Annotated in this window: 21 protein-coding genes (1 of these 21 cut by a window edge); 13 read left to right on the plus strand and 8 right to left on the minus strand. The window is 71.0% G+C overall.

What is annotated here, in order from left to right; genetic code table 11:
- Together BMY74_RS20365 and BMY74_RS20370 are read right to left on the minus strand one after the other, a co-directional pair.
- On the minus strand, positions 1 to 1,566 hold the start of the coding sequence (locus BMY74_RS20365; protein WP_089918201.1) for a non-ribosomal peptide synthetase. 10,335 nt of this gene lie to the left of the window's left edge; 1,566 of the gene's 11,901 nt are visible here — the first part of the coding sequence; its start codon is at positions 1,564 to 1,566; its stop codon lies beyond the left edge, outside the window.
- A 139-nt stretch (positions 1,567 to 1,705) separates the two neighbouring features.
- The gene (locus BMY74_RS20370) at positions 1,706 to 32,566 is read right to left on the minus strand and encodes a non-ribosomal peptide synthase/polyketide synthase (protein WP_143091637.1); all 30,861 of its coding nucleotides are present in this window, start codon (positions 32,564 to 32,566) and stop codon (positions 1,706 to 1,708) included.
- 797 nt (positions 32,567 to 33,363) lie between these two features.
- Here BMY74_RS20370 and BMY74_RS20375 point away from each other — a divergent pair.
- The 3 genes from BMY74_RS20375 to BMY74_RS20385 all read left to right on the plus strand — a co-directional run bounded on the left by BMY74_RS20375 (position 33,364) and on the right by BMY74_RS20385 (position 36,342).
- On the plus strand, positions 33,364 to 34,851 hold the full coding sequence (locus BMY74_RS20375; RefSeq protein WP_177229837.1) for an ArnT family glycosyltransferase: 1,488 nt from the start codon (positions 33,364 to 33,366) through the stop codon (positions 34,849 to 34,851).
- A gap of 77 nt (positions 34,852 to 34,928) precedes the next feature.
- On the plus strand, positions 34,929 to 35,870 hold the full coding sequence (locus BMY74_RS20380; RefSeq protein ID WP_143091639.1) for a hypothetical protein: 942 nt from the start codon (positions 34,929 to 34,931) through the stop codon (positions 35,868 to 35,870).
- Between the two features lie 61 nt (positions 35,871 to 35,931).
- Positions 35,932 to 36,342 (plus strand): Calx-beta domain-containing protein, encoded by a 411-nt coding sequence (locus tag BMY74_RS20385; protein WP_089918208.1) that lies wholly within the window; start codon positions 35,932 to 35,934, stop codon positions 36,340 to 36,342.
- On the opposite strand, the gene BMY74_RS20390 is transcribed toward BMY74_RS20385, so the two are convergent.
- Entirely contained in the window at positions 36,320 to 39,103 is a 2,784-nt protein-coding gene (locus BMY74_RS20390; protein ID WP_245786257.1) for an AfsR/SARP family transcriptional regulator, read from the minus strand. The two genes, BMY74_RS20385 and BMY74_RS20390, sit on opposite strands and share 23 nt — an antisense overlap.
- Positions 39,104 to 39,314: 211 nt before the next feature.
- On the opposite strand from BMY74_RS20390, the gene BMY74_RS20395 reads away from it, so the two are divergent.
- Together BMY74_RS20395 and BMY74_RS20400 are read left to right on the plus strand one after the other, a co-directional pair.
- Positions 39,315 to 41,144, plus strand: a complete 1,830-nt coding sequence (locus tag BMY74_RS20395) for a sigma-70 family RNA polymerase sigma factor (RefSeq protein WP_089918210.1) — start codon at positions 39,315 to 39,317, stop codon at positions 41,142 to 41,144.
- Positions 41,145 to 41,169: 25 nt separating this feature from the next.
- Complete coding sequence (locus BMY74_RS20400) at positions 41,170 to 41,958, plus strand: lipoyl protein ligase domain-containing protein (RefSeq protein WP_143091640.1); 789 nt, start codon at positions 41,170 to 41,172, stop codon at positions 41,956 to 41,958.
- A gap of 152 nt (positions 41,959 to 42,110) precedes the next feature.
- Here BMY74_RS20400 and BMY74_RS20405 read toward each other — a convergent pair whose 3' ends face one another.
- Positions 42,111 to 43,145 carry a LacI family DNA-binding transcriptional regulator gene (locus BMY74_RS20405; RefSeq protein WP_089918214.1) on the minus strand — a complete coding sequence of 345 codons (1,035 nt, stop codon included), beginning with the start codon at positions 43,143 to 43,145 and terminating at the stop codon, positions 42,111 to 42,113.
- Between the two features lie 215 nt (positions 43,146 to 43,360).
- Between BMY74_RS20405 and BMY74_RS20410 the strand changes: the two genes are divergently transcribed.
- Genes BMY74_RS20410 through BMY74_RS20425 form a run of 4 tightly spaced genes read left to right on the plus strand, consistent with a single transcriptional unit; the run spans position 43,361 to position 47,807 of the window.
- Positions 43,361 to 44,617, plus strand: coding sequence for an ABC transporter substrate-binding protein (locus BMY74_RS20410; RefSeq protein WP_089918215.1), 1,257 nt, complete (start codon positions 43,361 to 43,363; stop codon positions 44,615 to 44,617).
- Between the two features lie 18 nt (positions 44,618 to 44,635).
- On the plus strand, positions 44,636 to 45,547 hold the full coding sequence (locus BMY74_RS20415) for a carbohydrate ABC transporter permease (protein WP_245786258.1): 912 nt from the start codon (positions 44,636 to 44,638) through the stop codon (positions 45,545 to 45,547).
- A gap of 4 nt (positions 45,548 to 45,551) precedes the next feature.
- Positions 45,552 to 46,439 carry a carbohydrate ABC transporter permease gene (locus BMY74_RS20420; RefSeq protein ID WP_089918220.1) on the plus strand — a complete coding sequence of 296 codons (888 nt, stop codon included), beginning with the start codon at positions 45,552 to 45,554 and terminating at the stop codon, positions 46,437 to 46,439.
- A 15-nt stretch (positions 46,440 to 46,454) separates the two neighbouring features.
- On the plus strand, positions 46,455 to 47,807 hold the full coding sequence (locus BMY74_RS20425; protein WP_089918223.1) for a GH1 family beta-glucosidase: 1,353 nt from the start codon (positions 46,455 to 46,457) through the stop codon (positions 47,805 to 47,807).
- Here the strand turns inward: BMY74_RS20425 and BMY74_RS20430 are convergent.
- From BMY74_RS20430 to BMY74_RS20445, 4 genes are read right to left on the minus strand one after another with little or no spacing between them, the layout of a single operon-like run.
- On the minus strand, positions 47,782 to 49,155 hold the full coding sequence (locus tag BMY74_RS20430; RefSeq protein WP_089918226.1) for an alpha/beta fold hydrolase: 1,374 nt from the start codon (positions 49,153 to 49,155) through the stop codon (positions 47,782 to 47,784). The genes BMY74_RS20425 and BMY74_RS20430 overlap by 26 nt on opposite strands.
- A gap of 9 nt (positions 49,156 to 49,164) precedes the next feature.
- On the minus strand, positions 49,165 to 49,419 hold the full coding sequence (locus BMY74_RS20435) for a DUF3253 domain-containing protein (RefSeq protein WP_089918228.1): 255 nt from the start codon (positions 49,417 to 49,419) through the stop codon (positions 49,165 to 49,167).
- On the minus strand, positions 49,416 to 50,876 hold the full coding sequence (gene crtI / locus BMY74_RS20440) for a phytoene desaturase family protein (RefSeq protein ID WP_089918342.1): 1,461 nt from the start codon (positions 50,874 to 50,876) through the stop codon (positions 49,416 to 49,418). Before crtI ends, BMY74_RS20435 begins: the two co-directional genes overlap by 4 nt.
- A gap of 16 nt (positions 50,877 to 50,892) precedes the next feature.
- The gene (locus tag BMY74_RS20445; protein ID WP_089918231.1) at positions 50,893 to 51,969 is read right to left on the minus strand and encodes a polyprenyl synthetase family protein; all 1,077 of its coding nucleotides are present in this window, start codon (positions 51,967 to 51,969) and stop codon (positions 50,893 to 50,895) included.
- 144 nt (positions 51,970 to 52,113) lie between these two features.
- Here BMY74_RS20445 and BMY74_RS20450 point away from each other — a divergent pair, with 144 nt between their 5' ends.
- The 4 genes from BMY74_RS20450 (at position 52,114) to BMY74_RS20465 (ending at position 55,244) form a co-directional block, all read left to right on the plus strand.
- Positions 52,114 to 53,040, plus strand: coding sequence for a phytoene/squalene synthase family protein (locus BMY74_RS20450; protein WP_089918233.1), 927 nt, complete (start codon positions 52,114 to 52,116; stop codon positions 53,038 to 53,040).
- Positions 53,041 to 53,053: 13 nt separating this feature from the next.
- Positions 53,054 to 54,016, plus strand: coding sequence for a Rieske (2Fe-2S) protein (locus tag BMY74_RS20455; RefSeq protein WP_089918344.1), 963 nt, complete (start codon positions 53,054 to 53,056; stop codon positions 54,014 to 54,016).
- Positions 54,017 to 54,096: 80 nt separating this feature from the next.
- Positions 54,097 to 54,384 (plus strand): WhiB family transcriptional regulator, encoded by a 288-nt coding sequence (locus tag BMY74_RS20460; protein WP_089918235.1) that lies wholly within the window; start codon positions 54,097 to 54,099, stop codon positions 54,382 to 54,384.
- Positions 54,381 to 55,244 carry a MerR family transcriptional regulator gene (locus tag BMY74_RS20465; protein WP_143091641.1) on the plus strand — a complete coding sequence of 288 codons (864 nt, stop codon included), beginning with the start codon at positions 54,381 to 54,383 and terminating at the stop codon, positions 55,242 to 55,244. The genes BMY74_RS20460 and BMY74_RS20465 overlap by 4 nt, the downstream gene beginning before the upstream one ends.
- Positions 55,245 to 55,467 lie beyond the last annotated feature (223 nt).

The raw sequence follows: 55,467 nt of genomic DNA on the forward strand, positions 1-55,467 counted from the left end.
GGCACTCAGGCCGGACGCGACACGCGCCACCCGCTCGCCGAGTTCGGCATAGGTCAGTTCGCCGGAACCGTCGCGAACAGCGACCCGCTCCCCGAACTCCCCCACCGCACGCCGAAACCGCTCCGCCAGCCCGACGAACTCCTCGTCCGCCACGGGCCCCACACCCCACCCGGTCACCGGAGCGGGCGTCACCTCGCGCACCAGCTGCTCGGGCCGCGCCACCGCGGCCGACAGCACCTCCTGCAGCTGAGCCAGCAACCGGTCGACCGTCGCCTCGTCGAACGCGCCCGTCGAGAACTCGGCCTCGATCTTGAGCGTGTCCTCCAGGTCGACCGCGAAGGCGATCGGGTAGTTCACCTGCTCGATGGAGTCGAGCGCGCCGAAGCGGTCCTCGTCGTCGCTCTCCTCGTCCTCTTCGGACAGCAGTGCCTGCGGGTAGTTGCCGAACACGACGATGCTGTCGAAGACACCGCTGCCGCGCGGGAGTTCCGACCAGCGCTTGATGTCCGAGAGCGCGGTGAACTCGTAGCGCTGCACGGCGACCTGATTGGCCTGCAGCTCTCCCAGCCAGTCGGCGAAGGTGCGCTCCCACGAGATGCGCACGCGCACCGGCAGCGTGTTGATGAAGACGCCGACCATCGACTCGACGCCGGGCAGGTCGGCCGGGCGGCCGGACACGGTGAGGCCGTAGACGACCTCGTCGTCGCCGGAGTAGGCCGACAGCAGGAGTGCCCACGCCGCCTGGACGACCGTGGACGGCGTGACGCGCCTGCGGCGGGCCAGGTCCATGATCGACGTGGTGAGGGCCTCGGGCAGTTCGGCGTGGCGGCGGCCCTGGGCCCAGTGGTCGCGGACGGAGTGGTCGACGGGCAGCGCCGTCGGGGCGTCGAAGCCGGCGAGGTAGTCGCGCCAGAACGCCTCGGCCTCGGCGCGGTCGCGCTTGCCCAGCCAGGCGATGAAGTCGCGGTAGGGCCGCACGGGTTCGAGGTCCGGGGTCGTGCCGCGGCAGAAGGCGTCGTAGGTGGCGCCGACCTCTTCGAGGACGACGGGCACGCTCCAGCCGTCGCACAGTCCCGAGTAGAGCGCCCAGACCATGCGGTGGTGGCTGGTGCCGTCGTTGATGACGTGCACGCGCATGAGGGGCGGCTTGGTGAGGTCGAAGCCCTGGGCGCGGTCGCGGGCGAGCAGCTCGTCGAGTGCCGCCTTCTGGTCGGCCACGGCGGTCCAGTCGTGCACCTCGAACGGCACCTGGACGTCACCCATGACGACCTGGAGCGGCTCGGGCACGCCCTCCCACACGAAACCGGTGCGCAGCACGGCGTGGCGGGCGACCACCGACTCCCACGCGCGGCGCATGGCGCCGAGGTCGAGCACGCCGTCGAACTCGTAGAGCCCCTGCGCCCAGTACACGCCCTTGTCCGATTGCGCCTCGAGGACGTGGAAAAGCATCCCCTGCTGAACCGGCGCCAACGGATACATATCTTCGATCACGGATACGCCCTCCCCTGACACACTTTTTACACAACCGTCATTTAAGGGGTCAAGCGATTCCCGCCGAGCAGTCATACGACATTTGAATGAGGGTCATGCGCAGCGAAGATGAACATTTAAAATGGCACGCCAAATAGAACAGTGCATCACCGTTGAATTCACTCCCCCAGATGCGCAGACCCCAGTGCGCTGAATGCCGCCGAGCTCGCTCCCGTCACCCTCCCATCTGCTTGAGCACGGCGGCCAGACTCGCTTGATCGATGTTGGCCAGCGGGAAGTCGGACGGGGTCACGCCGCCCGCTCCGGACCGGCAGTGCTCCACAAGATCGCGGAGCACGTCCACGTACCGCGCCGCGAGACGCTCGACGGTCGTCTTCGAGTGGACGTTGGTGCTGAAATACCACTCGACCAGCAGGCGACCGTCCGAGGTCTGCTCGGCTTCGATGTGCAGAAGGTGCGAGCGGTTCCCCTGTTCGTTCTCCGTCGGCCCGCAGAGGTCGGAGGACAATTCTTCGCTGATCAATCCGACCGCGTCGTCGCCCGCCGCGTCGAACGCGCCGAGGTAGTTGAACAGCACCGGCCGCGCCGGTGCCGCGACCAATTTCTCGTCGCGTTCGAGGTAACGGAGGATCCCGTACCCGACGCCGCGGCGGGGCACCGTCCGCAGCTGCTCCTTGACCGCCTTGATCAGCTCACCGCTGTCGTCCAGTCGGTGGTGCCGCAGGCGCACCGGGAAGATCGACGTGAACCACCCGACGGTGCGGGACAGGTCGACGCCGTCGGCGATCGCCTCGCGGCCGTGGCTCTCCAGGTCGATCGTGACGTCCCCGACGCCGGCCCACTCGCCCAGCGTCCTGAGCAACGCGGCGAGCAGCAGGTCGTTGATCTGCGTCCGGTAGGCCTTGTGGGCCTCGCCGAGCAGCAGCTCGGTCGACCTGGCGTCGAGCCAGCCGCGAACCGTGCCGGCCGACTCCTCCGTGTTGGCACCACGACCGTCGACGGGCACCGCGGTGACGCGTTCGGTCTGCGCCACCCAGTGCTCGCGTTCGGCCCGCGGGTCGTCGGCGTGCAGCACCTCGGCCCACTGCTGGAACGACGTCGTCTTCGGCCCGAGCGGCCCGCCCTGGTAGACGGTGTCGAGGTCCTCCAGCAGCACGTTCCACGCCACGCCGTCCATGACGAAGTGGTGCGCGGTGAGCCCGAGCCACGCCGGGCGGTCGCCGCGGTCGAAGTAGAGCGCGGCCACGAGCGGACCGTCCGCGAGGCGCAACGACGTCTGCGCCTCGGTCATCAGCGCCACGACCTCGTCGTCGTTCTCCGCTGTGACGACACGCAGCACCTGGTGCTGCTCACCGTCGTTGTCCTGCAACCAGGTGCCGCCGTCCTGGCGGAACCGGATGCGCAGGGCGTCGTGGTGGGCCACCACGGTGTCGAGCGCCTTCGCGAGCCTCGCCGGGTCGGTGCCGGCCGCGAGCTCGAACACCCCCGACCAGTTCCAGTGGTCGCGGTCGGGGACGTCCTGCTCGACGAACCAGTGCTGGATCGGCGTGAGCGGAACGGGCCCGCTGACGACGCCCTGTTCCGCCAGCATCGCGGTGGGCGTGTCCCGCACGACCGGCGCGAGCTCGGCGATGGTCTGGTGGGCGAACACGTCCGCCACGTCGACCCCCAGACCGGCCGCGCGGGTGCGCGCCACGATCTGCAGGCTCAGGATCGAGTCGCCGCCCAGCTCGAAGAAGTTGTCGTGCACACCGACGCGGTCGAGGCCCAGCACCTGCGCCCACACCTCGGCCAGCACGTCCTCGACCGACGTCCGCGGCGCTTCGAACACCTCGGCCGTCGTCTCGGGCTCCGGTTCGGGCAGGCCCTTGCGGTCGACCTTGCCGTTCGGGGTGAGCGGCAGCTTCTCCAGTGCCACGAACACCGACGGCACCAGGTAGTCCGGCACCCGGTCCCTCAGCCAGTTCCGCAATTCCTTCGCGCTGAACTGACCCTCGGCCACGACGTAAGCGACCAGTCTCTTGCCGCCGTGCGGTCCGCCATCCCTGGCCACCACGACGACATCACGCACGTCGTCGTGATCACCGAGGACGACCTCGACCTCACCGGGTTCCACGCGATAGCCGCGGATCTTGACCTGCTCGTCGACGCGGCCCAGGAACTCGATCGTGCCGTCCGCACGCCAGCGAGCCCGGTCACCCGTGCGGTAGAGCCGTCCACCGGCCGAGCCGAACACGTCGGGCACGAACCGTTCCGCGGTCAGGTCCGGCCGGTTGACGTACCCCCGCGCCACACCCGGACCGCCGATCAGCAGCTCGCCCGGAACACCGACCGGTGCCGGGCGCATCATGTCGTCGACGACGACGGCACGGGCACCCGCGAGCGGTGTGCCGATGGGCACGACGGCCTGCGGGTGGTCCTCGCCGACCAGGTGGAAGATCGAGTCGATCGCCGCCTCGGTCACGCCGAACACGTTGCCCGGGACGGCGTTGGGCGCCACCTCGGCGACGGCCGTCGTCAACGCGTCGTGCGTCCACATGTCCGTACCCGAGATCACCAACCGCAGCGACTCGACCGGCCCGGCCGTGCGGCAGTGCGCGGCCAGGTCGCGGAGCAGCATGCCCGGCACGATCTCGGCGATCGCCACACCGTCGCCGGAAAGCGTGCGGTGCAACGACTCCACGGAGATGTGCTCGTCGTGCGGCAGGAAGACCACGGTCTGGCCGAACGCCAGCGCCCGGGTCATGTCCCCGATCGACACGTCGAACCCGGGCCCGGACATGGAGAGCACCGGACCGGGCCCGCCCAGCGAGGCCAGTCCGTCACGCCATCCGGCCACATAGGACGAAAGAGCGCCGTGGGTGACGGCCACGCCCTTGGGCCGGCCGGTCGAGCCCGACGTGTAGGCGATGTACGCCAACGCATCGGGATCCACCGGCGGCATCGGTTCGGCAGGAACCGCCGACGGCACGTCGACCATCAGCACCGCGTCGGCGAACCTGGCCGACGAGGTGGTCCCCGCCAGCTCGCCGACGAGGTCCGTGGTCGTGACGACCGCGACCACGCCGGCGTCCGCCAGCAGGTACCGCAGCCGGTCGGCCGGCAGCCCCGGGTTGACCGGCACGTACACGCCACCCGACCGCAACACCGCCTGGAACGCGACGGCCAGCTCGATCCCGCGCGGCACCAGCACGGCGACCGGCGATTCCGTGGTCACCCCGGCGCGCTTCAGCCGTGCCGCCAGCCTGGCGGACCGGTCGTCCAGTTCGGCGAACGTCAGGCTCCGGTCGCCGCACCTCGCGGCGACACCGTCCGTCCACCCCTCGATCAGCCGCGGCACGGGCAATTCGGTGGCGGCAATCGCCGTCTCGCCCTGTGCCACGAGTCGCGCCGCCTGCTCCGGACGCTGCAACGGCAGGTCGGCCACGGCCAGTTCCGGCTCGTGGGCCACCGCCGTCAGCACGACGACGAGCTGGTCGAGAACGCGTTCGACCGTGGTCGCGTCGAACGCGGCCGTGGAGAACTCGGCCTCGATCTTGAGCGTGTCCTCCAGGTCGACCGCGAACGTGAGCGGGTAGTTGCCCTGCTCGACGGACTCGACGGCGTCGGCCCAGTCCTCGCCCGTCTCGCCGGGTGCCTCCTCCTGCGGGTAGTTGCCGAACACGACGATGCTGTCGAACAGGCCGCGGCCGTGCGGGACGGCCGACCACCGCTGCACGTCCACCAACGGCGTGAACTCGAACCGTTGCAGCGCGACCTGGTTGTCGCTCAGCTCGTGCAACCACGCCGAGAACGGCGTGCCGCCGGGGACCTTGGCGCGGACGGGCAGCGTGTTGATGAACAACCCGACCATCGACTCGACCCCGGCGAGGTCCGCCGGACGTCCGGACACGGTCAGGCCGAACACCACGTCGGTCTCGCCCGCGTTGTCGGACAACACCTTGGCCCACGCGGCCTGCACGACCGTCGACAACGTGACGCGTTCCCGCCGTGCCAGCTCCACGAGCCTGCAGGTGACGTCGTCGTCGAGGTGCGTGCGGCGGCGGTCCTGCGCGTAGTGGCTCGCGGCCAGCCGGTCCACCGGTAGTGCGGTCGGTGCCTCGAACCCGGCGAGGTACGTGCGCCAGAACCCCTCTGTGTCAGCGGGATCGCGCTGACCGAGCCACGCGATGTAGTCGCGGTACGGACGCGCCGGCGGCAACGGCTGCCCCTGGTAGGCGAGGGACACCTCGTCCATCACCACCGGCAGGCTCCAGCCGTCGCACAAGCCCTGGTACAGGCCCCAGACCAACCAGTTCCGCCCGTCGCCGCGGTCCACCAGGTACAGGCGGGTGAGCGGTGGCCGGGCGAGGTCGAAGCCAAGCCCGCGGTCCTTGTCCAGCAGCTTCTTCAACCGCGCCTGCTGCGTGGCTTCGTCCACATCGGACCAGTCGTGGGTCGTCACGGGGACGTCGACCTCGGACAGCACGATCTGCACCGGTTCGCTGACGCCCTCCCACACGAACCCGCTGCGCAGCGCGGCGTGCCGGGCGATCACCTGACGCCAGGCCGCGGCGAGCCGGTCGGCGTCGACCGGCCCGGCCAGGTCGTAGACGCCCTGACCCCAGTAGAGGCCGTCACCCTCGTCCGGGGCGCCGACGACACCGAACAGCATGCCCGACTGCACCGGCGCCAACCGGTACACGTCGGCCAGGGCGCGGTTCGCCGCGAGCCCGTCGACCTCGGCCTGGGTGAGACAGGCCAGCGGGAAGTCCGACGGCGTGAAACCGCTGGCAGCACGGCAGTGCGCGACCAGCTCACGCAACGCCTCGACGTACCGGGCCGCGACCCGTTCGATCGTGGTGGTGTCGTGCACGTTCGCCGAGTGGAACCACTCGATCGACAGGCGGCCGTCCGCGGTCTGCTGCACCTCGAGCTGCAGGAGGTGCGACCGGGTCCCGCCGTCGGCCTCGCTCGGCCCGGCCAGGTCGGCGTCCAGCTCACGCCGGATCAGCCCGGACGGGTCGTCTGCGCCGTCGTGCGCGCCGAGGTAGTTGAACAGCACCGGACGCTCGGCGGCGGGCAGGTCCTCGTGCAGCCACCGCAGCACGCCGTGACCGACACCGCGGCGCGGCACCGACCGCAGCTCCTCCTTGACGGCCTTGATCGCCGCCCCCGGATCACCTTCGTGGGGGAGGCGCACCGGGAAGATCGACGTGAACCAGCCGACCGTGCGCGACAGGTCCGCGCCTTCGCGGCCGTGGCTCTCCAGGTCGATCGTGACGTGGTCAGTGCCGGCCCACTCCCCCAGCGCCTGGGCAAGAGCGGTCAACAGGAGGTCCTGCCCCTGTGTGCGGTACGCCTTGTGCGCGTCGCCGAGCAGCGCCGCGGTCGTCCCGGCGTCCAGCCACGACTGCACGATCCGTTCGGACGCGTCGTCGTTCGGCCCGTCCCCGTCGGCCGGGAGCGCGACCACGTCGGCGGTCGTGCTGACCCAGTGGTCACGTTCGCCGCTGGCGTCGTCGTCCTGCAGCTGCAACGCCCACTGCTGGAACGACGTCGTCTTCGGGCCGAGTTCTCGGCCCGCGTAGGCGGTGTCGAGGTCTTCCAGCAGCACGTTCCACGACACGGCGTCCATCACCAGATGGTGCACGGTCAGCCCGAGCCACGCCGGTTCACCGCCGCGGTCGAAGTGGACGGCGGCGATGAGCGGCCCATCGGCCAGCCGCAACGACTTCTGCGCCCAGGTCATCTCTTCGACGACGTCACGGCCGTCCGCCACCCGCAGGATCCCGCCGGACTCGACCGGCGCGTTGTGCTGGCTCTCCGGCGTGAAGCGGATCCGCAAGGCGTCGTGGTGGGCCACCACGGTGTCGAGCGCCCGGCTCAACCGGCCGGGGTCGGTGCCCGGTGCCAGTTCGAACATGCCCGACCAGTTCCAGTGGTCCCGGTCCGGGATGTCCTGCGCCAGGAACCAGCGCTGAATGGGTGTGAACGGAACCGGCCCGGTCACGGCCCCCTGCTCGGCCGGCGTCTCCGCCGCCGCCTCCCGCGCGACCGCTGCCAGCTCGGCCACCGACTGGTGCGTGAACACGTCGGCCACGTCGACCCCGAGTCCGGCCGCGCGGGTGCGGGCCACGATCTGCAGGCTCAGGATCGAGTCACCGCCGAGCTCGAAGAAGTTGTCGTGCACGCCGACGCGGTCCACTCCGAGGACCTGCGACCAGACGGCCGCGAGCGTCTCCTCGGCCGCGGTCCTGGGCGCGACGAACACCTCACCCGCGGTCTCGGGCTCCGGGTCGGGCAGCCCGCGCCGATCGACCTTGCCGTTCGGGGTGAGCGGCAGCTTCTCCAATGCCACGAACACCGACGGCACCAGGTAGTCGGGCACCCGCTCACGGAGCCACGACCGGAGCTCCTTGACGCTGAACTCACCTTCCGCGACAACGTACGCGACCAGTCGCTTACCGCCGTGCGGCCCGCCATCTCGTGCCACCACGACGACATCCCGCACGTTGTCGTGGTCACCGAGGACGACCTCGACCTCACCGGGTTCGACCCGGTACCCGCGGATCTTCACCTGCTCGTCGACCCGACCCAGGAACTCGATCGTCCCGTCCGCACGCCACCGCGCCCGGTCGCCCGTGCGGTAGAGCCGCCCGCCGGTCGAGCCGATGACGTCCGGCACGAACCGTTCCGCGGTCAGGTCGGGCCGGTTCACGTATCCCTGGGCCACACCGGCGCCACCGACCAGCAGTTCGCCCGGCACGCCCACCGGCACCGGCCGCAACGACCCGTCCACGACGAACGCCTGGGCACCGCGCAGCGGAGTGCCGATCGGCACCACAGCGGCAGGATGATCCTCGGACACGGCGTGGAAGATCGAGTCGATCGCCGCCTCGGTCACCCCGAACACGTTGCCCGGCACCGCGTTCGGCGCCACCTCCGCGACCGCGGTCGTCAACGCGTCATGCGTCCACATGTCCGTACCCGAAATCACGAGCCGCAACGACTCGACCGGCCCCGCGACCCGGCAGTGCGCGGCGAGGTCCCGCAGCAGCATGCCCGGCACGATCTCGGCGATCGCCACCTCGTGCGTGCGCAACGTGTGGTGCAACGACTCGACCGACACGTGCTCGTCGTGCGGCAGGAAGACCACGGTCTGTCCGAACGCCAACGCCCGAGTCATGTCCCCGATCGACACGTCGAATCCAGGACCCGACATCGACAGCACCGTGCCCGGACCACCCAGCCCGGCAAGCCCATCACGCCACCCGGCCACATAGGACGAAAGAGCGCCGTGGGTGACGGCAACGCCCTTCGGACGGCCGGTCGAACCCGAGGTGTACGCGATGTACGCCAGCGAACTCGGGTCGATCGGCGGGAGGGATCCGCTGACGGCCGGGGACGCCTCGTCCACCAGCAGCACCGCACCCGCGAACCCCGCCACCTCACCGGCCAGTGCCGCGGTCGTGACCACCGCGACCACACCGGCATCGGCCAGCAAGAACTCCAGCCGCTCGGCCGGCAGCCCGGGGTTCACCGGCACGTACACACCGCCCGACCGCAACACCCCCTGGAACGCCACCGCCAGCTCGATCCCGCGCGGCACCAGCACGGCGACCGGTGATCCGACCGCCACCCCTGCCGCCCGCAACCGCCCGGCCAGTCCATCCGCCCGAGCACCCAGCTCAGCGAACGTCAGCCGTTCATCACCGCAGATCGCCGCGACGCCGTTCCCGGCCGCGATCAGCTCCGGCACCGGTCGTTCCACCGCTGGCGCGGCCGTGCCGCCCCACCCGACGATCTCCGCCGCCTGGTCCGCGCGGTGCAGCGGGATGTCCTGGACCCGCAGGTCAGGCCTCCGCGCCACCGCCGTCAGCACGACCACCAGCTGATCGAGGACCCGCTCCACGGTCGCCGCGTCGAACGCCGCCGTCGAGAACTCCGCCTCGATCTTGAGCGTGGCCTCCAGGTCGACCGCGAACGTGAGCGGGTAGTTGCCCTGCTCCACCGACTCGGTGGCCTGCAACCAGTCCTCGCCGAGGTCCTCGGGCAGCTCCTCCTGCGGGTAGTTGCCGAACACGACGATGGAGTCGAACAACGCCCGGCCGTGCGGAACAGCCGACCACCGCTGCACGTCCACCAACGGCGTGTACTCGAATCGCTGCAGCGCGACCTGGTTGTCCCGCAGCTCGTGCAGCCATGAGGTGAACGGCACGTCCTCCGGCACGACCGTCCGCACGGGCAGGGTGTTGATGAACAACCCGACCATCGACTCCACACCGGCCAACTCAGCCGGACGACCCGACACCGTCAGGCCGAACACCACGTCGTCCTCACCCGACGACGCCGACAGCACCTTCGCCCACGCCGCCTGCACGACCGTCGACAACGTGACGCGCTCACGCCGTGCCAGCTCGACCAGGCTCGCGGTCACCTCGTCGTCGAGGTGCGTGCGCCGCCGGTCCTGCGCGTAGTGGCTCGCGGCCAGCCGGTCCACCGGCAGCACCGTCGGCGCCTCGAAGCCGGCGAGGTAGCCGCGCCAGAAGGACTCCGGCCCGGACGGGTCGCGGCCGTCGAGCCACGCGATGAAGTCCCGGTAGGGGCGGGTGGGCTCGAGGGGGCCGCCCTGGTAGGCCGCGGACACCTCGTCCATGACGACGGGCAGGCTCCACCCGTCACAAAGACCCTGGTAGAGCCCCCACACCAGCCAGTTCCGGCCGTCGCCGCGGTCGATCAGGTACAGCCGCGTCAACGGCGGCGCGGCCAGGTCGAAGCCGAGCGCGCGGTCGTACTCCAGCAACTCCCGCAACCGCGCCTGCTGCCCGGCATCGTCCACATCGGACCAGTCGTGCACCTGCAGGGGCACCTCGGCATCCGCCAGCACGACCTGCACCGGCTCGCCGACGCCCTCCCACACGAACCCGCTGCGCAGGGCCGCGTGCCGGGCGATCACCTCGCGCCACGCCGCGGTGAACCGCCCCAGGTCGATCGGGCCGGCCAGGTCGTAGACGCTCTGCCCCCAGTAGAGACCGTCGACCGGCGAGCCCACGACACCGAACAACATGCCCGACTGCACGGGAGCCAACCGGTACACGTCCGCCAGCGCATAACGTTCCGAGAGCAGGTCCACCTCGGTCTGCTTCAGCGACGCCAACGGGAAGTCCGACGGCGTGAACCCACTGGCAGCACGGCAATGCGCGACCAGTTCCCGCAACACCTCGACGTACCGGGCAGCGACCCGTTCGATCGTGGCGGTGTCGTGCACGTTCGCCGAGTGGAACCACTCGATCGACAACCGGCCGTCCGCGGTCTGCTGCACCTCGATCTGCACGAGGTGTGACCGCGTCCCACCCGCGCCTTCGCTCGGCCCGGCGAGATCGGGGTCGAGCTCACGACGGATCAGCCCGGACGAGTCGTCCGCCTCGTACGCGCCGAGGTAGTTGAACAGCACCGGACGTTCAGCGGCGACCAGCTCGTCCCGCAGCACGCCGTACCCCACACCGCGACGCGGAACGGCTCGCAGCTCCTCCTTGACGGCCTTGATCGCCGCCGCCGGATCGCTCTCGTGCGTCAGCCTGACCGGAAAGATCGACGTGAACCAGCCGACCGTGCGCGACAGGTCCGCGCCTTCACGGCCGTGGCTCTCCAGGTCGATCGTGACGTGATCGGTGCCCGCCCACTCACCGAGCGCCTGGGCGAGAGCGGTCAGCAGCAGGTCGTTGCCCTGCGTGCGATACGCCTTGTGCGCATCACCCAGCAGCACCGCGGTCGTCCCGGCGTCCAGCCACGACTGCACGACCTGTTCGGACGCGTCGTCGTTCGGCCCGTCGCCGTCGGCCGGAAGCTCTGCGACGTCCGCGGTCGCGGCCACCCAGTGGTCACGTTCGCCGCTGGCGTCGTCGTCCTGCAACTGCAACGCCCACTGCTGGAACGACGTCGTCTTCGGCCCGAGCTCCCGGCCCGCGTAGACGGTGTCGAGGTCCTCCAACAGGACATTCCACGACACCCCGTCCATCACCAGGTGGTGCACGGTCAGCCCCAGCCACGCCGGCTCGTCACCGCGGTCGAAGTAGACCGCTGCCAGCAGCGGTCCCTCCGCCAGCCGCAACGACTTCTGCGCCGCGGTCATCTGCTCGACGACGTCACCGCTGGTGACCACGCGCAGGAACCCGCCAACGTCAACAGGCGCGTTGTACTGGCCGTCCGGCGTGAACCGGATCCGCAGCGCGTCGTGATGCGCCACAACGGCATCGAGCGCCAGACCCAGCCGCTCGGGGTCGGTGCCCGGTGCCAGTTCGAACATGCCCGACCAGTTCCAGTGGTCGCGGTCCGGGATGTCCTGCGCCAGGAACCACCGCTGGATCGGCGTGAACGGCACAGGTCCGGTGACCACACCCTGTTCGGCCGACGTGGCCGCGGGGGTGTCCCGCACGGCGAGAGCGAGTTCGGCGATGGTCTGGTGGGCGAACACGTCCGCCACGTCGACGCCGAGACCGGCCGCGCGGACGCGGGCCACGATCTGCAGGCTGACGATCGAGTCGCCACCGAGCTCGAAGAAGTTGTCGTGCACACCGACGCGTTCCAGCCCCAGCACCTGCGACCAGACGGCCGCCAGTGCCTCTTCGGCAGTGGTGCGGGGCGCGACGTACGCCTCACCGGCGTTCTCCGGGTCCGGATCGGGCAGGCCACGACGGTCCACCTTGCCGTTCGGCGTGAGCGGCACCCGGTCGAGCGCGACGAACACGGACGGCACCAGGTAGTCCGGCACACGGTTCCGCAGCCAGTTCCGCAGTTCCCCGGTGTCGAACCCGCCTTCCGCCACCACGTACGCGACCAGCCGCTTACCGCCGTGCGGCCCGCCATCCCGCGCCACCACAACGACATCACGCACGTCCGGGTGGTCGCCGAGGACGACCTCGACCTCACCGGGTTCGACCCGGTACCCGCGGATCTTGACCTGCTCGTCGACACGCCCCAGGAACTCGATCGTCCCGTCGGCACGCCACCGAGCCCGGTCACCGGTGCGGTACAGGCGCCCACCGGAACCGGTGAACACGTCCGGAACGAACCGCTCCGCCGTCAGGTCCGGCCGGCCCACATACCCCTGAGCCAGACCCGGACCACCGACCAGCAACTCACCCGGCACGCCCACGGGCACCGGCCGCCACGACCCGTCCACCACGAACGCCTGCGCACCGGCCAACGGCGTGCCGATCGGCACCACGGCCGCCGGGTGGTCGTCCGATACGGGGTGGAAGATCGAGTCGATCGCCGCCTCGGTCACCCCGAACACGTTGCCCGGCACCGCGTTCGGCGCCACCTCGCCCACAGCCGTCACCAAGGCGTCGTGCGTCCACATGTCCGTACCGGAGATCACCAACCGCAACGACTCGACCGGCCCCGCGACCCGGCAGTGCGCCGCCAGATCACGCAACAACATGCCCGGCACGATCTCGGCGACCTCGACCTCGTGGTCCACCAACGTCTTGTGCAGCGACTCCACCGTCACGTGCTCGTCGTGCGGCAGGAACACCACCGTCTGCCCGAACGCGAGCGCGCGGGTCATGTCCCCGATCGACACGTCGAATCCAGGACCCGACATCGACAGCACCGTGCCCGGACCGCCCAACGAGGCCAGCCCGTCGCGCCACCCGGCCACGTACGACGAGAGCGCCGCGTGGGTAACGGCAACGCCCTTCGGACGACCGGTCGAACCCGAGGTGTACGCGATGTACGCCAAGGCGTTCGGGTCGATGCGTGGCTGCGTCGACCCCACGACGGGAGCCACGTCCTCCAGCAGGTGGACCTCACCGGCTAACCCGTCCAGCTCCCCGGCCAGTGCCGCGGTAGTCACAGCAGCGACCACACCGGCATCGGCCAGCAAGAACTCCAGCCGCTCCGCCGGAAGCCCCGGGTTCACCGGCACGTACACGCCACCCGACCGCAACACCCCCTGGAACGCCACCGCCAGCTCGACCCCGCGCGGCACCAGCACGGCCACCGGCGATCCCGCGGCCACCCGCAACCGGGCAGCCAGCCCGTCCGCCCGCGCACCCAGCTCGGCGAACGTCAGCCGCTCGTCACCGCACACCACGGCGACCTCGTCCGATGCCCATCCCGCGATCAGGTCCGGCACCGGCCGTTCGGCCACGGGCTCCGGCGTCCTGCCCGACGCGACCAGAGCGGCGGCCTGCTCGGGACGCTGCAACGGCACGTCCGCGACGGCCAGCTCAGGCCGTCCGGCGACAGCGGTGAGCACGACCACCAACTGGTCGAGGATCCGCTCCGCGGTCGCCGCGTCGAAGGCCGCCGTCGAGAACTCCGCCTCGATCTTGAGCGTGGTCTCCAGGTCGACCGCGAAGGTGAGCGGGTAGTTGCCCTGTTCCACCGACTCGGTCGCCTGCACCCCACCCAGGTCCTCCGGCAGCTCCTCCTGGGGGAAGTTGCCGAACACCACGATGGAGTCGAAGAGCGCCCGACCGTGCGGAACAGCCGACCACCGCTGCACATCCACCAACGGCGTGTGCTCAAAACGCTGCAACGCGACCTGGTTGTCCCGCAACAACGGCAGCCATTCGGCGAACGACAGGTCGGCAGGAACGGAGGCACGCACGGGAAGGGTGTTGATGAACAACCCGACCATCGACTCCACACCGGCCAACTCAGCCGGACGGCCCGACACGGTCAGACCGAACACCACGTCGTCTTCACCCGATGACGCCGACAACACCCTGGCCCACGCCGCCTGCACGACCGTGGACAACGTCACGCGCTCCCGGCGCGCCAGCTCGACCAGTCCGGCCGTGACGTCCTCGGTCAGGTGCGCGCGCCGCCGGTCCTGCGCGTAGTGGCTCGCGGCCAGCCGGTCCACCGGCAACGCCGTCGGTGCCTCGACACCGTCGAGATAGGTGCGCCAGAACCCTTCGGCGTCACGCGGATCGCGCTGGGCGAGCCACGCGATGTAGTCGCGGTACGGGCGCACCGGCGGCAGCGACTGCCGCTGGTACGCGGCCGTCACCTCGTCCATGACGACGGGCAGGCTCCACCCGTCACAAAGACCCTGGTACAGACCCCACACCAGCCACAACCGGCCCTCGCCGCGGTCCACCAGGTACAGCCGCATCAACGGCGGCGCGGCCAGGTCGAAGCCCAGCGCGCGGTCCTCCTCCAGCAACTCCCGCAACCGGATCTGCTGGACGGCACCGTCCACATCGGACCAGTCGTGCACCTGCAGCGGCACGTCGACCTCGGCCGGCACGACCTGCACCGGCTCGCTGACGCCCTCCCACACGAACCCGCTGCGCAGCGCGGCGTGCCGGGCGATCACCTCGCGCCACGCGACCGACAGCCGGTCGGCGTCGATCGGGCCGGCGAGGTCGTAGACGTTCTGCGCCCAGTAAAGGCCTTCGACAGGCGACCCGACGACACCGAACAGCATGCCCGACTGCACCGGCGCCAACCGGTACACGTCCACCAGCGGATAGCGCTCCGCGAGGAGGTCCACCTCCGGCTGGGCGAGCGACGCCAACGGGAAGTCCGACGGCGTGAAACCGCTGGCAGCGCGGCAATGCACGACCAGCTCACGCAACGCCTCGACGTACCGGGCGGCAACCCGTTCGACGGTGGTGGTGTCGTGCACGTTCGTCGAGTGGAACCACTCGATCGACAGGCGGCCGTCCGCGGTCTGCTGCACCTCGACCTGCACCAGGTGCGAGCGCGTCCCGCCCTCACCCTCGCTCGGCCCCGCCAGGTCGGCGGGAAGCTCCCGGCGGATCAACCCCACCGAGTCGACGGCGTCGTACGCGCCGAGGTAGTTGAACAGCACCGGACGATCAGCGGCAACCAACTCGTCGCGCAGCACGCCGTAACCGACGCCCAGACGTGGAACTGCCCGCAGTTCCTCCTTGACGGCCTTGATCGCCGCGGCGTGATCACTGTGGTTCGTGAGCCGCACCGGGAAGATCGACGTGAACCAGCCGACCGTGCGCGACAGGTCCGCGCCCTCACGACCGTGGCTCTCCAGATCCACCGTGACGTGATCACTGCCCGCCCACTCACCGAGCGCCTGGGCGAGCGCAGCCAACAACAGGTCGTTGCCCTGCGTGCGGTACGCCTTGTGCGCCTCGCCGAGCAGCGCGGACGTCGTCTCGGCGTCCAGCCACGACTGCACGACCGCACCGGACGCCTCGGAGTTGGGTCCGTCCCCGTCCACCGGTACCGCGGTGACGTCCGCGGTCGTGGCGACCCAGTGCTCGCGCTCGTCCCCCGTGTCGAGCGTCTGGAGCTGCTCCGCCCACGCCTGGAACGAGGTGGTCTTCGGCCCGAGCTCCCGACCGGCGTAAACGGTGTCGAGGTCCTCGAGGAGGACGTTCCACGAAACCCCGTCCATCACCAGGTGGTGCACGGTCAGCCCGAGCCACGCCGGCTCGTCACCGCGGTCGAAGAACACAGCAGCCAACAGCGGCCCATCGGCCAGCCGCAACGACTTCTGCGCCTGGGTCATCTGCTCGACGACGTCATCGCCGTCCGCCACCCGCAGGAACCCGCCGGACTCGACCGGCGCGTTGTACTGGCTCTCCGGCGTGAACCGGATCCGCAACGCGTCGTGGTGGGCGACGAGCACGTCGAACGCCTGGCCCAGCCGGACCGGGTCGGTACCGGGTGCCAGTTCGAACACGCCCGACCAGTTCCAGTGGTCGCGGTCCGGGATGTCCTGCGCCAGGAACCAGCGCTGGATCGGGGTCAGCGGAACCGGCCCGGTCACCACCCCTTGCTCGGCCAGGGTCTCCGGCACCGCGTCCCGCACCACCAGCGCCAGCTCGGCGACGGTCTGGTGGGCGAACACGTCCGCCACGTCCACACCCAGCCCGGCCGCCCGGACCCGGGCCACGATCTGCAGGCTGACGATCGAATCCCCGCCGAGCTCGAAGAAGTTGTCGTGCACCCCCACGCGCTCGACCCCGAGCACACCGCTCCACACCGCCGCGAGCGTCTCCTCGACAGCGTTGCGAGGCGCCACGAACGCCTCACCGGAGGTCTCCGGCTCGGGGTCCGGCAGACCACGCCGGTCCACCTTGCCGTTCGGCGTCAGCGGCAACCGGTCCAACGCCACGAACACCGACGGCACCAGGTAATCCGGCACCCGCTCACGCAGCCACGTACGCAGGACCTGCCCGCTGAACTCACCCTCCGCCACCACGTAGGCAACCAGCCGCTTACCGCCGTGCGGCCCACCATCTCGCGCCACCACAACGACGTCACGCACGCTGTCGTGATCACCGAGAACGACCTCGACCTCACCCGGCTCGACCCGATAACCACGGATCTTCACCTGCTCGTCGACCCGACCCAGGAACTCGATCGTCCCGTCCGCACGCCACCGCGCCCGGTCACCCGTGCGGTAGAGCCGTCCACCGGCCGAGCCGAACACGTCGGGCACGAACCGCTCCGCCGTCAGGTCCGGCCGGCCCACATATCCCTGCGCCACACCAGGTCCGCCGACGAGCAGCTCACCCGGCACGCCCACGGGCACCGGCCGCCACGACCCGTCCACCACGAACGCCTGAGCGCCCGCCAACGGCGTACCGATCGGCACGACAGCGGCGGGGTGGTCCTCACCGACGGCGTGGAAGATCGAGTCGATCGCCGCCTCGGTCACGCCGAACACGTTGCCCGGCACCGCGTTCGGCGCCACCTCGCTCACGGCCGTGACCAGGGCGTCGTGCGTCCACATGTCCGTACCGGAGATCACCAGGCGGAGGCTTTCCACGGGACCCGCGGTCCGGGAGTGGGCCGCGAGATCGCGCAGCAGCATGCCCGGCACGATCTCGGCGACCTCGACCGAGTGCTCGACCAACGTCGCGTGCAGCGACTCCACGGTCACGTGCTCGTCGTGCGGCAGGAAGACCACGGTCTGCCCGAACGCCAGCGCCCGCGTCATGTCACCGATCGACACGTCGAACCCAGGCCCCGACATCGACAACACCGTGCCCGGACCACCCAACGAGGCCAGCCCATCACGCCACCCGGACACATAGGACGAAAGAGCAGCATGGGTGACGGCAACGCCCTTCGGACGACCGGTCGAACCCGAGGTGTACGCGATGTACGCCAACGAGCCGGGGTCGATCGACGGGAGGGGCTCACCCACGGCCGGGGACACGTCGTCCACCAGGAACACCGGTCCCGCGAACCCTTCCAGCTCACCGGCCAGCGCCGCAGTCGTCACAGCAGCGACCACACCGGCATCCGCCAGCAAGAACTCCAGCCGCTCCGCCGGCAACCCCGGATTCACCGGCACATAAACACCACCGGAGCGCAACACACCCTGGAACGCCACCGCCAACTCGATCCCACGCGGCACCAACACCGCGACCGGCGACTCCGCGGTCATCCCGCCCACCCGCAACCGAGCGGCCAGCCCGTCCGCCCGCGCACCCAGCTCGGCGAACGTCAGCCGCTCGTCACCGCACACCACGGCGACCTCGTCCGACGCCCATCCCGCGATCAGGTCCGGCACCGGCCGTTCGGCGGTGGGCACGGGAGTGGAACCCCAGGCCACCAGCTCCGCCGCCTGCTCGGAGCGCTGCACGGGCACGTTCCGCACGGCCAACTCGGGCCGTTCCGCCACGGCCGTCAGCACGACCGCCAACTGGTCGAGGATCCGCTCGACGGTGATCCCGTCGAACGCGGCCGTCGAGAACTCCGCCTCGACGCGCAGACTGCGTTCCAGGTCGACCGCGAAGGTGAGCGGGTAGTTGCCCTGCTCCACCGACTCCGCGGCCTGCAGCCCACCCAGGTCTTCGGGCAGCTCCTCCTGCGGGTAGTTGCCGAAGACCACGATCGAGTCGAACAACGCGCGGCCGTGCGGAACGGCCGACCACCGCTGCACGTCCACCAACGGTGTGTATTCGAAGCGCTGCAACGCGATCTGGTTGTCCTGCAACAGAGGCAACCACTCGGCGAACGACAGGTCGGCGGGAACGGAAGCACGTACGGGAAGGGTGTTGATGAACAACCCGACCATCGACTCCACACCGGTCAGCTCGGCCGGACGACCTGACACGGTCAGACCGAACGTCACGTCGTCGTCGCCCGAGTAAGTCGACAGCAGCAGCGCCCACGCCGCCTGCACGACCGTCGACAACGTCACGCGCTGACGGCGGGCCAGGTGGACCAGCGCGCCGGTGACCGTCTCGTCGAGGAGCAGGCGGCGCCGGTCCTGGTCGTAGTGGCTGCTGGCCTGCCGATCGACCGGAAGTGCCGTGGGGGCCTCGAAACCGGCCAGGTAGGTGCGCCAGAAGCCTTCGGACGCCGCCGGGTCACGCCGGTCGAGCCACGCGACGAAGTCCCGGTAGGGCCGCACGGGCTCGAGGACCTCGCCCTGGTAGGCGGCGGACACCTCGTCCATCACGACCGGCAGGCTCCACCCGTCACACAGACCCTGGTACAGACCCCACACCAGCCACAACCGGTCGTCGCCGCGATCCACCAGGTACAGCCGCATCAACGGCGGTGCGGCCAGGTCGAAGCCCAGCGCGCGGTCCTCCTCCAGCAACTCCCGCAACCGTTCCTGCTGAGCTGCGTCCTCGAGACCCGACCAGTCACGCAGGCCGAGCGGAACCTCGACGCCGGTCAGCACGACCTGCACGGGTTCGCTGACGCCTTCCCACACGAACCCGCTGCGCAAGGCCGCGTGCCGCGCGATCACGGTCCGCCAGGCGCCGGCCAGCCGTTCGGCGTCCAGCGGACCGGTGAGGTCGTAGACCCCCTGACCCCAGTAGAGGCCGTCGACGGGAGACCCCGCCACACCGAACAGCATGCCCGCCTGCACCGGCGCCAGCCGATGCACGTCCGCCAGCGCGTAGCGCTCGGCGAGCCGGTCGACCTCGTGCTGCGTCAGGGTCGCGAGCGGGAAGTCCGACGGCGTGAACCCACTCGCGGCACGGCAGTGCGCGACCAGTTCGCCCAAAGCCTCGACATAGCGGGCGGCGACCCGTTCGACGGTGGCGGTGTCGTGCAGGTCGTGGCTGAAGTGCCAGTCGACCCGCAGGCGCCCTTCGGCGTCCTGCTGCGCCTCGACCTGCAGGACGTGCGACCTCGTCCCGCCGGGTCCTTCGCTCGGGCCCGCCAGCTCGGCCGGCAGCTCCCGGCGGATCAGCCCGACCGAGTCGACGGCGTCGAACGCGCCCAGGTAGTTGAACAGCACGGGCCGATCGACGGCATCGTCCAGATCTCCTCGCAACCACCGCAAGGCGCCATAGCCGACACCACGACGTGGAACGGCCCGCAGCTCCTCCTTGACGGCCTTGATCGCCGCCGCCGGATCGCTCTCGTGCGTGAGGCGCACCGGGAAGATCGACGTGAAGTACCCGACGGTCCGGGACAGGTCCACGCCGTCGGCGACCGCCTCGCGGCCGTGGCTCTCCAGGTCCACCGTGACGTGACCGGCGCCGGCCCACTCCCCCAACGCCTGCGCGAGGGCGGCCAGCAGCAGGTCGTTGCCCTGGGTGCGGTAGGCGCGGTGCGCGTCGCCGAGCAACGCGGCCGACGTGCCGGCGTCCAACCAGGTCTGCACGACACCGGCCGACATCTCGCTGTTCGCGCCGTGCCGGTCCTGCGGCAGCGCCACCACGTCCGCGGTCTGGGCCAGCCAGATCTCGCGTTCGTCCCGCGCGTCCAGCTCCCGCAGGACCTCGGCCCACTGCTGGAACGACGTCGTCTTCAGCCCGAGCTCACGGCCCGCGTAGACGGCGTCGAGGTCCTCCAGCAGCACGTTCCACGACACCCCGTCCATGACGAAGTGGTGCACGGTCAACCCGAGCCACGCGGGTTCGGCACCGCGGTCGAAGAACACGGCGGCGACGAGCGGTCCCTCGGCCAGCCGCAACGAAGTCTGCGCGGCGGTCATCTCGGCGACCACGTCCGAGTCGCCCTCGACGACGCGGAGGAACCCGCCACCACCGACCGGCGCGTTGACCTGGCCGTCCGGGGTGAGCCGGAGGCGCAACGCGTCGTGGTGGACCAGGAGGGCGTCGAGCGCACGACCGAGCCGTTCCGGATCGGTGCCGGGGGCGAGTTCGAACATGCCGGACCAGTTCCAGTGGTCCCGGTTCGGCACGTCCTCGGCGAGGAACCAGTGCTGGATCGGGGTCAAGGGCACCGGACCGGTGACGACCCCCTGCTCCGCCAACGTGATCGCAGGGGTGTCCCGCACGACGCCCGCCAGCTCGGCGACCGTCTGGTGCGCGAACACGTCCGCCACGTCGACGCCGAGACCGGCCGCCCGGACCCGAGCCACGATCTGCAGGCTCAGGATCGAGTCGCCGCCGAGCTCGAAGAAGTTGTCGTGCACCCCCACGCGCTCGACCCCGAGCACACCGCTCCACACCGCGGCCAACGTCTCTTCAGCCGCGGTCCGAGGCGCGACGAACGCCTCACCGGCGGTCTCCGGCTCCGGATCCGGCAGACCACGCCGGTCCACCTTGCCGTTCGGCGTCAGCGGCAACCGATCCAACGCCACGAACACCGACGGCACCAGGTAGTCCGGCACCCGGCTTCGCAGCCAGTTCCGCAGCTCCCTGGCGTTGAACTCGCCCTCGGCCACCACGTAGGCAACCAGCCGCTTACCGCCGTGCGGCCCACCATCCCGCGCCACCACAACGACATCACGCACGCTGTCGTGATCACCGAGAACGACCTCGACCTCACCGGGCTCCACCCGATAACCGCGGATCTTGACCTGCTCGTCCACACGACCCAGGAACTCGATCGTCCCGTCCGCACGCCACCGAGCCCGGTCACCCGTCCGGTAGAGACGTTCCCCGGACGACGTGAACACGTCGGGCACGAACCGCGTGGCCGTGAGGTCGGGGCGTCCGACATAACCGCGCGCCACACCGGCGCCACCGACCAGCAGCTCACCGGGAACGCCGACGGGAACGGGCCGCATCGCCGAGTCGACGACGACAGCCCTCGCACCGGCCAACGGCGTACCGATCGGCACCACAGCCGCCGGGTGGTCGTCGGTGACGGCGTGGAAGATCGAGTCGATCGCCGCCTCGGTCACCCCGAACACGTTGCCCGGCACCGCGTTCGGCGCCACCTCGCCCACAGCCGTGACGAGCGCGTCGTGCGTCCAGAGATCGGTGCCCGAGATCACGAGCCGCAACGACTCGACCGGCCCCGCGACCCGGCAGTGCGCGGCGAGATCGCGCAGCAGCATGCCGGGGACGATCTCGGCGACCTCGATCCGGTGCTCCACCAGCGTGGCGTGCAACGACTCCACGGACACGTGCTCGTCGTGCGGCAGGAACACCACCGTCTGCCCGAACGCGAGCGCGCGGGTCATGTCGCCGATCGACACGTCGAAGCCGGGCCCGGACATCGACAGGACCGGACCAGGCCCGCCCAACGCGGCCAGACCGTCACGCCACCCGGCCACATAGGACGACAGCGCGCCATGGGTGACCGCGACGCCCTTGGGGCGACCGGTCGAACCCGAGGTGTAGGCGATGTACGCCAACGCACCGGGATCGATCGGCGGAAGAGGCCCGGCAGGGGCCGCGGACACGTCGTCCACCAGCAGCACCGGCCCGGCGAACCCCGGCACGTCCGAGGTCGTGACCACCGCGACCACACCGGCGTCGGCCAGCAGGAACTCCAGCCGCTCCGCCGGCAGCCCGGGGTTGATCGGCACGTACACGCCACCCGACCGCAGCACTCCCTGGAACGCCACCGCCAGGTCGAGCCCGCGCGGCACCAGCACCGCCACCGGCGACTCGACCGCCACCCCGGCCAGCCGCAACCGAGCGGCCAGCCCGTCCGCCCGAGCGTTCAGCTCCGCGAACGTCAACGACTCGTCACCGCACACCGCGGCAACGCCATCCCAGCCCCGGATCAGCTCGGGCACCGGCGCCTCGGCCTCCGGCACCGGGGTCGCGCCCCACGCCACCAGCTCCGCCGCCTGCTCCGGACGCTGCAACGGCACGTCCACGACGGCCAGCCCGGGACGTTCGGCGACGGCGGTCAGCACGACCACCAGCTGGTCCAGGATCCGCGCCACAGTCGCCGAGTCAAACGCCGCCGTCGAGAACTCCGCCTCGATCCGCAGCGTGCGTTCGAGGTCGACGGCGAAGGTGAGCGGGTAGTTGCCCTGCTCGACCGAGTCGACCGAGGCGTAGCCGTCAGGCAGGTCCGCGTGGTCCTCGGGCAGTTCGCGGTGCGGGTAGTTGCCGAACACGACGATCGAGTCGAACAGCGTGCGGCCACCCGGCACCGAGGACCAGCGCTGGACGTCCACCAGCGGCGTGTACTCGAACCGCTGCAACGCGACCTGGTTGTCCCTGAGTTCGCGCAGCCACGAGGTGAACGGCACGTCCTCGGGTACGACCGTCCGCACCGGCAGCGTGTTGATGAAGAGCCCGACGATCGACTCCACGCCCGCCAGGTCGCCGGGACGACCGGACACGGTGAGCCCGAACAGCACGTCGTCCTCGCCGGAGGACGCGGACAGCACCTTCGCCCACGCCGCCTGCACGACCGTCGACAGCGTCACGCGCTCACGCCGGGCCAGCTCGACCAGCTTGGTCGTGACGGCCTCGCCGAGCCGCGTCCTGAGGCGGTCCTGCGCGTAGTGGTCGCCCGCCAACCGGTCCACCGGCAACGGCGTGGGCGCCTCGAAACCGTCCAAACAGGACCGCCAGAACGACTCGGACTCGTCCGGGTCGCGGGCGTCCAGCCAGGAGATGAACTCGCGGTACGAGCGCACGGGCTCCAGCGCCGAGCCGTCGTAGACCGCCAGCACCTCGTCCATGACGACGGGCAGGCTCCACCCGTCGCACAGACCCTGGTACAGCCCCCACACCAGCCACAACCGGCCCTCGCCGCGATCCACCAGGTACAGACGCATCAACGGCGGCGAAGCCAGGTCGAAGCCCAGCGCGCGGTCCTCGGCCAGCAACTCCCGCAGCCGCCCGTGCTGAACGCCGGACGCGAGCCCGGACCAGTCGTGCACCTGCAACGGAACGTCGACGCCGACCGGCACCACCTGCACCGGCTCGCTGACGCCTTCCCACACGAACCCGCTGCGCAGCGCCGCGTGCCGCGCGATCACCGTCCGCCACGCGCCGGCCAGCCGGTCGACGTCCAGCGGGCCTGCCAGGTCGTAGACGCTCTGCCCCCAGTAAAGACCGTCGACCGGCGACCCCACGACACCGAACAACATGCCCGACTGCACCGGAGCCAACCGGTACACGTCCGCCAACGCGTAACGCTCCGCCAGCCGATCCACCTCGGCCTGCTCCAACGACGCCAACGGGAAGTCCGACGGCGTGAAACCCGAGGCACCGGACTGGCAGTGCGCCACCAACGCGCGCAAGGCCTCGACGTACCGGGCCGCGACGCGCTCGACGGTCGAGGAGTGGTGCAGGTTCGTGCTGTGCAGCCAGTCGATGCGCAGTCGGCCGTCGGCGGCGCGGGCCACCTCGAGCTGCAACGGGTAGGCGCGCATCCCACCGGGCCCCTGCATCGGCCCGGCCAGGTCGGCGGGGAGTTCCCGGCGGATCAGGCCGTCCGGGTCGACGGCGTCGAACGCGCCCAGGTAGTTGAACAGCACAGGCCGTTCGACGACGTCGGTCGAAGACCCGTGCAGCCACCGCAGGGCGCCGTAGCCGACACCGCGCCGGGGCACCGACCGCAGGTGCTCCTTGACCGACTTCACCGTCGCGCCGACGTCGTCGCACCGGCTCAACCGCACCGGGAAGATCGACGTGAACCAGCCGACCGTGCGGGACAGGTCGAGCTCCTCGCGGCCGTGGCTCTCCAGGTCGATCGTGACGTGGTCGCTACCCGCCCACTCCCCCAACGCCTGCGCGAGAGCGGCGAGCAGCAGGTCGTTGCCCTGTGTGCGGTAGGCCTTGTGCGCCTCGCCGAACAACGCGGCCGTGGTCTCGGCATCGAGCCACGTGCTCACGACCGCACCGGAGGCCTCGGTGTTCGGGCCGTCACCGTCGACCGGCAGCGCGACCACGTCCGACGTCGCCGCGGCCCAGTGGTCCCGTTCGGCGTCCGCGTCCAGCTCCTGCAGGTGTTCCGCCCACTGCTGGAACGACGCGGTCTTCGGGCCCAGCGCCTCCGAGCGGTAGGCGGTGCCGAGGTCCTCCAGCAGCACGTTCCACGACACCCCGTCCATGACGAAGTGGTGCACGGTCAACCCGAGCCACGCGGGTTCGGCACCGCGGTCGAAGAACACGGCGGCGAGCAGCGGGCCGTCGGCCAGCCGCAACGACTTCTGTGCCGAGGTCATCTCGGAGACCACGTCCGCGTCGCCCTCGACGATCCGCAACAGGCCGGCCGGCTCGACCCCGGCGTTGTGCTGGCCGTCGGCCGAGAACCGGATCCGCAACGCGTCGTGGTGCGCCACGAGCAAGTCCAGCGCCTGCCCGAGCCGAACCGGATCCGTGCCGGGGGCCAGTTCGAACACACCGGACCAGTTCCAGTGGTCGCGGTTCGGGACGTCCTGCGCCACGAACCAGTGCTGGATCGGCGTCAACGGCACCGGACCCGTGACCACACCCTGTTCCGCCAGGGACACCACGGGCGTCTCGCGGACGGCGAGAGCGAGTTCGGCGACGGTCTGGTGGGCGAACACGTCCGCCACGTCGACACCCAGGTCCGCGGCACGGACGCGGGCGACGATCTGCAGGCTCAGGATCGAGTCGCCGCCCAGCTCGAAGAAGTTGTCGTGCATCCCGACGCGCTCGACGCCGAGCACCTGCGACCACACCGCCGCGAGCGTCTCCTCGACAGCGTTGCGGGGCGCCACGAACGCCTCACCGGTCGTCTCCGGCTCCGGGTCGGGCAGCCCGCGCCGGTCGACCTTGCCGTTCGGCGTGAGCGGGAGCCGTTCCAGCGCAACGAACACCGACGGCACCAGGTAGTCCGGCACGCGCTCACGCAACCAGGAGCGCAGCACCGAACCGATGACGCCGCCGTCCTCGGCGACCACGTAAGCCACCAGGCGCTTGCCGCCGTGCGGCCCGCCATCCCGGGCCACCACCACGACATCGCGCACACCGGGGTGGTCGCCGAGGACGACCTCGACCTCACCGGGTTCCACGCGATAGCCGCGGATCTTGACCTGCTCGTCGACGCGCCCGAGGAACTCGATCGTGCCGTCCGCACGCCACCGAGCCCGGTCACCCGTGCGGTAGAGCCGTCCACCGGCCGCACCGAACACGTCGGGCACGAACCGTTCGGCCGTCAGGTCGGGCCGGTTCACATACCCCTGCGCCACACCGGATCCACCGACCAGCAGCTCGCCGGGAACACCCACCGGGACCGGCCGCATCGCCGAGTCGACCACGACGGCCCTGGCACCGGCCAGCGGCGTGCCGATCGGCACCACGGCGGCAGGGTGGTCCTCGCCGACCGGGTGGAAGATCGAGTCGATCGCCGCCTCGGTCACCCCGAACACGTTGCCCGGCACCGCGTTCGGCGCCACCTCCGCCACCGCGGTCGTCAACGCGTCGTGCGTCCACATGTCCGTGCCCGAGATGACCAGGCGCAGCGACTTGACCGGCCCGGCCTCCCGGCAGTGCGCGGCCAGGTCGCGCAGCAGCATGCCCGGCACGATCTCCGCGACCTCGACCTCGTGGTCCACCAACGTCTCGTGCAACGACTCCACGGTCACGTGCTCGTCGTGCGGTAGGAACACCACCGTCCGACCGAACGCCAACGCCCGCGTCATGTCCCCGATCGACACGTCGAACCCGGGCCCCGACATCGACAACACCGTGCCCGGACCACCCAGGTCGGCCAGTCCTTCACGCCATCCCGCGACGTACGAGGACAACGCGGCGTGCGTCACCGCGACGCCCTTCGGGCGACCGGTGGAACCCGAGGTGTAGGCCACGTAGGCCAGCGCGCCGGGATCGATCCGCACCGGCAGCGCGCCGAAGCCCGGCGAGTCGTCCAGCACCAGCACGTCGGCGAGCCCGGTCAGTTCCCCGGCCAGCGCCGAGGTCGTGACGGCGACGGTCGCGCCGGCGTCCTCCAGCAGGAACGCGAGCCGTTCGGCCGGCAGCCCGGGATTGATCGGCACGTACACGCCACCGGACCGCAGCACGCCCTGGAACGCGACGGCGAGCTCGATCCCGCGCGGCACCAGCACCGCGACCCGGGACCCGGCCACCACACCGGTCTGCTGGAGCCGTCCGGCCAGCGCCTCCGCCCGGAACCCGAGTTCGGCGAACGTCAGGCTCTCCGCACCGCAGACCACCGCGACCTCGGGCGAGATCCGCGCCCAGTCGTCGATCAGGTCCGGCACCGGGCGTTCGGCGGCGGGCTCGCGGGTCTCGCCCCACGCCATCAGCGCAGCGGCCTGTTCGGGACGTTGCAACGGCACGTCCCTCACGACCATGCCCGGCTGCTCGACGACCGCGGTCAGCACGACCACGAGCTGGTCCAGGACGCGTTCGACCGTCACGGCGTCGAAAGCGGCGGTGGAGAACTCGGCCTCGATCTTGAGCTCCGCCTCCACGTCGACGGCTAAGGTGAGCGGGTAGTTGCCCTGCTCCACCGAGTCGACCAGCGGCGACAGCTCGAAGTCGGCGACGCGGCTCTGCCCACCGGGGTAGTTGCGCAGCACGACGATGCTGTCGAACAGCGCCCTCCCACCGGGCACCGAGGACCAGCGCTGCACGTCCACCAGCGGCGTGTGCTCGAACTGCTGCAAGGCGGCCTGGTTGTCCCGCAGCTCGCGCAACCAGTCGGCGAACGGCGTGTCCGACGGCACCGCGGTCCGCACCGGCAGCGTGTTGATGAACAGGCCGACGGTCGACTCGACCCCGCCGAGCTCCGGTGGCCGGCCCGACACGGTCAGGCCGAAGACCACCTCGTCCTCACCGGAGGACGCCGACAGCACCTTCGCCCACGCGGCCTGCACGACCGCCGACAACGTCACGCGCTCGCGGCGGGCCAGCTCGAGCAGCCCGGCGGTCACGGTCGCGTCGAGGTGCGTGCGCCTGCGGTCCTGCGCGTAGTGGCTGGTGGCCAATCGGTCCACCGGCAGCGGCGTCGGTGCCTCGAAACCGTCCAAACAGGACCGCCAGAACGACTCACCGGCATCACGGCCGTCCAGCCACGCGATGAACTCGCGGTACGACCGCGCCGGAGCGAGCGACGCACCGTCGTAGGCCGCCAGCACCTCGTCGAGAACGACGGGCAGACTCCACCCGTCACAAAGACCCTGGTACAGCCCCCACACCAGCCAGTGCTGCCCGAGACCGCGGTCGACCAGGTACAGGCGCGTCAACGGCGGCGCGGCGAGGTCGAAGCCCAGCGCCCTGTCCTCCGCCAGCAACTCCCGCAACCGGGCGTCCTGGGCCGCCGAGTCGAGGCTCGACCAGTCGTGCGTCCGCAGCGGCACGTCGACGTCGGCGAGCACGACCTGGACCGGTTCGCTGACGCCTTCCCACACGAACCCGCTGCGCAACGCTGCTTGACGGGCGACCACCGTCCGCCACGCGCCGGCGAGCCGGTCCGCGTCCACGGTCCCGGTGAGCTCGTAGATCCCCTGGCCCCAGTAGAGCCCGTCCTCGGCCGGGGCGCCCACGACACCGAACAACATGCCGGACTGCACCGGTGCCAACCGGTACACGTCCGCCAGGTCCGGGAACCGCGCGGCCAGCCGGTCGACCTCGTGCTGCGCCAACGACGCCAGCGGGAAGTCCGACGGCGTGAGACCCGAAGCGCCCGACCGGCAGTGGGCGACCAGTTCCTCCAGCTCACGCCGGTAGGTCGCGGCCAGCCGCTCGACGGTCGCGGCCTCGTGCAGGCCGGCGCTGTAGTGCCACTCGACCTGCAACCGCCCGTCGGCCGTGCGGGTCACCTCCAGGTTCAGCACGTGCGACCGCGTGCCACGACCGGCCGTCGCGGCACCCCGCAGGGCCACCGGCAGCTCGCGCCGCAGCAGGTCGCCCGTCGCCGCACCGGATCCCAGGTAGTTGAACAGCACCGGGCGGTCCGGCGCGCCGGCCAGTTCGCCGTGCAGCCACCGCAACGCGCCGTAGCCGACACCGCGGCGCGGCACCGCACGCAGCTGCTCCTTGACCGCCTTGACGGTCGCGCCGACGTCCTCGTGCCGGCTCAGCCGCACCGGGAAGATCGACGTGAACCACCCGACCGTGCGCGACAGGTCGACCCCGTCCGCGATCGCCTCCCGACCGTGGCTCTCCAGGTCGATCGTCAGCTCGTCGGTGCCGGCCCACGGACCGAGCGTGCGCACCAACGCCGTCAGCAGGAGGTCGTTGCCCTGCGTGCGGTACGCCTTGTGCGCGTCCCCCAGCAACGCGCTGGTCGTCGCAGCGTCCAGGAACGTCGTGTGCACCCGCGCGGAGCGTTCGTCGTTCGGCCCGTCGCCGTCGACCGGCAGCGCCACCACACCGGACGTCGCCGCGGCCCAGTGGTCCCGTTCCGCGCTCGCGTCGAAGTCCTGGAGCCGCTCGGCCCACTGCTGGAACGACGTCGTCTTCGGCCCCAGTTCCCGCCCGCGGTAGGCGGTGCCGAGGTCTTCCAGCAGCACGGCCCACGACACGCCGTCCATCACCAGGTGGTGGACCACGAGACCGAGCCACGCGGGCTCGTCGCCCCGGTCGAAGAACACCGCCGCCACCAGCGGACCGTTCGCCAGCCGCAACGACCTCTGCGCCACCGTCATCTCGGCGGCGACGTCCGAGTCGCCCTCGACCGTCCTCAGGCCGACGGGCTCGATACCGGCGTTGTGCTGACCGTCGGGCGTGAACCGGATCCTGAGCGCGTCGTGGTGCGCGACCAGGACGTTGATCGCGTCGGCCAGACGTCCGGAGTCCGTGCCGGGCGCCAGTTCGAACACACCCGACCAGTTCCAGTGGTCGCGGTCCTCGACGTCCTGGGCCAGGAACCAGTGCTGGATCGGCGTCATCGGCACCGGCCCGGTCACCACGCCCTGCTCCGCCAGCGTGACGGCAGGGGTGTCCCGCACGACGGCCGCCAGCTCGGCCACCGTCTGGTGCGCCAGCACGTCGGCCACGCCCAGCCCCAGCCCGGCGGCACGCGCCCGTGCCACGATCTGCAGGCCCAGGATCGAGTCGCCGCCGAGCTCGAAGAAGTTGTCGTGCACACCAACGCGTCCGACGCCCAGCACCTGCGCCCACACCGACGCGAGTGCGTCCTCAGTGGACGTTCGCGGCGCCTCGTAGGCCTCCGCGGTCTCGGGCTCGGGGTCCGGCAGTCCGCGCCGGTCGACCTTGCCGTTGGGCGTCAGCGGCAGTCGGTCCAAGACCACGAACACCGACGGCACCAGGTAGTCGGGCACCCGCTCCCGCAGCCACGACCGCAGCTCCTTCGCGCTGAACTCCCCTTCGGCCACCACGTACGCGACCAGCCGCTTACCGCCGTGCGGCCCGCCATCCCTGGCGACCACGACGACATCGCGCACGTTCTCGTGGTCGCCGATGACGACCTCGACCTCACCGGGCTCCACCCGGTAGCCGCGGATCTTGACCTGCTCGTCGACCCGGCCGAGGAACTCCAGCACGCCGTCCGCGCGCCACCGCGCCCGGTCACCCGTGCGGTAGAGCCGGCCTCCGGCCGAGCCGAACACGTCCGGCAGGAACCGTTCCGCCGTCAGATCCGGACGCCCCGCGTAGCCGCGCGCCAGACCGGCACCGCCGACGAGCAACTCACCCTCGACACCGACGGGCACCGGCCGCAACGCCCCGTCGACGACGAACGCGTCGACCCCGGCGAGCGGGCCGCCGATCGGCACCACCTCGCCCTCGCGCTCCGGCAGCGCGGTCACCGCGTGGAAGATCGAGTCGATCGCCGCCTCGGTCACGCCGAACACGTTGCCCGGCACGGCGTTGGGCGCCACGGCCCCGACAGCGGACACGAGCGCGTCGTACGTCCACATGTCGGTGCCCGAGATGACCAGGCGCAACGACTCCACCGGTCCCGCCTCGCGGCAGTGCGCGGCCAGGTCGCGCAGCAGCATGCCCGGCACGATCTCGGCGATCTCGACCTCATGGCGCACCAAGGTCTCGTGCAGCGACTCCACCGACACGACCTCGTCGTGCGGCAGGAAGACCACGGTCTGCCCGAACGCCAACGCCCGCGTCATGTCCCCGATCGACACGTCGAAACCGGGGCCCGACATCGACAGCACCGTGCCCGGACCCCCCAGCGAGGCCAGCCCTTCACGCCACCCCGCGACGTACGAGGACAACGCAGCGTGCGTCACCGCGACGCCCTTCGGACGCCCGGTCGAACCCGAGGTGTAAGCGATGTACGCCAGCGAACTCGGATCGATCGCCACCGGCGGCTCGTCCGACACGGTGTCGTCGAGCACGACGACCTCACCGGTGAACCACTCCAGCTCACCCACGAGGTCCCGCGTCACCACCGCGGCCACGACGCCCGCGTCCGCCAGCACGAACTCCAGCCGCTCCCGCGGCAACCCCGGGTTCACCGGCACGTACACGCCGCCCGACCGCAACACGCCCTGGAACGCGACCGCCAGCTCGAGTCCGCGCGGCACCAGCACCGCGACGGGCGACTCCACCGACACCCCGGCCTGCCGCAACCGGGCAGCCACCCCGCCGGCCCGGGCACCCAGCTCGCCGAACGTCAGCCGCTGGTCGCCGCACACCACGGCGACCCCCTCCGCCGCCTGCCCGGCGATCAGCTCCGGCACGGTCGCGGTGGGCTCCTGCTCCGCCCCGGCACCCCACCGGCGGGTCACCGGCAGGTCCACAGTGGACGAAGGCACGCGTCCGCCCGCGGGACCGGTCGCGAGCCGGTCCAGCACGTCCAGGAACCGCTCCTCGTGCAGCGCCAGCTCGGCTTCGGCCGCCACGCCGTCCTCGACGTCGACGTCCAGCCAGGCCTGCGAGCCGTGCGACCAGCCGTAGGTGGTGACGGTGAGGTCGCGGATCGGCCCGACGGCCAGGTTCCGCGGCACGTCCGCGACCACGCCGGGACCGAAGTGGTGCGGCCGGACGAAGTCGACGACGTTCAGGGTGGGACCGAACCACGCCCCGTTGCCGGTGACACCGAGCCTGCGGGCCAGGTCCTCACCGCGGTACCGCGACCGGGCACCGATCTCCGCCAGTCGCGCGGTGGTGGCGCCGGCCAGCTCGCGGACCGTCAGGGAGTCCGGCAGGTGCAGCACGACAGGTGCGACGTTCGCCAGCAGACCGGGAGTCGCGCGCGACAGCGGACTGCGGCGGGCGGCCGTGGGCAGGCTGAACACCACGTCGTCGCGATCGGTCAGAGAACGCTGGTAGGCGGCGAAAGCCGAGACGAGGAAGTGCGGGACGCGCATGCCCAGCGAGGCCGCCCGGTCCACCACGGCGGACCGCAACGCCGGGTCGACGGCGACCGCGCGCCGCCGCGAGGGACGCTGCCGGTCGGGACGGCGTTCGTCACGGCCCTGCACCGCCGCGGCGACGGACTCCAGCCAGTACCGCTCGTCGGCCTCGCGGTCGGCGGAGCGCCGGTAGGCCTCGTCCTCGGCCACGACGTCGGCCCACGAACCGAAGTAGCGGGGCCGGTGCTCGCCCGCGTAGATCTCCGCCACGCGCTGGGTGAGCAGGTGGAAGGTGAAGAGGTCCGAGATCAGGTGGTGGGCGCGGTGGTACCACCAGTACTCGGCGTCGGCGACGCGCAGCAGCGCCCAGCGCCAGAGCGGTGCGGTCCGGTGGTCGAGCGGCCGGGCGGCCTCGGCGAGCGTCCACGACCGTGCCGCGGCAACGGGATCGGGCTCGCCGCGCAGGTCCACCACCGGCAGGACGTCGGCGGGGAGCTCGCCGGCCAACGCCTGCCAGGGCGTGCCGTCCGCGCGTTCGCCGAAGAACAGCCGGTACGCGTCGGACTCCCCCACCGCGACGCGGGCGCTCGTCCGCAGGAGTTCCTCGTCGACGGCTCCGCGCAGGACCACGTACTGGGCCGGGTTGAACTCGGGGGTGTCCCCGAGCAACTCGGCCGACAGCCACATGTCGACCTGCGCCGCCGTCAGCGAGTACCGGACGCCGGGCACGCGCCGCTCAACCACTGAAACGCTCCTCATTGCAGATGGCCCCGACACAACGGGACAGAGAGACCGCTGAAGTCACAGATACAGCGGGTGAAGAGCACTTTTTGAAGTCCGTGCTCGCGGACCAGGGCCGGACAGGGCGGTGCCGGCGGGAAGAGGTCGACCGCTCAGGGGCGTTCGGAGATCAACGGATCACCGACGCCGCACCTGTGCGGGTACGATCCCGCGCGCGACTCGCGGATGAATTCTCGTACAACGGCCATGAAAACCCCCTTGCGTCATCCGCCGATACCGCAAATTCACGCAACGTGCACGCGAATAACCGGGTCGACGAAAGCACCCCACCCCAAAGAAGCCCCCAGAGCCGCCTAAGCGACAACCGCAGATTAGCCAGGCCCGCGACCAGCACGAATCCGCCGAACAGCCCAATTCGGCTCTTATAAATTTCATCAATCCGCTTATAGGCCAATTGGTGGACAGCCAGGAAATGTCACGTGCCGCACCCACTCCAACACATGGCGTGACGAAAGTCTGTGTGACGCGTCACACAACGGTCAAAAACCTTCACCTTCGTCCACGATTTGGTAATCGTGCGCGTTTTGCGCCCACCAATTGAGATGGCCGAACACGTGCTCACGCGCCATTCTCGGACCAATCCTCCACATTCGCGTTGTTTTGCGGCGAGGCGTTCGGAAAGCTGGTATGGGCGCTTGTCGTTCAATCATGGGACCTTTCATTTCCCGCTACCCTCGCCGACGCGGTGGCTCCCCCGGTCACCGAAGAGGGGAGCGATCGCGGTGTTGACGGTGCAGGGCGTGGCAACGCGGGGCGGCACCGCCGTCGCGCCGGCGTGGCGCCCGGTGGCGGTGGTCGCGGGGCTGTTCGCGGCCCTGGTGTTCCCGTTCGCCGGGAACTACGGGCTCACGGCCGACGAGCTCTACTTCCGGATGCTGGGCGACGACCCGCGCTGGGGCTACTTCGACCAGCCACCGCTCGCGCCCCTCCTCGCCAAGGCCGGCTCGGTCCTGTTCGGTGACACGGTCTGGGGCATCCGGGCGCCCGCGTTGCTGTGCGGCATCGCGATCGTCGTGCTCGCCGCGCTGATCACCGCGGAACTGGGCGGCGGCCCGCGGGCGCAGGTGCTCTCGGCCGCCGCCGCGGGCACGTCCGGCATGGTGCTCGCGATGAGCCACTTCCTGCTGACCAACAGCCCGGACCTGGTCGCGTGGTGCGCGGTGGCGCTGTTCGCCGTGCGGGCGTTGCAGCGCGGGGACGGCCGGTGGTGGCTCGCCGCCGGGATCACGTGCGGAGTGGCCACGTACGCCAAGTACGTCGTGCTCCTGCTGCCGGTGACGTTGCTGGTGGCCCTGCTGGTCGTGGGGCCGCGCAGGGAACTGCGCAGCCCGTGGCCGTGGGCCGGTGCCGGACTGACGCTGGTGATCAGCGCACCGAACCTCGTCTACCAGGCGGTCAACGGCTGGCCGCAGCTCGTGATGGCACGGGCGTTGTCGGACGGGGTCTGGACCGACGGGCTGATGTTCCCCCTCGACGTCGCCATCCTGGCCGGGCCGGTGGTGGCCGCGATCATGGTGGTGGGCCTGGCGGGTGTCCTGCGCCGGCCGCGGTGGCGACCTGTGCGGGCGTTGGGTGCGGCCTACCTGCTCGGCACGGCACTCGTCCTCGCCGTCGCCCCCAGCGGCATCGACTACACCGAGGGCTACCTGGTGCCGCTGATCGCCGCGGGGTGCGTGCTCGTCGACGAGTGGCTGACCCAAGGCCGGAAGCGGGTGCCGGCGGCCGTTTCCCTGTTCGCGGTCTTCGCCGCGGTGCAGGTCGTCGTGACGCTGCCGGTGCTGCCCGCACGCGTGTTCGCGCAGTACCCCGCGTCGAGCCTGACGACCGAGACGATCGGCTGGGAGGGGCTGGTCGGGCAGGTGAAGGACGCCTACGCCGCCCTGCCCGCGGGAGAACGGTCGCGTGCCGTGGTGCTGACGCGGAACTTCGGCGAGGCGGGCGCGTTGCACTGGATGCGCGACGACCGCCCGCTCCCCCGGATCCACAGCGGGCACAACGAGCTCTACTTCAACGGACCGCCGCCGGACACCGCGGATGTCGTGATCGCGGTGGGCGTGGCCGAGGACAGGCTGGCGCAGGACTTCCGCGAGTGCACGGTGTTCGCGCGCATCGACAACGGTCTCGACCTCGCAACCACCGAACAGGGTCGTGCGATCTCGGTGTGCCGCGGTCCGAAGGCCCCGTGGGCCGAACTGTGGCCCGGCTACCGGCTCATCGGGCCGTACTGACAACCGCACGACAACGTCGCCACAACAGCTCGCCGGTACTCCTTCGGTCAGCACGACCACAACCGAGGGAGGCCATGGTGAAAGCCAAACTGGCAACGGTGCTGGTGGGGCTGCTGGCGGCCGCGACGCTCATCGCGCCGGCCGTCAGCGCCACGCCGTACCAGCGCGACGTCTTCGTCCGCGACAACGTGAGCGACGTCGGCAACGAGCCCAGCACCGGCAGCATCTACTACAGCCCGGACATCAAGGTGTGCCACACGCCGGTGCCGTGCGCCGTGTCCCAGAACCCGATCGTCGGGGTCAACAACTACGTCTTCGTCAACCTGAGACGCAAGCCGGGCGCGGTCGGCACCATCGACGGCAGCCTGCACCTCTACCGCAGCAACCTCGGCGGTGGCACCGCGTGGCCGGGCGGCTGGACGTTCATCGGCACCGCCGGCTCGACCGTGCCGGTGGCCGGCACCACGGTAATGATCACGTGGCCTGGCTGGAACGTCCCCGGCCCCGCGCACTTCTGCCTGCTCGCCCGCTGGGTGTCGAACGCCGACCCGATGACGTTCGCCGAGACCCCCAACACCCAGCAGAACGCGCAGCGGAACAACAACATCGCGTGGCGCAACGTCGACTCCGTGCGGGTGCGGCCGTTCGAGCCCGTCCGCGTGCCGTACACGATCGGCAACCCCGATCGCGCCGACGCCCGGCAGGCGTTGATCCTCGAGCAGCCGCAGCCGTTCGCCGGTGTGATCACGTTCGACCTCGGCCAGGAGCTCACCGCCCGGTGGAAGGCCGCCGGTGGCAGGGCGACCGGCGTGAAGCAGGTCGGCGAGACGCAGTTCCAGGTCGCCGACACCAAGGCCCGTTTCGACGGCCTGGTGCTCAAGGGTGACGAACGCGTCGAGACCGCGCTGACGTTCGAGACCGACCGGGAGACCGGTCCGGCGGAGCTGCACGTTCGCCAGACCGACGCCCAGGGCGTGGACCTCGGCGGCGCGCAGTACCTGATCAACGAGAAGGACTGAGTATCAACCCCGGTGGGTCCGTCTCCGTTACTCGGAGACGGACCCACCGAAAGGGTTGTCAATGAAGACCATCATGGTGTTGTTGCTGCTTCTGCTCGGGATCGTGCCCGCGCGCGGAGCAACGGACTGCGAACCGCCGGACTGCCCGGTCGTCGTGGACGCGTTCGACGGCCCGGTGCACGAGAAGGCGGACTCGTACACCGCGACGCTGGCACTGCGCAACGGCCCGGCGCAGCAGGACGTCGAGGTGTCCTACCGGTTCGTCGACGGCACGGCGAAGCAGGGCGAGGACTACCAGGCCGCACCGCGCGGAACGGTGACGATCAAGGCCGGCCGGGCCCAGGCCGGTGTGCCGTACCGGGTGTTGCGCGTGACCGGCGAGAAGAAGCAGTTCACGCTGGAGATCACGGCGGTGAGGAACGGCCAGGTGGGCAAGCGGGTCGCCGTGTTCACGATCGCCGGCAGGACGTGAACAGGCTGACGGCCTGAGCCAGGTGCCGGGCAGCCGGGGTCCACCGCCCGCACCGGCCCTCCAGGCCGGCGAGCGCGCGGTGGACCTGGGCCTCCTCGAACCCGTCCGGGGCCTGGGTCCTCGCCTGGAGGGCGGCGCCGAGGTGCTCGCGGGCGGCGGCCAGGTCGTTCATCGCCAGTTCCGCCTCGGCGAGCCGGCGCAACGCCGACGCCTCGCGGTGCCCGTCGCCGAGGGTGCGGCACACCGCGAGCGCGTCGGTGAGACTTTTCCCGGCCACCGCGGGATCTCCGAGCGCGAGCTGGGTGATGCCGAGGCCGATCAGCGCGTCGGCCTCGAAGCGGTGGTCGGTGATCTCCCGGCTGATCGCCAGCGCGTCCCCGAAGCAGCGCAACGCCGGTTCGAGGTCGGCGAGCTGGTGGTAGGCGTTGCCGAGCGTCATCAACGTCGCCGCCTCCAGCCGTCGGTTGTCCTCGGCGCGGAACGTGTCCAGCGCCGCGAACAACGGCGGGGCCGCCAGTTCGGGCCGCCCCATGCGGACGTAGGTGTAGCCGAGGTTCCGCCGGGCCAGCGCGACACCGACCTCGTCCCCCACGGCACCGTGCACGTCCATGGCCGCGCGGTAGGACTCCAGCGCCCGGTCGAACTCGCGCAGCTCGGAGTGCGCGTTGGCGATGTTGTTGTGCAGCCTTGCTTCTCCGCGCAGGTCGCCCGCCTCACGGACCAGTGCGAGCGCTTCCCGTTGCACCACCATGGCTTCGGCGATGCGGGAGGTCATCTGCAGCGCGATCCCCTGTCCGCGCAGCATTTCGGCCTCGGCGCGCCGGTCGCCGAGCGCGCGGGCGGCCCGGACGGCGTGTTCGCACTGCTCGACGCGGGCCGCCCAGTTGCCGCGCGCCTCGAAGTAGCTCGTCAGCAGGTAGGCCAGCTGCCACGTCTCGCGGTGCAGGCCCTCGCGGGCGGCCAGCCGGATCACGTGCAGCACGTTGTCGCGCTCGGCGTCGAGGTAGGCGAGCACCTCGACGCGGTCGGCGCCGAACGGGAGGTCGTCGGAACGCTCCCGCACGACCAGGTCGTGACGCGGGTTCAGCACCTCGCCGGCCGCGTGCGCGATGGTGAGATAGCGGTCCAGCAAGCGTTCCACGCCGTCACCGAGGTCACCGCTCTGCCGCGCGAACAGCCGGATCAGGTCGTGCAGGGCGTACCGGCCGTTGCCCATCTCGCTGACGAGGTGCGAGGTGACCAGCTCGTCGAGGCCGGGCCCCATCGCGTCGGCGAGGTCGGCGGGGAAGCTCGCACCGGGGTGTTCGCCGAGCACGCGGAACAGCCTCGCGGCCTGCGGGCTCAACGTCCGGTGCGCACTGGCGAACACGGTGCGGACCGTCCGGTCGTCGCCGTCGACCGTCAGCACGTCCAGCGGGTCGTTGCGGGTCAGCTCCCGCACGAGGTCCGCGATCCGCCTGCCGGGCCGGATCGCGAGCCGGGCGGCGGCGATGCGCAACGCGAGCGGCAGCCGTCCGCAGTGGACCACGAGCTCGGCCGTCGCACCGGGCTCGGCGCCCACCCGCTGCTCGCCGAGGATGCCGGTCAGCAGGTCGTGCGCCTCGGAACCGCTGAGCAGGTCGAGGTTCACGGTGTGCACGGCGTGGCGGGTGCCGAGCGCCGAGAGCGTGTCGCGGCTCGTGATCAGCAGCAGGTTGCCCTGGTCACCGGGCACCAGCGGCAGCACGTCCCGCGCGCGGCGCACGTCGTCGAGCAGGATCAGCACCCGCTTGCCGTGCAACAGGGTCCGGTACAGCGCGGCCGGGTCCGCGGGCACCCGGTCCGCGGGGACGCCGAGGCCGTGCAGCATCTCGGTGAGCGCCTGGGCGGGCGTGAGCCGTTGCAGGTCGAGGAACACCTGCCCGTCCGGGAAGAGACCGGCGACGCGGCGCGCCCACTCGACGGCGAAGGTCGTCTTGCCGACGCCGGCGACGCCGGAGACCACGACGATCGGCGGCAGGTCCGCGAGGGCGGCGAACTCGGCGACACGACCGGTGAAGTGCCCGGCGCGGGCTGGAAGCTGGGCGGGCCTCGCGCTGTGCAGGGCGGGGTCGCGGCGCAGGATGGCGGTGTGCAGGGCCGTGAGGGCGGGGCCGGGGTCCACGCCCAGCTCGTCGGCGAGCCGCTGCCTGAGTCTTCGGAACACCTCCAGCGCGTCTGCGTGCCTGCCGTCCTGGTGCAGCGCCCGCATCAGCAGTCCGACGAGCCGTTCCCTGGTCGGGTGGCCCGCGACCAGCCGTTCCAGCTCCTCGACGGCGTCCGGCCGGTCGAGCCGCTCGCCCCAGTGCGCCTCCAGCGCCGCGAGCCGCTGCTCCCGCAACCGGTCGGCCTCCGCCCGGCCCCACCCGAACAGCTCGGTGCCCGCGAGCGGCTCGCCCCGCCACAGGCCGAGGTCCCTGGTGCGGCCGAACACCTCCGCGTCGACGGAGGCGTCCAGCTGGTACCCGCCGGGCTTGGTGACGAGCGCGCCGGGCAGGCCGCAGTCGGCGAGCGCCTGCCGCACGCGCGCGACGTGGCTGTGCAGCGACCGCACGGCCGTGCGCGGCGGGTCCTCACCCCACAGCACGTCCACGAGCCGGTCGACCGGGACCGGCGTGCCCGCGCGCAGGGCGAGCACCGCGACGATGCTGCGCTGCCTGGCCCCCGTCAGCTCCGCGCGGCCGTGCGGTCCGCACACCTCGACCGGACCGAGAATCCGCACCTCACCCGCTGCCTCCCGCACACGCCGATACGTTAATCCGCGCTTTTGCCTGGTGGCAGCGCTGATCGTGGGACAGGACCGGCAGTTCGCCGGACGGTCCCCGCCTCTGGTCATGACCACCGGCGTGGGCTAGAAAGCACACGCGGCTCCAGGGCCCGAGAAATTTCCGTTATCGCCGGATGCATCCCGCATCTCCTGGTCAGGAGACAGCGGACCGGCAGGTGAGGTGGGCATGGCAGCACCGGAGGAACCCGGCGTCGCGACGGTGGTGGCCGCGCGCGACGGCGACCAGCGCGCGTTGGACGACCTGGTGAGCGGATACCTGCCACTGGTCTACAACATCGTCGGGCACGCGCTGGGCGGGCACCCCGACACCGACGACGTGGTCCAGGAGACCATGCTCAGGGCGGTGCACGGCCTGCCCGGCCTGCGCGACCCCGCCGGGTTCCGGTCGTGGCTCGTCGTGATCGCGATGAACCAGATCCGGCTGCGGCACCGCGAGCACCAGCGCGTGCCGATCACCGGCCCGGTGCCGGAGGACGTCGCCGATCCTGGTGCGGACTTCGTCGACCTCACGATCATGCGGTTGCAGCTGTCCGGGCAGCGCCGCGAGGTCGTCACGGCCACCCGCTGGCTCAGCGAGGACGAGCGCGAGCTGCTGTCGCTGTGGTGGCTGGAGGCGGCCGGGCGGCTGACCCGCGCGGAGGTGGCGAACGCGCTGGAGCTGACCACCCAGCACACGGCCGTGCGCGTGCAGCGGGTCAAGGCCCAGCTCGACGCCGCGCGCATCGTCGTGCGGACGCTCGAGCGCACACCGCGCTGTCCCGACCTGGCCTACGTCGTCGCGGAGTGGGACGGCGTGCCCAGTCCGCTGTGGCGCAAGCGGATCGCCCGGCACAGCCGCGACTGCGTCCGCTGCGAGCGCTGCGGGCACGACCTGGCGTCCGTCGAGGGCCTGCTCGCCCGCCTGCCGCTGGTGCCGCTGCCGGCCGCGTTCGGGTTCGGGCTCGACCCGGCCACGCTGGTGACCGCGCAGGTCTCCCCGGTCGGCGCGGCCCCGGTGACCGCGGGCAAGGCGGGCCTGTTCCTGCAGAGCGCGACGGCCAAGGTGCTGGCGGCCGCGGCGGCGACCGTGCTCGTCACGGGCATCGTGGTCGCCGTGCTGCCGTCGGGTGAGGAGCCGGTGGCCCGCGCGCTGCCGATCACCACGTCCAGCACGACCCCGACGACCACACCTCCCACGACCACGCCTTCGTCCACTTCCTCCTCCGCGCCGACGACGACCACCACGGCCCCCAAGCCCGTGCCGCCGCCCGCGATCCCCGCGACGGCGTCGGTGAAGAAGGGCGTGAGCACCTGGAACTTCGACGGCGTCGGCAAGGCGCTCACCGACGTCCGGGCGGGCTGGTACTACAACTGGGCCGCGCAGCCCGACGGCATCCCGACGCCGCCGAACGTCGAGTTCGTGCCGATGATCTGGGGCACGAAGTTCACCGACGACGCGACCCTCGCCCGCGCGAAGGCGAACGGCAAGGTGCTGCTCGGGTTCAACGAGCCGGACTTCCCCGACCAGGCCAACATGACCCCCGAGCAGGCACTCGACCTGTGGCCGAAGCTGCAGGCGACCGGACTGCGCCTCGGCAGCCCCGCCGTCGCGCACAGCGGCGACAAGGCGGGCGGCTGGCTCGACAGGTTCATGACCGGCGCGGCGCAACGCGGGCTGCGCGTGGACTTCATCGCGGTGCACTGGTACGGCTCGGACTTCAGCGAGGCGGCCGTCGGCCACCTGAAGAACTACCTCTCGGCCGTGCACGCCCGCTACGGCAAGCCGATCTGGCTCACCGAGTACGCGCTGATCGACTTCTCCGGCGGCACCGCCCGCTTCCCGACCCAGGACCAGCTCGCGGCGTTCGCTCGCGGCTCCAGCGCCATGATGGAGGGACTGCCCTACGTCGAGCGCTACGCGTGGTTCGCCCTGCCCGCGGACAAGCCCGGCACCGGCCTCTACGCACCGGGCGGCACCCCGAACCAGGCGGGAGCGGCGTACCGGGAGGCGGGCTGACGACACCGTGGTCGACAATCACGGCGTGGCCGAGAACCTGCTGGTGTCCGGAAGCGCCGGGACCGCGACCACCGAACTGCTGATCCCGGCGCTGCTGCTGCGCACCCCGAACGCACCGTGGGCCCAGCTCGTCCACATCTACGTCCCACAAGGCCCCACGGTCGCGTTCAGCGGCCGCGACCTCCGCTCACCCGGCATCACCGACGCCACCGAGGTCGCCCGCGCGGCGGGCTTCGAGCCGGTGGTCAGGTCGCCGGGCGGGCGGATGGTCGCCTACGACAGCGGTGCCGTGGTGATCGACCACCTCGACAGCACCACGGACATCCGCCACGCGGGCAGCGCGACCTTCGCGGCGAACGCCGAGAGCCACGTCCGGGTGCTGCGGGGTTTGGGGGACGTGGACGCCCGCATCGGCGAGGTGGACGGCGAGTACTGCCCCGGCGAGTACAGCATCAACGTCGGCGGCGACACCAAGGTCGTGGGCTCGGCGCAGCGCGTGACCTCGACCGGTTCGTTGTTCAGCACCGTCGTCCAGGTCGAGGTGTCGGACCGGGTGCGTGCGGTGATCGCGGACGTGTCGAAGGCCCTGGGGTACGACCTGCGGGAGAGTTCCATCGCGGGGCTGGCCGACTACGTGCCCGGTTTGGGTGCGGGCGAGGTGGCGGCGGCGTTCGTGGAGGACTACCGGGGGCGGTTGGGGATGACCGAGGCGGGGTTGCCGGGTGGGGTGGTCGGGCACGCTTCTCGGGCGAGCGGCGGTGCGCCGTTCCACGTGGACGACTGGACACGGGCGAACCCGTTCGTGGTGGCGTGACAGCCGGGGTGGTTGAAGTGGTGTGGCCGCCGCGCGACCTCACCAGCCAGCCCCCGCGCACTTCCCCCAACTCCGCGCACTTCCCATCCCCGCGCACCCGCCGGTCCCCGCGCCGCAGCCTTCTCCCCTCTGGCCCGCACCACCCCACTCACCTAACCCGCCCCGCACGACCCCCGCACCACCAGCCGCGTAGGCAGCACCACCGGCTCCTCCCGCCCACCCCCGGTGATCATCGCCATGATCGCCTTCGCCGCCGCCACCCCGAACCCGGGCTTGTCCTGCGCCACCGTCGTCAGCGCAGGCTCCACCACCGACGCGATCTCGATGTCGTCGAACCCCACCACCGCCAGGTCCTCCGGCACCCGCACGCCGGCGGCACGGGCGGCCAGCAGCGCGCCGACGGCCATCTCGTCGCTCGCCGCCACCACCGCCGTGGGCGGCTCGGGCAACGCCAGAAGGCGTTGCAGCGCAGCGGTTCCGCTGGCCCGGTAGAAGTCACCGGCGACCACGTATTCGTCACGCGCCGGCACACCGGCCTCGTGCAGAGCCGCCCGGTAGCCGGACAGACGGGCCTCGGACGGCTGGTTGCCGACCGGGCCGGTGATCGTGGCGATCCGCGTGTGCCCCAGCCCGAGGAGGTGCTGGACGGCCGACCGCGCGCCGCCGGAGTTGTCCGACGTGACGTACGTGGCGCGGGGGCCGTCGACGGCGACGTCCAGTGCGACGCACGGGACCCCTGACTGCGCGAAGGCCTCGAAGGCGTCGGCGTCCGAGCCGCTGTCGATCAGGACCAGGCCGCCGAGGTGGTGGCGGCGGGTCAGGTTGACGTAGCCGACCGGGTCGGCGAGGGACGCGCCGACCTCGCGGGCGTCGCCGCTCGTCGCGAGCATCAGCAGGTGGTAGCCGTGCGCGCTCAACGCCGATTTGAGGCCTATCAACAGGTCCTGCAGGTACGGGTGGCGCCAGCCCGGCCTGCGGTGGTCGGTGTCCCAGACGAGGCCGATCATCGTCGACTGCTTCGTCGACAACGCGCGGGCCGACTCGTTCGGCCGGTAGTCCAGCTCCTTCGCGACGCGCAGCACGCGTTCCCGCGTCTCCTCGTTGACCGTTTCCGGCTGGTTGAAGACGCGCGACACCGTCGCCACGGACACGCCGCAGAGCTGGGCGATCTCTCGCCCGGTCGCCATCGGACCTCCTGATTGACCGTAAGCGGTTACATGGACCTTACGAGCAGCAGTTATCCACGTCAAACGGCTACCTCCACCGAGTGTGTTATCGTTTCGTTACTTGACGTGCCCCGCGTAACCCCGCTGTCATAGGCGCCACACATTCGCGCCGCACCTCTTCCGGAGAACCACTTCTCCTGCTTCAGCGCGCCCAAAAACCAACGGAGGCCTGGAAAATGCGCCCCAAAGCACTCGCACTCGGCTGCGCCGCGCTGGCGACAGCGCTGGTGCTCAGCGGTTGCGGCAGTGGCACCGCGTCCGGTGGCAAGACCAAGCTGACCATCGGGTTGTTCGGCAACTTCGGGTACGCCGAGCTGCTCAAGGAGTACGCCGCCGCGCACCCCGACGTCGAGATCTCGGACCGCACCGCCTCCTACTCCGACCACCACAAGAACCTCGCCGCGCACCTCGCCACCAGCAGTGGTGCTGCGGACATCGAGGCCGTGGACACCGGCTACATCAACCAGTTCAAGGCCACGCCGGACAAGTTCGTCGACCTCAACACCAAGGGCGGTGACCAGCTCAAGGACCGCTGGCTGCCGTGGAAGTGGGAGGGCTCGCTCAGCAAGGACGGCAAGCAGATCGGCTACGGCACGGACGTCGGCGGCCTCGCCATCTGCTACCGCCGCGACCTGCTGCAGAACGCGGGGCTGCCGGCCGACCGCGACCAGGTCGCCGCGCTCTGGCCGACCTGGCAGGACTTCATGGCCGCGGGCAAGAAGTTCCAGGAGAAGGCGCCCGAGGGCGTCAAGTGGTTCGACGGCGGCCCGACCGTCCTCAACGCGATCGTCGGGCAGGCGAGCGTCGGCTACTACGACAAGACCGACAAGATCGTCGTGGGCGACAACAAGGAGATCAAGGCCGGCTGGGACCTCGTGGTCGACGGCGTGAACTCGGGCCTGTCGGCCAAGCTGCTGTACTCGACGCCCGTCTGGAACACCGGCTTCAAGCAGGGCCAGTTCGCGACGGTCACGTGCCCCGCCTGGCAGATGGCCAAGATCAAGGACCAGGCCGGTCCGGAGGCCGCGGGCAAGTGGGACGTCACGTCGGTGCCCGGCGGTGGCGGCAACTGGGGCGGCTCGTACCTCACGGTGCCCAAGTCCGGCAAGAACGTCGACAAGGCCGTGGAGCTGGCGGCGTGGCTGACCGCGCCCGAGCAGCAGGCCAAGGTCTTCAAGAGCGCCGGGCTGCTGCCGTCGATCCCGAAGCTGTACGAGGACCCGTCCATCGTGGAGTACAAGAACCCGTACTTCAACGACGCCCCGATCGGCAAGCTGTTCACCGACGCGGCGAAGAAGCTGAACCCGCAGTACCAGGGCCCGAAGGCGGGCGACATCCAGACCGCGATCGGCAACGCCATGCAGCGCGTCGAGCAGGGCAAGCAGAACGGTCAGGACTCGTGGAACCAGTTCGTCGGCGACGTGCAGAAGTGACGCGCTGACATGGTCTTGATGGACAAGGCGACCCGGAGGCACCGCTGGGACATGAAGTTCGCGCCGTACGGGTACGTGGCGCCGTACTTCCTGATCTTCGGTGTCTTCGGGCTGTTCCCCCTGCTCTACACCATCTGGGTCTCGTTGCAGGAGCGCAACCTCCTCGACGAGGCCGCGGCGCGGATCATCTGGTTCGACAACTACGCGAAGCTCATGGCGGACCCGTACTTCTGGAACGCCATGGGCAACACGCTCAGCCTGTGGCTCCTGACGACGGTCCCGCAGATCCTGTTCGCGCTGTTCATCGCGCAGCTGCTCAACCGCAAGGTCCGCACCCGCACGCTGTTCCGCATGGGCGTGATCCTGCCGAACATCACCTCGGTGGCGGCGGTGACGATCATCTTCGCGCAGCTGTTCGGGCGCGACTTCGGCCTGTTCAACTGGCTGCTGGGCCTCTTCGGCGCCGGCCAGATCGACTGGCAGGCGGGCACGGCGTCCTCGCACATCGCGATCGCCGTGATGGTGGTGTGGCGCTGGACCGGCTACCACGCGCTGATCTTCCTGGCGTCCATGCAGGCGATCTCGTCGTCGCTGTACGAGGCGGCCACCCTGGACGGGGCGAGCGGCCGGCAGCAGTTCTGGCGCATCACGGTTCCGCTGCTGCGGCCGCAGATCATCTTCACGACGATCATCGCGACCACCGGCAACATGCGCCTGCTCGCCGAACCGCTGCTGTTCAACCCCGGCGCCGCGGCCGCCACGGGCGGGTCCGACCGGCAGTTCCAGACCGCCGCGCTGTACCTCTACGAGCAGGGCTTCACGAAGTACGACTTCGGCTACAGCTCGTCGATCGCGGTCGTGCTGGCCATCGCCACCGTCATCGTCGCCGGGATCGGTTACCTGGTGACCAAACGGATCCGGACGGAGTGACCCCATGACCGCTGTGCTGGAACGCCCCGCGCAGGCCGGGCCCACCGGCCCCGCCACGAAGGCGCGCAGGCTGGCCAGGCGCGTGGCCGGGCCGTGGACCTACGCCGCCCTGATCGCCGTGCTGGCCGGGTCCGCCTTCCCCGTCTACTGGTCGTTCGTGGTGTCGTCGCAGACACCGGACGCGATCGACAGCGTGCCGCCGGTCCTGGTGCCGGGCGGCAACCTCTTCGCGAACATCGCCCGCGTCTTCGACACCACCGACTTCGCGCTCGCGTTGCTGAACTCGATCGTCGTGTCGGGCACCGTGACCGTCTCGGTGGTGCTGTTCTCGACGCTCGCGGGCTTCGCGTTCGCCAAGCTGAAGTTCCGCGGCCGCAACGTGTTGCTGCTGCTGATCATCGGTACGCAGGCGATCCCGACCGAGCTCGGCATCATCCCGCTCTACATGATGATGGCCGAGTTCGGCTGGGCCGGCGAGATCCACGCGGTGATCGTGCCGGGACTCGTCACCGCGTTCGGCGTGTTCTTCATGCGCCAGTACTTCGAGCGGGCGATCCCGGACGAGCTGCTGGAGGCGGGCCGGATGGACGGTTGCCACTCGTTGCGGCTGTTCTGGCACGTCGCGCTGCCCGCGGCACGCCCCGCGGCGGCCGTGCTAGGGCTGTTCACGTTCATGCAGGCGTGGAACGACTTCTTCTGGCCGCTGGTGGTGCTCACGCCGGAGAACCCCACCGTCCAGACCGCTCTGTCCACTTTGGCCAGCGGTTACACCACCGACTACACGCTGGTGCTGACCGCCGCGACGATCGGCACGGTGCCCGTGCTGGCCGTGTTCCTGTTGTTCGGCCGCCAGATCGTCGGCGGCATCATGTCGGGCGCCGTCAAGGGCTGAGGGTTGGAGACTGTTGTGAGCTTTCCGGACGGCTTTCGCTGGGGTGTGGCGACCTCGGCCTACCAGATCGAGGGAGCGGCCGCGCTCGACGGCCGAGGTCCGTCCATCTGGGACACCTTCTCGCGGGTTCCCGGTGCCGTCGCGGCCGGCGACACCGGGGACGTGGCCGCGGACCACTACCACCGCTGGGCAGAGGACGTCGCCCTGCTCGCGGACCTGGGCGTCGACTCGTACCGGTTCTCGGTGTCGTGGTCGCGGATCCTGCCCGAGGGTCACGGCAAGGTCGAGCAGCGCGGCCTCGACTTCTACCGGCGGCTCGTCGAAGCCCTGCTGAGCAAGGGCATCGAGCCGTTCCTGACGCTGTACCACTGGGACCTGCCGCAGACACTCGAAGACGAGGGCGGGTGGCGCAACCGCGACACGTCCCACCGGTTCGCCGACTACGCCGCCCTCGTGCACGAGTCGCTCGGGGACGTCGTGCGGAAGTGGACCACGCTCAACGAGCCGTACTGCTCGTCGATCGTGGGCTACGGCGAAGGCCGGCACGCCCCCGGCGCACGTGAAGGCCACGGCGCGCTCGCGGCGGTGCACCACCTGCTGCTGGGCCACGGCCTCGCCGTGCAGTCGATGCGGGCGAACGGGCTGGAGCAGCAGGAGTTCGGGATCGTGCTGAACCAGTCCCCGACCGTGCCGGTCACGGACTCCCCGGCCGATGTCGCCGCCGCTACCCGCCAGGACGTCCTGCTGCGCCGGCAGTTCTCCGACCCGCTGTTCGGCGGGGCCTACCCGGCCGAGCTGACGTCGATGTTCGGCGACATCACCGACTTCTCGTTCCAGCAGGACGGTGACCTCGCGATCATCGGCGAGCCGCTCGACTACGTCGGCCTCAACTACTACTACCGGTTGCACGTCGCCGATGCCCCGCACCGCGAGCCGGACCCGGCCAAGCGCACGGCCCACGACATCGGCGTCGACACGACCCAGCTCCCCGACGTGCCGCGCACGGGCATGGGCTGGCCGGTGGAACCGGTCGGCATGACGACCGCGCTCGCGGACCTCAAGGCCCGGCACCCCGATCTGCCGCCGATCTACGTCACCGAGAACGGCTGCGTCTTCCCCGACGTGGACGGGTTCGAGGACACCGACCGCATCGCCTACCTCCGCGAGCACATCGCGGCGGCCCAGGCCGCGGACGTCGACCTCCGCGGTTACTTCTGCTGGTCGCTGCTCGACAACTTCGAGTGGGCGCACGGCTACAAGCACCGGTTCGGGCTCGTGCACGTCGACTACCAGACGCTGCAACGCACTCCGCGCGCCAGCTACCGCTGGTACCGCGACTTCATCACCGAGGCACGGCGGGGCAGCTGACGGCCGGGGTCTTCAGCTCGAGCAGGTAGTCGTCGACGTTCGTCCGGGTGCAGGCACTGCGCGGGTAGGCGATGTGGCCCCAGCCCTCGTAGGTGAGCAATGCCGTGTTGCGCGGTGCCTGCTTCTTGATGTTGACGGCCCACTCGTGTGGGGTCGTCGGGTCGTACCTCGAGTTGATGACCATGATCTCGGGCGCGGCACCGATGTCGAGGCGGTGCGGCGGGTTCGCGGGCTTCCCCGCGACACCGACGCACGCGGTCGCCTCGTCGTGGCCGAGGAAGCTGCCGCGCATGATCGGCGCGCGGCGCAGCTCCTCGGCCCGCATCCGTTCGTACTCGCGGAAGTTCCTGATGCGCAACGAGAAGTCCTGGCAGACGGAAGCGAGACGGACCGACTCGTAGTTGGGCTCGAAGGCCTGCGTGCGCACCGACGGGCCGCCGGTGATCAGGTCCGCCGCGAAGAACCAGTCCGGCCCGCGCAACGCGAAGTACATGCTGTCCAGCAGGCCCTGCCGTCCGCCCGGTTCGGCATCGGCCCTCACCAGCGCCGCCTCCCAGGCCGCGCGGACGTCCTGGCCGTGCAGCGCGCAGTCCGCGCTCCGCCCGCACCACTTCTCGAACTCCCGGAACGAGTCGTCCGAGGCCGCCGCCCGGTCCCCGACGAACCGCCGCAGGTCCGCGCTGTGGTCGACGACGCTGTCGAGCACCATCGCCCGGACGTTGCGTCCGAACAGCTCGGCGTACGTCTGGCCGAACGTCGTGCCGTACGACAGGCCGAAGTAGCTGATCTTCCGTTCCCCGAGCGCCCGCCGGGCCGCGTCGAGGTCCCGCGCCACGGTGGCGCCGTCGGCGTGGTCGAAGACCGGCCCGCTGCGCTCACGGCACTGCGCGAGCACGTTCTGGTTGTGCCGCACCAACTCCGCGAACCCGGCCTCGTCCCGCGGGTGGATCGACGGCCCACCGGCCACCAGGTCCGCACACCGGATCGCCAGGCTGCCGCCCGTGCCCCGCTGGTCGACGCCCACGATGTCGAACCGGGCGCGGACCTCGGGGCTGAACAGGCCGGACAGCGCGAACTCCGCCGCGGAACCACCGGGCCCGCCGGGGTCGACCAGCAGCACCCCGATCCGGCGCGCCGGGTCGGTGGCCTGGTGACGCGCGATGGCGAGGTCGATCCGCGGGCCGTCCGGCTTCTTCCAGTCGAGCGGCACGCTCAGCGTGGCGCACTGGCCTTCGGGGTCGTCCGGGCACGGGGCCCAGTCGAGGGGTGGCGCTGGTTCGGCGTGTGCCGCACCGGCGGAGATGATCAGGACCACAGCAGCCAGGGATGTCGCCAGCGCCCGCCTCATCGCCCCACCCTAGGGGACAGGGCGAATCCGCACAGGCCCCTTCCACTCGTCAGCGGGTGACAGCACCGTCTCCCCGCTGGTGACCACGACCCGCCCCTGCGCCGCCAACTCCCGCGCGACCTCCCGCGCCGGTTCCATGAGGTCGCGCCACCCCTCGTCCCCGACGGCACGCGCGGCCTCGGACGGACAGATCGACCTGCCAGGGCCACGCGCTTCCACCAGGTCGAGGATCGCCCGCTCCAGCCGCTGCGCGACCGTGCTCACCGCCGCAGCCGTTCGGCCGCCAGCCGGCCGGAGATCAGCACCGGCGGAATGCCGACGCCCGGCGTGGTCCCGCTGCCCGCCAGCACCACGTTCCCGTCGCGGAACGGCAGGTTGCCCGGCCGGAACGGTCCGGTCTGGGCGAACGTGTGGGCGGCGGAGAACGGCGTCCCGGCGGCCTGGCCGTCGCGCGCCCAGTCGTCCGGTGTCACCACGGCCAGGGGCTCGGCGTCGACGAGGAGCTTGCGCGCCGACATCTCGCCGATGATCTCCTCGGCGTACCGCTGCGCCAGCGCGTCCCAGCGCAGCGGGGCGACGTCGAGGTTCGGGCAGGGCGCGAGCAGGTACTGCAGGTGCCTGCCCTCGGGTGCCAGTGCGGGGTCGGTCAGCGTGGGCGTGGTGAGGAGCAACGACGGGTCGCTCATCAGCTCGCCCTTGCGGACGATCTCGTCGAACGTGCCGTCCCACCTGTCGCCGAAGGAGATCGTGTGGTGGGCGAGGTCGTCCACCACCCGGCTGGCGCTCAGGTGCACGACCACCGCGGACGGTGACCACCGCAGCGGCACGACCCGGCGCGGCCTGCCGTGCAGCAGCCGGGTGCTCTGGGCCGGACCGGTGGCGAGGACCACCGCGTCACAAGGGATGCGCGCGTCGGCCGTGCGCACGGCGTTGACCCGGTTGCCGACCCGTTCCAGCGATTCCACCTCCACGCCGTAGTGGAACTCCACCCCGGCCGAGGAGGCGGCGTCGGCCAAGGCCTGCGGCACCGCGCGCATACCGCCGCGCGGGAACCACACGCCCGCGATGGTGTCCATGTAGGCGATGACCGCGTAAGCGGCGAGCGCGTCCTTGGGCGCGACACCGGCGTAGAGCGCCTGGAACGTGAACACGCGCTGGAGCCGGTCGTCCTTCAGGAACCGCCCCACCGCCTTGGCCAGCGAGCCGAACCCGCCGAGCCGGGTGAGTTTCACCAGATCGGGTCCGACGAGGTCCAGCGGCGAGTCGAAGCTCGCGCCGATGAACTTCTCCCGCTCCACCTCGTAGAGCTTCGACAGCCACTCCCGCAGGTCGCGGTACCCCTGCGCCTCGCGGTCGCCCGCGAACTCGCGGACCGCCTGCTCCATGCGGTCCGCGTCGGTGTGCACGTCGAGCGCCGTGCCGTCGGCGAACGCCGCGCGGTAGGCGGGGTGCAACGGCAGCAGCTCGAGGTGGTCCTCGCGCCTGTGGCCCACCGCCGCGAAGGCGTCGTCCAGCAACTCCGGCATGGTGAGCACCGTCGGCCCGGTGTCGATCCGGTGGCCGTCCACGTCGAGCCGGCCCGCGAGCCCTCCGGGATGCGGATGCCTCTCGACGACGGTCACCTCGTGGCCCGCGCCGCGCAGGTGCAGCGCCGCCGACAACCCCGACAGACCGGCACCGACCACCACCACGCGGTCCGTACGGCCCTTCACCACGTGCACCACTGCGTTCCCCCGTTCAGGTCGTTCGCTTCACAGCGCGGCCGGCGAGACGCACCAGCTCACGCCGAGCATCGTCGTCGATGTCCGTGCGCTCCAGCGCCGCCACCCCCGACGCCGCCAGCATCTCGATGTGCTTCTCCACCGCCGCGACCGCTCCCAGCTCGACGAGCAACTCGCACACGTCGGCCACGGTCCGCTCGCTCACGCTCCCGCTGCCCAGGCACCGCCGCAGCAACCTCTGCGCGGCCGGATCGCCCTGGGCGCGAGAGAGGGCGATCGACATCAACGGCGTCCGCTTGCCCTCCCTCAGGTCCTCCCCCACCGGCTTGCCGGTGAGCGCGGAGTCGCCGAACACGCCCATCAGGTCGTCCCGCAGCTGGAACGCCACGCCGATGTCGTGCCCGTACGCGCGCAGGGCGTCCACGACGTCGTCATCCGCACCCGCGAGCGCCGCCCCGAGGTGCAACGGCCGTTCGACGGTGTAGGCGGCGGTCTTCAGCGCGGCCACGCGGACGGCGGCCTCCAGCGACTCCTCGCGCCGCGCGACGCCGAGGAGGTCGAGGTGCTGCCCCATGATCATCTCGGTGCGCATCGCCTGCCACGGGCCCCAGGCGCGCATCAGCGCGTCGGCGGGCAGCCCGGCGGTCACCAGGGCGTCGTCTGCCCAGGCCAGCGCCAGGTCACCGACCAGCACGGCCGCCGAGTCGCCGTACTGGCGGGCGCTGCCTGCCCAGCGCTCGCGCCGGTGCCGCGCGGCGAAGGACTCGTGCACCGAGGGCTTGCCCCTCCTGGTGACCGAGCGGTCCATCACGTCGTCGTGCACGAGCGCACAGCACTGGAGCAGTTCGAGGGCCACCAGAGCACGCACCACGGCGTCCACCGGCGGCGCGCCTCCCGCGGCGCGCCAGCCCCACCACGCGAACGTGGGCCTGATCCTCTTGCCACCGGCCAGGATCAGCCCGCGCAGCTCGGCGGTGAGTTCGGGGGCGAGGTCTTGCCGGGCGCGCACGAAGTCGTGCAGCGCCTCGTCGAGCAGGACGCGGAAGTCGTCCACCTGCGACGTGCGAGCGTCCACGCTGGTCAGCAGCGACATCGGCGTTCCCTTGGAAGTCGGCGGGCGTTCGGTGGTTCGAGCTAAGCAGCGCGGTGACGGGTCTGCATGATGAGAGCCGTCGTTGTGCGGAGGGCAACTCGCGGACTTAGCGTGGAGGCACTCACTCCGCGGAAAGGACCGCTGATGTCGGCTGAACGCGAACTGGACGCCGCGGGGATCACCTCGCCGGCGTTGCGCGACGCGTACCGGCGCTGCCGCGAGCTCAACGCTCTGCACGGCCGGACCTATTACCTCGCAACGAGGTTGCTCGGTGCGGAGCAACGGCCCGCCGTGCACGCCCTGTACGGGTTCGCCCGGTGGGTGGACGACGTCGTCGACGACGTCCACAGTGGAATCGACGAGAAGGTCGCCGAGCTCGGTGCGATCGACGCACGCCTGCAGGCCGCCCTGGCCGCAGGCGCGACGGACGACCCGGTGCTGGCGGCGCTGATCGACACCGTGCACCGCTACGACATCCCGGTTCAGCACTTCCAGGACTTCATGGCGTCGATGCGGATGGATCTCACGGTCACCGACTACCCCACCTATGCCGATCTAGACCGGTACGTGCACGGTTCCGCCGCGGTGATCGGTCTGCAGGTGCTCCCGGTGCTCGGCACGAGCGTCCCGAGGGAGGAGGCCGAGCCGGCCGCCGCGGCCCTCGGCGTCGCCTTCCAGCTCACGAACTTCATCCGCGACGTCGGCGAGGACCTCGACCGGGGCCGGGTGTACCTGCCCGCGGACGAGCTCGCGGAGTTCGGCGTGGACCGCGAGCGCCTGCTGCACGCCCGCGCCGCCGGCCACGCCGACCAGCAGGTCCGGGCCGCCCTGCGCGACCAGGTGCGCCGGGCGCGGGAGCACTACGACCGGGCCTGGCCGGGCATCGGCATGCTCGCGCCGCGGTCGCGTCCGTGCGTGCTCACCGCCTACCGCCTGTACGGGCGGATCCTCGACCTCGTCGAGGGCGCGGACTGCGACGTGCTGTCGCGGCGCGTGGTCGTGTCGAACGGCAGGCGCCTCGCCGTCGCCCTGCCCGCGCTGGCGAGGGCGGTGTTCGCCCGTGCGGCCTGAGGAGAAGAAGACGATGCGCGACCGGATCCCGTTGCGGATCTACTCCAGCCCGCCGTGGCGCGAGCAGCGGCCGACGTGGCAGGACGCCAAGCCCGCGCTGATCGAGGCGGCCCTCAAGCGCGCCACCGCCCGGCCGTCCGGCAACTGGTTCGTCGCGGGCGCCAGCCGTGACGTCGTGAAGGGCAAGCCGTGCGGCCGGACCATCGCGGGCCAGGAGGTCGTGCTCTGGCGCGGTCCCCACGGCGTGCTGATGGCCGGGTCCGGCTCGTGCCCGCACCTCGGAGCGCCGCTGTGCGACGGTGCGGTGGCCGAGGGCAAGCTGATCTGCCGCTGGCACGGGCTCGCGCTCGACGGCACGCGGTTCGGCGCGTGGACGCCGTACCCCGCCCACGACGACGGCGTGCTCGTCTGGGTCCGCCTCGACAAGGTGGGCGGTGAGGAGCCGCTCGACGCGCCGGTGCTGCCCGAGCGGCCGCCGGCGGGGTCGATCGACGCGGTGGCCACGCTGATCGGCCGCTGCGACCCGGAGGACGTGGTCGCGAACCGGCTCGACCCGTGGCACGGCGCGTGGTTCCACCCCTACTCGTTCGCGAACCTGCACGTGCTGGAGACGCCCACGGAGGCGGACGACCGGTTCCTGGTGGAGGTGACGTTCCGGCTCGCCGGCCGCGTCGGCGTGCCGGTCATCGCCGCGTTCACCTGCCCGGAGCCGCGCACGGTCGTGATGCACATCGTCGAGGGTGAGGGCGCGGGCAGCGTCGTCGAGACGCACGCGACGCCGATCCGCGACGGTCGCACGGCGGTGGTGGAGGCGACCATCGCGCACTCGGAACGGCCAGGGTTCGCGCTGGCCAGGCCTGCGGCGGGCGCGTTGCGGCCGGTCATGCGCTGGGCCGCGGCGCGGTTGTGGCGCGACGACCTCGATTACGCCGAACGCCGGTACGCACTGCGCCAGGTGGGACGCTTCCCGGACTGAGCGAGTCGACTTGCGTCGTTTCTGAGTCGATTTTACGATGGTCCCCACCATCGAGGTCGACTCATCCGAGGACGTGCGCCATGCCCGAATTGTCCCGTCTGCCTCAGCCGGTCGCGGAGTCGTGGGACTGGCAGCTCCGCGGTCTCTGCCGAGGCATGGACAGCGCCTACTTCTTCCACACGCCCAACGAACGGGGCTCCGCGCGCGACGCGCGCGAGGCGGCGGCGAAGGCCATCTGCCAGCGCTGCCCGGTCATGGAAAAATGTCGCTCACACGCGCTGGAGGTGCACGAGACCTTCGGCATCTGGGGCGGACTCGGAGAAAGTGAGTTGAGGGCGATTCTCGCGAAACGTGCTCGTAGGACGTGACGTACACGCCCCGAGCGGTGGCCGGCATGCTCGGCATCGCCCCCACCACCCTGCGAACCTGGGACCAGCGCTACGGCCTGGGCCCTTCGATCCGCACCGACGGCGGCCACCGCCGTTACGAGGACGCGGACGTCGAGGTGCTGCGTCGGATGGTCGTGCTGACCACCCAGGGCGTGGCGGCGGCCGCCGCGGCCGTCCTGGCACGGCAGAAGCCGGTCGCCGCGCGGAGCGGCCCGCGCACCCCGATCGATCCCGCCGAGGCCGTCTTGGCACAGCAGGGTTTCCTGGCCGCGGCGAAGCGCCTCGACGAGCCGATGATGTCCGGCCTCGCGACGAAGCTCCTCACCGACCACGGCGTCGTGTCCGCGTGGGAGGACGTGTTCGTGCCCGCGCTGGTGGACCTGGGCGAACTGGTCGTGTCCAGCGGGCAGGGCGTGGAGATCGAGCACCTCGCCAGCGGGAGCGTGCTGCACGCGCTGCGCGGGATCCCCCGCGCGAGCAGTCCGGGAGTGCTCTCCGCACTGCTGTCCTGCGCGCCGGACGAGCAGCACTGGTTGCCGCTGGAGGCGTTGGGCGCGGCGCTGTCCGAAGAGGGCTGCATGTGGGGCAACCTGGGTGCGCGGGTGCCCGCCGAGGCGTTGCTCGACGCCGTCGACCGCCTGCGCCCCACCGTGGTGCTGGTCTGGGCGCACCGGACCGACCTCGCGCTCCGCGTGCCGCTGGAGGACCTGAGCGCGCGATCGGACGCCGTGATCGCGGTCGCGGGGTCCGGGTGGCAGGGTGTGCCGCTGCCGTCTGCCGTGCGCCGGCCGAAGTCCTTGCAGGAGGCGATCGACCTGGTGCTGGAGCGCGTCCGCTAGCTTGAGTTTTAACCTGTTCGGCGGGGCCGTGGGTTGCTCGACTTGGGTTTGTTGCAGTGCTTGGTCTTGTGTGTGTTTGTGCCGGTGACGGTGTGAACATCGTGTCGTGTGGCAGGCCGGTGGTTGGGAGTTCCGGCGGGCCGTCCGGGGCCTGGCCTTGAGGGTTTCGGGACACGGGCTGGACAAGCGAGTTGTGGGCGCAGGTTCCGAAACCCCCGTCGGA

Origin of the sequence: Lentzea albida, from assembly GCF_900111005.1 — a bacterium.
Lineage (GTDB): Bacteria > Actinomycetota > Actinomycetes > Mycobacteriales > Pseudonocardiaceae > Lentzea > Lentzea albida.

Excerpts from the sequence above, each read along its gene's own strand:
- BMY74_RS20420 (WP_089918220.1), top strand. The coding sequence starts at position 45,552 with ATGACCGCTGTGCTGGAACGCCCCGCGCAGGCCGGGCCCACCGGCCCC.
- BMY74_RS20460 (WP_089918235.1), top strand. The coding sequence starts at position 54,097 with ATGCCCGAATTGTCCCGTCTGCCTCAGCCGGTCGCGGAGTCGTGGGAC.
- BMY74_RS20410 (WP_089918215.1), top strand. The coding sequence starts at position 43,361 with ATGCGCCCCAAAGCACTCGCACTCGGCTGCGCCGCGCTGGCGACAGCG.
- BMY74_RS20450 (WP_089918233.1), top strand. The coding sequence starts at position 52,114 with ATGTCGGCTGAACGCGAACTGGACGCCGCGGGGATCACCTCGCCGGCG.
- BMY74_RS20455 (WP_089918344.1), top strand. The coding sequence starts at position 53,054 with ATGCGCGACCGGATCCCGTTGCGGATCTACTCCAGCCCGCCGTGGCGC.
- BMY74_RS20385 (WP_089918208.1), top strand. The coding sequence starts at position 35,932 with ATGAAGACCATCATGGTGTTGTTGCTGCTTCTGCTCGGGATCGTGCCC.
- BMY74_RS20415 (WP_245786258.1), top strand. The coding sequence starts at position 44,636 with ATGGACAAGGCGACCCGGAGGCACCGCTGGGACATGAAGTTCGCGCCG.
- BMY74_RS20395 (WP_089918210.1), top strand. The coding sequence starts at position 39,315 with ATGGCAGCACCGGAGGAACCCGGCGTCGCGACGGTGGTGGCCGCGCGC.
- BMY74_RS20445 (WP_089918231.1), bottom strand. The coding sequence starts at position 51,969 with ATGTCGCTGCTGACCAGCGTGGACGCTCGCACGTCGCAGGTGGACGAC.
- BMY74_RS20430 (WP_089918226.1), bottom strand. The coding sequence starts at position 49,155 with ATGAGGCGGGCGCTGGCGACATCCCTGGCTGCTGTGGTCCTGATCATC.
- BMY74_RS20405 (WP_089918214.1), bottom strand. The coding sequence starts at position 43,145 with ATGGCGACCGGGCGAGAGATCGCCCAGCTCTGCGGCGTGTCCGTGGCG.